The sequence below is a fragment of the Kitasatospora sp. NPDC004614 genome (assembly GCF_042873675.1).
In the GTDB taxonomy this organism is placed as follows: Bacteria; Actinomycetota; Actinomycetes; order Streptomycetales; family Streptomycetaceae; genus Kitasatospora.
Genome location: NZ_JBIALR010000005.1, coordinates 1 through 56,657 on the forward strand (window position 1 = coordinate 1; position 56,657 = coordinate 56,657).

49 protein-coding genes, 5 pseudogenes and 2 riboswitches (1 of these 56 running past the window's edge) are annotated in these 56,657 nt (G+C 71.9%); of the genes and pseudogenes, 33 read left to right on the forward strand and 21 right to left on the reverse strand.

Annotated features, from left to right (window positions below; genetic code table 11):
• Positions 1-186: 186 nt before the first annotated feature.
• Complete coding sequence (locus tag ACFYST_RS13830) at positions 187-945, reverse strand: MerR family transcriptional regulator (RefSeq protein WP_387861952.1); 759 nt, start codon at positions 943-945, stop codon at positions 187-189.
• Between the two features lie 261 nt (positions 946-1,206).
• On the opposite strand from ACFYST_RS13830, the pseudogene ACFYST_RS13835 reads away from it, so the two are divergent.
• From ACFYST_RS13835 to ACFYST_RS13845, 3 genes and pseudogenes are all read left to right on the forward strand, one after another.
• A pseudogene (locus ACFYST_RS13835) lies at positions 1,207-1,869 on the forward strand (IS4 family transposase); the annotation flags it as partial.
• Positions 1,870-1,942: 73 nt separating this feature from the next.
• Positions 1,943-2,152 (forward strand): annotated as a pseudogene (locus ACFYST_RS13840) (molybdopterin cofactor-binding domain-containing protein); the annotation flags it as partial.
• 16 nt (positions 2,153-2,168) lie between these two features.
• On the forward strand, positions 2,169-3,338 hold the full coding sequence (locus ACFYST_RS13845; RefSeq protein WP_387862590.1) for a xanthine dehydrogenase family protein molybdopterin-binding subunit: 1,170 nt from the start codon (positions 2,169-2,171) through the stop codon (positions 3,336-3,338).
• Between the two features lie 89 nt (positions 3,339-3,427).
• On the opposite strand, the pseudogene ACFYST_RS13850 reads toward ACFYST_RS13845, so the two are convergent.
• Both ACFYST_RS13850 and ACFYST_RS13855 read right to left on the reverse strand, forming a co-directional pair.
• Positions 3,428-3,571 (reverse strand): annotated as a pseudogene (locus ACFYST_RS13850) (DoxX protein); the annotation flags it as partial.
• A gap of 32 nt (positions 3,572-3,603) precedes the next feature.
• Positions 3,604-4,266, reverse strand: a complete 663-nt coding sequence (locus tag ACFYST_RS13855) for a hydrolase (RefSeq protein WP_387861954.1) — start codon at positions 4,264-4,266, stop codon at positions 3,604-3,606.
• Positions 4,267-4,805: 539 nt separating this feature from the next.
• Between ACFYST_RS13855 and ACFYST_RS13860 the strand changes: the two genes are divergently transcribed.
• From ACFYST_RS13860 to ACFYST_RS13880, 5 genes are read left to right on the forward strand one after another with little or no spacing between them, the layout of a single operon-like run.
• Positions 4,806-5,525, forward strand: a complete 720-nt coding sequence (locus tag ACFYST_RS13860; RefSeq protein ID WP_387861956.1) for a YoaK family protein — start codon at positions 4,806-4,808, stop codon at positions 5,523-5,525.
• A gap of 55 nt (positions 5,526-5,580) precedes the next feature.
• The gene (locus ACFYST_RS13865; RefSeq protein ID WP_387861959.1) at positions 5,581-6,951 is read left to right on the forward strand and encodes a cytochrome ubiquinol oxidase subunit I; all 1,371 of its coding nucleotides are present in this window, start codon (positions 5,581-5,583) and stop codon (positions 6,949-6,951) included.
• Positions 6,944-8,218, forward strand: a complete 1,275-nt coding sequence (locus ACFYST_RS13870; RefSeq protein WP_387861962.1) for a cytochrome d ubiquinol oxidase subunit II — start codon at positions 6,944-6,946, stop codon at positions 8,216-8,218. Before ACFYST_RS13865 ends, ACFYST_RS13870 begins: the two co-directional genes overlap by 8 nt.
• On the forward strand, positions 8,215-9,960 hold the full coding sequence (locus ACFYST_RS13875) for an ABC transporter ATP-binding protein/permease (RefSeq protein ID WP_387861965.1): 1,746 nt from the start codon (positions 8,215-8,217) through the stop codon (positions 9,958-9,960). The genes ACFYST_RS13870 and ACFYST_RS13875 overlap by 4 nt, the downstream gene beginning before the upstream one ends.
• Positions 9,957-11,657, forward strand: coding sequence for an ATP-binding cassette domain-containing protein (locus ACFYST_RS13880; RefSeq protein WP_387861968.1), 1,701 nt, complete (start codon positions 9,957-9,959; stop codon positions 11,655-11,657). The genes ACFYST_RS13875 and ACFYST_RS13880 overlap by 4 nt, the downstream gene beginning before the upstream one ends.
• 561 nt (positions 11,658-12,218) lie before the next feature.
• On the opposite strand, the gene ACFYST_RS13885 is transcribed toward ACFYST_RS13880, so the two are convergent.
• Positions 12,219-13,154 carry a pirin family protein gene (locus ACFYST_RS13885; protein WP_387648129.1) on the reverse strand — a complete coding sequence of 312 codons (936 nt, stop codon included), beginning with the start codon at positions 13,152-13,154 and terminating at the stop codon, positions 12,219-12,221.
• Between the two features lie 131 nt (positions 13,155-13,285).
• Between ACFYST_RS13885 and ACFYST_RS13890 the strand changes: the two genes are divergently transcribed.
• Entirely contained in the window at positions 13,286-13,795 is a 510-nt protein-coding gene (locus ACFYST_RS13890; protein ID WP_387648126.1) for a carboxymuconolactone decarboxylase family protein, read from the forward strand.
• A gap of 205 nt (positions 13,796-14,000) precedes the next feature.
• Positions 14,001-14,546 carry a DUF4291 domain-containing protein gene (locus tag ACFYST_RS13895; protein WP_387861971.1) on the forward strand — a complete coding sequence of 182 codons (546 nt, stop codon included), beginning with the start codon at positions 14,001-14,003 and terminating at the stop codon, positions 14,544-14,546.
• Positions 14,547-14,600: 54 nt separating this feature from the next.
• Here the strand turns inward: ACFYST_RS13895 and ACFYST_RS13900 are convergent, their stop codons facing one another.
• Together ACFYST_RS13900 and ACFYST_RS13905 are read right to left on the reverse strand one after the other, a co-directional pair.
• Positions 14,601-15,131, reverse strand: a complete 531-nt coding sequence (locus tag ACFYST_RS13900; RefSeq protein ID WP_387861974.1) for a GNAT family N-acetyltransferase — start codon at positions 15,129-15,131, stop codon at positions 14,601-14,603.
• Between the two features lie 355 nt (positions 15,132-15,486).
• Complete coding sequence (locus tag ACFYST_RS13905) at positions 15,487-16,230, reverse strand: alpha/beta fold hydrolase (RefSeq protein WP_387861976.1); 744 nt, start codon at positions 16,228-16,230, stop codon at positions 15,487-15,489.
• Between the two features lie 311 nt (positions 16,231-16,541).
• Between ACFYST_RS13905 and ACFYST_RS13910 the strand changes: the two genes are divergently transcribed.
• The gene (locus ACFYST_RS13910; protein WP_387861978.1) at positions 16,542-17,402 is read left to right on the forward strand and encodes an S-methyl-5'-thioadenosine phosphorylase; all 861 of its coding nucleotides are present in this window, start codon (positions 16,542-16,544) and stop codon (positions 17,400-17,402) included.
• A 140-nt stretch (positions 17,403-17,542) separates the two neighbouring features.
• Here ACFYST_RS13910 and ACFYST_RS13915 read toward each other — a convergent pair whose 3' ends face one another.
• Entirely contained in the window at positions 17,543-17,866 is a 324-nt protein-coding gene (locus ACFYST_RS13915; RefSeq protein ID WP_387861981.1) for a hypothetical protein, read from the reverse strand.
• A gap of 354 nt (positions 17,867-18,220) precedes the next feature.
• Between ACFYST_RS13915 and ACFYST_RS13920 the strand changes: the two genes are divergently transcribed.
• Positions 18,221-18,565 carry a hypothetical protein gene (locus ACFYST_RS13920; protein ID WP_387648111.1) on the forward strand — a complete coding sequence of 115 codons (345 nt, stop codon included), beginning with the start codon at positions 18,221-18,223 and terminating at the stop codon, positions 18,563-18,565.
• A 93-nt stretch (positions 18,566-18,658) separates the two neighbouring features.
• On the opposite strand, the gene ACFYST_RS13925 is transcribed toward ACFYST_RS13920, so the two are convergent.
• Positions 18,659-19,657, reverse strand: coding sequence for a Ku protein (locus tag ACFYST_RS13925; RefSeq protein WP_387861983.1), 999 nt, complete (start codon positions 19,655-19,657; stop codon positions 18,659-18,661).
• A gap of 32 nt (positions 19,658-19,689) precedes the next feature.
• Between ACFYST_RS13925 and ligD the strand changes: the two genes are divergently transcribed.
• Positions 19,690-20,589 carry a non-homologous end-joining DNA ligase gene (gene ligD, locus ACFYST_RS13930; RefSeq protein WP_387861986.1) on the forward strand — a complete coding sequence of 300 codons (900 nt, stop codon included), beginning with the start codon at positions 19,690-19,692 and terminating at the stop codon, positions 20,587-20,589.
• A gap of 60 nt (positions 20,590-20,649) precedes the next feature.
• Here ligD and ACFYST_RS13935 read toward each other — a convergent pair whose 3' ends face one another.
• Complete coding sequence (locus tag ACFYST_RS13935; RefSeq protein WP_387861989.1) at positions 20,650-21,546, reverse strand: GNAT family N-acetyltransferase; 897 nt, start codon at positions 21,544-21,546, stop codon at positions 20,650-20,652.
• A gap of 311 nt (positions 21,547-21,857) precedes the next feature.
• Entirely contained in the window at positions 21,858-22,619 is a 762-nt protein-coding gene (locus ACFYST_RS13940) for an alpha/beta fold hydrolase (RefSeq protein WP_387861992.1), read from the reverse strand.
• 107 nt (positions 22,620-22,726) lie between these two features.
• Here ACFYST_RS13940 and ACFYST_RS13945 point away from each other — a divergent pair, with 107 nt between their 5' ends.
• The gene (locus tag ACFYST_RS13945) at positions 22,727-23,518 is read left to right on the forward strand and encodes a DNA-formamidopyrimidine glycosylase family protein (RefSeq protein WP_387648096.1); all 792 of its coding nucleotides are present in this window, start codon (positions 22,727-22,729) and stop codon (positions 23,516-23,518) included.
• Positions 23,519-23,560: 42 nt separating this feature from the next.
• Here ACFYST_RS13945 and ACFYST_RS13950 read toward each other — a convergent pair whose 3' ends face one another.
• Positions 23,561-24,202 carry a uridine kinase gene (locus ACFYST_RS13950; protein WP_387861994.1) on the reverse strand — a complete coding sequence of 214 codons (642 nt, stop codon included), beginning with the start codon at positions 24,200-24,202 and terminating at the stop codon, positions 23,561-23,563.
• Positions 24,203-24,312: 110 nt separating this feature from the next.
• Here ACFYST_RS13950 and ACFYST_RS13955 point away from each other — a divergent pair, with 110 nt between their 5' ends.
• Genes ACFYST_RS13955 through ACFYST_RS13965 form a run of 3 tightly spaced genes read left to right on the forward strand, consistent with a single transcriptional unit; the run spans position 24,313 to position 25,335 of the window.
• Positions 24,313-24,816, forward strand: a complete 504-nt coding sequence (locus ACFYST_RS13955; protein ID WP_387648090.1) for a phosphohydrolase — start codon at positions 24,313-24,315, stop codon at positions 24,814-24,816.
• Between the two features lie 58 nt (positions 24,817-24,874).
• Complete coding sequence (locus tag ACFYST_RS13960) at positions 24,875-25,048, forward strand: hypothetical protein (protein WP_387648087.1); 174 nt, start codon at positions 24,875-24,877, stop codon at positions 25,046-25,048.
• Positions 25,045-25,335 carry a dsRBD fold-containing protein gene (locus tag ACFYST_RS13965; RefSeq protein ID WP_387861997.1) on the forward strand — a complete coding sequence of 97 codons (291 nt, stop codon included), beginning with the start codon at positions 25,045-25,047 and terminating at the stop codon, positions 25,333-25,335. Before ACFYST_RS13960 ends, ACFYST_RS13965 begins: the two co-directional genes overlap by 4 nt.
• Positions 25,336-25,517: 182 nt before the next feature.
• On the opposite strand, the gene ACFYST_RS13970 is transcribed toward ACFYST_RS13965, so the two are convergent.
• The gene (locus ACFYST_RS13970; RefSeq protein ID WP_387648081.1) at positions 25,518-25,796 is read right to left on the reverse strand and encodes a hypothetical protein; all 279 of its coding nucleotides are present in this window, start codon (positions 25,794-25,796) and stop codon (positions 25,518-25,520) included.
• Positions 25,797-25,941: 145 nt separating this feature from the next.
• Between ACFYST_RS13970 and ACFYST_RS13975 the strand changes: the two are divergent.
• From ACFYST_RS13975 to ACFYST_RS13995, 5 genes and pseudogenes are all read left to right on the forward strand, one after another.
• A pseudogene (locus ACFYST_RS13975) lies at positions 25,942-26,642 on the forward strand (FHA domain-containing protein); the annotation flags it as partial.
• A 206-nt stretch (positions 26,643-26,848) separates the two neighbouring features.
• Positions 26,849-27,106 (forward strand): hypothetical protein, encoded by a 258-nt coding sequence (locus tag ACFYST_RS13980; protein WP_387861999.1) that lies wholly within the window; start codon positions 26,849-26,851, stop codon positions 27,104-27,106.
• A 197-nt stretch (positions 27,107-27,303) separates the two neighbouring features.
• Positions 27,304-27,657, forward strand: coding sequence for a hypothetical protein (locus ACFYST_RS13985; protein WP_387862002.1), 354 nt, complete (start codon positions 27,304-27,306; stop codon positions 27,655-27,657).
• Positions 27,658-27,705: 48 nt separating this feature from the next.
• Positions 27,706-28,662, forward strand: a pseudogene (locus ACFYST_RS13990) (serine/threonine-protein kinase).
• A gap of 135 nt (positions 28,663-28,797) precedes the next feature.
• Positions 28,798-30,681: a M1 family aminopeptidase gene (locus ACFYST_RS13995; protein WP_387862005.1), complete on the forward strand. Its 1,884-nt coding sequence runs from the start codon at positions 28,798-28,800 to the stop codon at positions 30,679-30,681.
• A 126-nt stretch (positions 30,682-30,807) separates the two neighbouring features.
• Here ACFYST_RS13995 and ACFYST_RS14000 read toward each other — a convergent pair whose 3' ends face one another.
• A complete protein-coding gene (locus ACFYST_RS14000) occupies positions 30,808-32,058 on the reverse strand; it encodes a streptophobe family protein (RefSeq protein ID WP_387862008.1) in 1,251 nt (416 codons plus the stop codon).
• Positions 32,059-33,458: 1,400 nt separating this feature from the next.
• Between ACFYST_RS14000 and ACFYST_RS14005 the strand changes: the two genes are divergently transcribed.
• On the forward strand, positions 33,459-33,860 hold the full coding sequence (locus ACFYST_RS14005; protein WP_387862592.1) for a DUF6777 domain-containing protein: 402 nt from the start codon (positions 33,459-33,461) through the stop codon (positions 33,858-33,860).
• 90 nt (positions 33,861-33,950) lie between these two features.
• Here ACFYST_RS14005 and ACFYST_RS14010 read toward each other — a convergent pair whose 3' ends face one another.
• Positions 33,951-34,511: a dihydrofolate reductase family protein gene (locus tag ACFYST_RS14010; protein ID WP_387648065.1), complete on the reverse strand. Its 561-nt coding sequence runs from the start codon at positions 34,509-34,511 to the stop codon at positions 33,951-33,953.
• 266 nt (positions 34,512-34,777) lie between these two features.
• Between ACFYST_RS14010 and ACFYST_RS14015 the strand changes: the two genes are divergently transcribed.
• Positions 34,778-35,905, forward strand: coding sequence for a serine hydrolase domain-containing protein (locus ACFYST_RS14015; RefSeq protein WP_387862011.1), 1,128 nt, complete (start codon positions 34,778-34,780; stop codon positions 35,903-35,905).
• Here ACFYST_RS14015 and ACFYST_RS14020 read toward each other — a convergent pair.
• The 3 genes from ACFYST_RS14020 to ACFYST_RS14030 all read right to left on the reverse strand — a co-directional run bounded on the left by ACFYST_RS14020 (position 35,887) and on the right by ACFYST_RS14030 (position 38,991).
• Entirely contained in the window at positions 35,887-36,192 is a 306-nt protein-coding gene (locus ACFYST_RS14020) for a DUF2087 domain-containing protein (RefSeq protein WP_387862013.1), read from the reverse strand. The two genes, ACFYST_RS14015 and ACFYST_RS14020, sit on opposite strands and share 19 nt — an antisense overlap.
• 166 nt (positions 36,193-36,358) lie before the next feature.
• Positions 36,359-37,561 (reverse strand): NRAMP family divalent metal transporter, encoded by a 1,203-nt coding sequence (locus tag ACFYST_RS14025; protein WP_387862593.1) that lies wholly within the window; start codon positions 37,559-37,561, stop codon positions 36,359-36,361.
• A gap of 173 nt (positions 37,562-37,734) precedes the next feature.
• A complete protein-coding gene (locus tag ACFYST_RS14030) occupies positions 37,735-38,991 on the reverse strand; it encodes a magnesium transporter MgtE N-terminal domain-containing protein (RefSeq protein ID WP_387648057.1) in 1,257 nt (418 codons plus the stop codon).
• 626 nt (positions 38,992-39,617) lie between these two features.
• Positions 39,618-39,790: riboswitch (M-box (ykoK) riboswitch) on the reverse strand.
• A gap of 232 nt (positions 39,791-40,022) precedes the next feature.
• Here ACFYST_RS14030 and ACFYST_RS14035 point away from each other — a divergent pair.
• Complete coding sequence (locus ACFYST_RS14035; protein ID WP_387862016.1) at positions 40,023-41,387, forward strand: acyltransferase; 1,365 nt, start codon at positions 40,023-40,025, stop codon at positions 41,385-41,387.
• A 6-nt stretch (positions 41,388-41,393) separates the two neighbouring features.
• Here ACFYST_RS14035 and ACFYST_RS14040 read toward each other — a convergent pair whose 3' ends face one another.
• Positions 41,394-42,278, reverse strand: coding sequence for a GNAT family N-acetyltransferase (locus ACFYST_RS14040; RefSeq protein ID WP_387862019.1), 885 nt, complete (start codon positions 42,276-42,278; stop codon positions 41,394-41,396).
• A gap of 388 nt (positions 42,279-42,666) precedes the next feature.
• Between ACFYST_RS14040 and ACFYST_RS14045 the strand changes: the two genes are divergently transcribed.
• The 3 genes from ACFYST_RS14045 (at position 42,667) to ACFYST_RS14055 (ending at position 46,302) form a co-directional block, all read left to right on the forward strand.
• Positions 42,667-44,073 carry a glutamine synthetase family protein gene (locus ACFYST_RS14045; protein ID WP_387862021.1) on the forward strand — a complete coding sequence of 469 codons (1,407 nt, stop codon included), beginning with the start codon at positions 42,667-42,669 and terminating at the stop codon, positions 44,071-44,073.
• A gap of 79 nt (positions 44,074-44,152) precedes the next feature.
• Positions 44,153-45,529, forward strand: coding sequence for an aldehyde dehydrogenase family protein (locus tag ACFYST_RS14050; protein ID WP_387862023.1), 1,377 nt, complete (start codon positions 44,153-44,155; stop codon positions 45,527-45,529).
• Positions 45,526-46,302, forward strand: coding sequence for a 3-oxoacyl-ACP reductase (locus ACFYST_RS14055; protein WP_387862025.1), 777 nt, complete (start codon positions 45,526-45,528; stop codon positions 46,300-46,302). Before ACFYST_RS14050 ends, ACFYST_RS14055 begins: the two co-directional genes overlap by 4 nt.
• Before the next feature lie 141 nt (positions 46,303-46,443).
• Here ACFYST_RS14055 and ACFYST_RS14060 read toward each other — a convergent pair whose 3' ends face one another.
• Together ACFYST_RS14060 and ACFYST_RS14065 are read right to left on the reverse strand one after the other, a co-directional pair.
• Positions 46,444-46,818 (reverse strand): hypothetical protein, encoded by a 375-nt coding sequence (locus ACFYST_RS14060; RefSeq protein ID WP_387648040.1) that lies wholly within the window; start codon positions 46,816-46,818, stop codon positions 46,444-46,446.
• A gap of 220 nt (positions 46,819-47,038) precedes the next feature.
• Entirely contained in the window at positions 47,039-50,140 is a 3,102-nt protein-coding gene (locus ACFYST_RS14065) for a SpoIIE family protein phosphatase (RefSeq protein WP_387862027.1), read from the reverse strand.
• Positions 50,141-50,275: 135 nt separating this feature from the next.
• Between ACFYST_RS14065 and ACFYST_RS14070 the strand changes: the two genes are divergently transcribed.
• The 3 genes from ACFYST_RS14070 to ACFYST_RS14080 all read left to right on the forward strand — a co-directional run bounded on the left by ACFYST_RS14070 (position 50,276) and on the right by ACFYST_RS14080 (position 53,551).
• On the forward strand, positions 50,276-51,223 hold the full coding sequence (locus tag ACFYST_RS14070) for a pseudouridine synthase (protein ID WP_387648034.1): 948 nt from the start codon (positions 50,276-50,278) through the stop codon (positions 51,221-51,223).
• Between the two features lie 136 nt (positions 51,224-51,359).
• A complete protein-coding gene (locus ACFYST_RS14075) occupies positions 51,360-52,286 on the forward strand; it encodes a diiron oxygenase (protein WP_387862030.1) in 927 nt (308 codons plus the stop codon).
• Between the two features lie 116 nt (positions 52,287-52,402).
• The gene (locus tag ACFYST_RS14080; protein WP_387862033.1) at positions 52,403-53,551 is read left to right on the forward strand and encodes a CapA family protein; all 1,149 of its coding nucleotides are present in this window, start codon (positions 52,403-52,405) and stop codon (positions 53,549-53,551) included.
• Positions 53,552-53,573: 22 nt separating this feature from the next.
• On the opposite strand, the gene ACFYST_RS14085 is transcribed toward ACFYST_RS14080, so the two are convergent.
• Complete coding sequence (locus tag ACFYST_RS14085; RefSeq protein ID WP_387862036.1) at positions 53,574-54,725, reverse strand: transglycosylase family protein; 1,152 nt, start codon at positions 54,723-54,725, stop codon at positions 53,574-53,576.
• Between the two features lie 3 nt (positions 54,726-54,728).
• Positions 54,729-54,895, reverse strand: a riboswitch (cyclic di-AMP (ydaO/yuaA leader).
• 398 nt (positions 54,896-55,293) lie between these two features.
• On the opposite strand from ACFYST_RS14085, the gene ACFYST_RS14090 reads away from it, so the two are divergent.
• The gene (locus ACFYST_RS14090) at positions 55,294-56,541 is read left to right on the forward strand and encodes an MFS transporter (protein WP_387862040.1); all 1,248 of its coding nucleotides are present in this window, start codon (positions 55,294-55,296) and stop codon (positions 56,539-56,541) included.
• A gap of 109 nt (positions 56,542-56,650) precedes the next feature.
• A protein-coding gene (locus ACFYST_RS14095) for an MFS transporter (protein ID WP_387862041.1) crosses the window boundary here: on the forward strand, positions 56,651-56,657 show its 5' end (the start). It continues 1,415 nt past the right edge of the window; 7 of the gene's 1,422 nt are visible here — the first part of the coding sequence; its start codon is at positions 56,651-56,653; the stop codon falls past the right edge of the window.

A 56,657-nucleotide genomic window follows, 5' to 3' on the forward strand; every position in this document is an offset into this window, starting at 1 on the left:
CCTCGGACTCGCCCACAACGGCACCACCTGGCAGATCCAGACCGCCACCTGACGGCACGGCCCGGATCAAACCAAGATCTTCATCAGCCTTCTAGGCAGTGTCCTGGCGATCACGGGCGGAGCCGGATGATGAGCGTGGCTGCGGTGACGGTTCCGATGGGAAGTGGAGGAGCGGCCCGGGCCGGGTCAGGCCAAGTGGGTGGTGGCGTAGTACTCGATCGCGGTGTGCTGGTACTCGGCCAGGCCGGGAGTGACGGCCTCGTAGGCGGCGCGCCAGGACGGGTTCTGGACGCAGCCGAGGCCCATGGCGCGGAACTCGTCGGGCGTGACGGGGTGCAGTTCGGCGAGCGAGCGGTACTGGGCGTCGATCTCGGCCTGGACGGAGTCGGCGGAGGCCGGGGTGCCGGCCGCCAGCAGCTCCGCGAGGCGGATCATCCCGGCCGTTCGCTCGCGCTGGCCCGCCCGGAGCTCGGCGGCGTCCATCGTTGCGCTGCGGCGGTCGGTCGCCTCGGCGAGCTCGGGGAAGTTCTGGAGGCCGTCCTCGTACTGGTCGGGCTGGACGCCCTCGAAGAGGTTCTCCGGGCGGTTGATGGTCATGGGCTGGCCGTCCTTTCGGGATCGTTCCAGGTCGGCGAGGGTTCGGGCGACGGTGGCGGCCAGGGTGTCCAGCCGGTCCCGTTCGGCGAGGAGACGGCGGTGGTGGCCGCGCAGGGCCTCCACCTCGTCCACCTGCTCGGAGAGGATCCGGCCGATCTCCGGGAGGCCGACGCCGAGGGCCCGCAGCACCAGGATCTGTTGCAGCGTCAGGAGCTGCGTCTCTTCGTAGTGCCGGTGCCCGTTGGCGGCGATCCGGGCCGGCGGCAGCAGGCCGATCTCGTCGTAGTGCCGCAGCGTCCGGGCGGTCACGCCCGACAGCCGGGCCACCTCCGCGATCGACAGGTCCATCGTCCTCGTTCCGTGCCTTCGTCTCGCCGGGCCGGTCGTTCCGGCCTTGCTGACGACCGTAGAAGCTGCCGCAGCGTCAACCGCAAGCCCGGCTAGCCGCAACGCCGTTCAGTTAGGCGGGGGAGTTGTTGGTCAAGCCGGTGAACAAGGCAGCGGAGCTGCTGTAGAAGAGGTCTGTCACTCCAAGACATCCTCACCACAGGAGCTCCGCTGCCTTGTTCACCGGCTGCCATATCAAGGACTTTCGGGGTAGCGGCAGGGGTGTTCGCGCCAGGTCACATCGGTGAGCTGACGCGGATCGTGCCGTTCGAGATGGTCGACGAGGTGCTGACGCAGACCGGCGCGGTGCAGCGCAGGGTCCGGCTGGTGCCGGCGCGGGTCACGGTGTACCTGCTGCTGGCCGCGGCGCTCTTCACTGGGTTGGGCTACCAGCAGGTGTTCGACCGGCTGTGCGCCGGGCTGACGGGCCCAGCCCTGGTCCGGCCCAGCGGCAGCGCTCTTCGTCAGGCCCGTCAGCGGCTGGGGCCGGCACCGATGAAAGCGCTGTTCGACCTGGTGAAGGGCCCTGCGGCCACCATCGCTGCCGCCGGGCGGTGGCGGGGGCTGAGAGTCGTCGCGGTCGACGGCACCCTGCTGTCGGTCCCGGACTGCCCGGCCAACCTCGCGGTATTCGCTCGCCAGCGGCTCGGCAACGGGATCTCGGGCTACCCGCAACTGCGTCTGGCCGCGCTGGTCGCCTGCGGGACCCGGTCGGTGATCGGGGCTGTCTTCGGTCCGGCCACCACCGGCGAGCTGGAGTACGTCCGCCGCCTGGCAGCGGACCTGCGGGCGGGGATGCTGCTGCTGGGTGACCGGAACTTCGTCTCCGCCGCACTGCTGAACCACCTGGCCGCCACCGGCGCCGACCTGCTGGTGCGCTGCGAGTCGATGACGGCCGCCACCCGGGGCCCGGGGGCAGGACCAGCGGGCGCGGCTCGCCGCCGATGCCGACGGACGGCTGCTCGCCTACGAGTTGGAGGTCGAAGCCGACGTGGGAGCCTACCCCCACCTCGGCGCCGGGCTGCCGATGCAGACCGCCTGGATGGCCACCGGCCCGTACGCGACCCCGCAGGTGCATGCGACCGTCCGTTCGGTGCTGACCAACACCATGGTGACGTACCCGTACCGCGGTGCCGGCCGGAGGCGGCGATCGCGCTGGAGCGGTGCCATGGACCAGCTGGCTCGTGAACTCGACATCGACCCGGCCGAATTGCGGCGGCGCAACTTCATCCCGCCGCACCGGTTCCCGTACCGGACACCCACCGGCCGGTGCTACGACAGCGGGAACTACGCCGCCGCGCTGGACCTGGCGCTGGAAACCCTGGACTACCCCGGGTGGCGGGCCGAGCAGGCCCGGCGCCGAAAGGATCCCAACGCGCTGCCGCTGGGCATCGGCCTGTCCTGCTACGTCGAACGCTCCGGCGGGGAACCCGGCGGACTGCACGAGTTCGGCGGCGTCGAGGCCGCGGCGGACGGCACGGTCGTCGTCCGGTGCGGTCGTCGTCCGGTGCGGCGCGGCCTGCGCCGGCCAGGGGTGCGAGACGGTCTTCCCCGCGCTGGTGGCCGAGGCCCTGGGCGTGGACGCGAGCCGGGTCCGGCTGGTCGAGGGGGACACCGGCGAGCAGCCCGAGGGCCTGGGCTCCTTCGCCAGCCGATCCGCCCAGGTGGCCGGCGCGATGCTGCGGCACACCTCGCGGCTGCTGGTCGCCGAGGCGCGGGAGCGGGCCGCGCGGCTGTGGGACGTACCGTCCGAGGCCGTGGGCTGGTCCGACGGCGCCGCACAGCTCGGCCCGAGCGGCTCGCAGGCGATCGGACTGGCCGAGCTGGTGCGGGCCACCGGGCCGCTGCGGGTGGACGACCGGTTCGAGACCGGCATGGCCTTTCCCTTCGGTACCCACGCGGTGGTGGCCGAGGTCGATCCGGAGCTGGGTACCGTACGACTGCTGCGGGTGGTGGCCGTGGACGACTGCGGAGTGCAGCTCAACCCGGTGATCGTGCGCGGGCAGGCCTTCGGGTCGGCGGTACAGGGCATCGGCCAGGCCCTGTACGAGGGGATCCCCTACCGGGACGACGGCGTACCCCTGTTGGCCTCCGGGCTGCTGGACTACCTGCTGCCGACCTTCACCGAAGTGCCGTCCATCGAGGTCAGGGACACCTGCACCCCGGGCCCTGGCACGCCACTGGGCGCCAAGGGGGCGGGTGAGTCGGGCTGCATCGGCACTCCGGCCGCGGTCGTCAACGCCGTGGTCGACGCGCTGCGGATCGCCGACCCCGACCTGTTGCAGATGCCGCTCACCCCGGATGTGGTGTGGCGGGCGGCCCGTGCCCCGAAGCTCACGGAGGCGCCCCGATGAAGCCAGCCTCCTTCGACTACGCCGCACCGCGCACGGTGCCCGAGGCCGTCGAACTGCTCGGCTCCGCGGACGGGACGGCCCAGGTGCTCGCCGGCGGGCAGAGCCTGACCGCGGAACTCCGCGGTGCCACCCGCCAGTCCGCTGCCGCCAAGGCGGAAGCTGACCTTCTGGACGCCGTGGCCCGCGACCAGCAGGCCTGCGACCACCCGCAGCAGGAGAAAGCCCGTGTTCATGATGGACTCCGGTCGAGTTCGGTCGCGGCCCGTCAGCCGGCGGCGTGCGGGCTGACCATGGCCTGGGCGTAGACGACACCCATGCCGTAGGCGCCGCCGTGCTCCTTGACCAGGTCCGTCACTGCGACGTAGGTCTCGGTCCGGGCCCAGTCGCGCTGGAGCTCCAGCAGCACCTGCACCCAGGTGACGGGCACGGCGCCGGCCGCGGTCATCCGCTGCAGGGCGTGCTCGTGCGCCTGCGGGCTCACACCGCCGGAGGCGTCCGCGACCACGTACACCTCGTAGCCCTGATGCAGCGCCGAGAGCGCCGGCAGGACCAGGCAGACCTCGGTCCACAGGCCGGAGAGGATGATCTTGCTGCGGCCGGTCGCCTTGACCGCCTCGACCAGCGCCGCGTCCTCCCAGGCGTTCATGCTGGTCCGGTCGATCAACTTCTGCTCGGGGAAGACCGCCCGCAACTGCGGGAGGATCGGCCCGGAGAAGGACTCCGCCGCCACGGTGGAGAGCACCACCGGCACGTCGAATATCTTCGCGGCCTTCGCCAGGCCGACGGTCGAGTTGATGACGGCGGTGCGGTCGCCGCTGCCGGTGCCGAAGAACATCTGCGGCTGGTGGTCGACGAACAGCATCATCGCGTTGTCCGGGGTGAGCAGATCGGGGCTCGGGGCGGCGTGGACCGTGTCGAAGTCGACCATGATTCTTCTCTTCTCTCGGAACGTCAGGGAGTCGATGAAGCGCCGGGCCCTGTCGGACCGGCGGGGCGGCACGCTGGACGACGCTAGGGCGCTTCGCACGGCATGGCTGCCCGCTCCGTGCCCCGGGACTGTTCCGGCACTGCACCGACCGCGGGCCTCGGGGGGTTTGCCGAGGGGGAGCCGTGCGCTGAGAGGCAATCGGCGATGCACTGCGAAGGCACTGCGGACGCGGCCGGCCGCCTAGGTTCGCCGGGTCGTCCCACCGGACTGCCCGAGAGAGGAACCCCGTTGTCCGCCATGCCCGTTGCCGGAGTCCGCCCCGGCGCTCCCGAGGAGCCCGCCGACCTCGTCGTGCGCAACGCCAAGGTGCACACCAACGACCCACGCGGCCCCCGGGCCAGTGCCGTGGCCGTCCGGGACGGACTGGTCCAGGCGGTCGGCCTGGCGCGCGGCCCGCGGTCTCGCCCTCCCGGAGCAGGGCGCGGCGCCGCTGGACCCGTGCTTCTTCTGACGATGCGACAACTCGGAGAGGAGGCGTCATGACCACGCCCGCAGGTGATCCCCGCACCGTCCCGCCACAGGTTCCCGGACCACAGGTTCCCGGACCACAGGTTCACGACCGTCATCCGCTGGCGCTGGCCCTGTTCGCCCTCACCGCGGTCAGCGGCCTGATCGACGCGGTGAGCTACCTCGGCCTCGGCCACGTCTTCACCGCGAACATGACCGGCAACGTGGTCGTCATCGCGTTCGCGCTGGCCGGAGCACCTGGCTTCTCCGTCGCAGGCTCGCTGACCTCGCTTGGCGCCTTCCTCGCCGGCGCGGTCCTGGCCGGCCGCCTCGCGGGGCGGTACGCCACTACGCGGCGCGGCCGGTGGCTGCGCGCGGCCCTGGTCCTGGAGGTCTCGCTGCACGGCGCGGCCGCAGCCGTCGCCTTCGTCCGGGGTGTCGACGGGGTCGCGCAGTACACCGTGATCGCCCTGGTGGCGGTGGCGATGGGCATCCGCAACGGCACCGTGCGCGCCCTCGCCGTCCCCGACCTCACCACCACCGTCCTCACCCTCACCCTGACCGGCCTCGCTGCCGACTCCCGCCTTGCCGGTGGCACCGCGCCGCGCCAGCGCCGCAGGGTCCTCGCCGTCGCCACCATGCTGGCGGGCGCCCTGCCGGGTGCGGTCCTGGTGCTGCACGGCCAGATCGCCTGGGCCCTGGTGGCCAGCGCGGTACTGGCCGGCGCCACCGTCCTGCTCAACCGGGAGTGAGACGGCACCACTTCGCTCGGCTCCCCACCCGCGCCGCGTCCCTTCCGGAGACCTCATGCCCTCAACGGCCGCCTTGGAACTGTCCCGATGGCAGTTCGCCATCACGGCGATCTTCCACATGTCCTTCCCGGCCCTCACGGTCGGCCTCTCCGTGCTGCTCGCCGTCGTGCAGACCGTTTACGTACGCACGGGAAACCCGCTCTATCAGCAGATCTTCCGCTTCTGGAAGAAGATCTTCGCGGTCGGCTTCGGCCTCGGCGTCGTCGCGGGCACCGTGATGACCTTCGAGTTCGGCCTCAACTGGGGCGTCTTCGCCCACGCCGTCGGACCCGTCATCGGGGTGACCATCGGCATGGAGGTCATCACGGCCTTCTTCCTGGAGGCCGGCTTCATCGGCGTGATGCTCTACGGCGAGGGCCGGGTCAAGCCGCGGACCATGGCCTTCGCCTCCTGGATGGTGGCCTTCGGCACCCTGCTGTCCACCACGTGGATCCTGTCCGCCAACAGCTGGATGCAGGCCCCGGCCGGCTACACCGAGACGGCCGGCCAGTTCCACCCGAGCGACTGGGGCAAGGTCCTGCTCAACCCGGCCTTCACCTACCGCTTCCCGCACATGCTGCTGGCCGTGCTGATCAGTGCGAGCTGGTTCGTCGGAGGCATCTCCGCCTGGTACCTGGTCAAGCAGCGCCGGGCCGCGCTGCCGTTCGCCCGCCGCTGCCTGTCCGTCGCCCTCGGCGTGCTCGCCGTCCTGATGCCGGTCCAGCTGTACATCGGCGACGCCACCGCCATCTTCATGGCGCAGCACCAGCCCGCGAAACTCCAGGCGTTCGAAGGCAACTGGCGCACCGACAACAACGGGTACAACGTGGTCGTCATCCCCGACACCGACCGGGGCACGAACGATCTGCGCATCACGGTCCCGCACCTGGGCGCGGTGATCGGCCACGATCTCACCGGCGAGGCCGCGGTGCCCGGCCTGCTGGAGACCCCGCCCGACCAGCGGCCCAACATGTGGAGCACCTTCTACGGGTTCCGGGCCATGTACTTCACCGCCCTGGCCATGTTCGCCACCGCCCTCGCGGGGCTGGTGCTGCGCCTGCGGAGGCGACTGTTCGACTCCCGTCGCTTCCTGCGCTGGATGGTCTGGATGACACCGGCCGGTGTCATCGCGATCACCGGCGGGTGGATCACCGCCGAGGCGGGGCGCCAGCCCTGGGTGGTTTACGGCAAGCTGCGCACGCAGGACGCGCTGTCGCACTTGAGTACCGCGCAGGCCGCGACCACCCTGACCGCCTTCGTGCTCCTCTACGCGGCCCTGCTGGCCATCTGGGTCCGCTACATCGTCCGTACCGTCAAGGCCGGACCCGACCTGCCCAAGGGTGAAGCCGCGACGGCCGCCCCCGGAACGGAGGCCTCCGTTGCTTGAGTACGCCACCTACGCACTCGTCCTGCTCTCGCTCGGCATGTACGTCGTCTTGGACGGCTACGACCTGGGCGTCGGCATGCTCAGCCTGTTCGCCAAGGGGGAGAGCCGGCGCGAGTACGGCGAGCTGATCGCCACCGCCTGGGACGCGAACGAGAGCTGGCTCGTGCTGGCCGGTGTGGCCCTGTGGGCCGGGCTGCCCGGCGTCTACGCGACCGTGCTCCCCGGGGTCTACCTGCCGCTGATCGGCATGCTCCTCGCGATCATCCTGCGCGGCATGGGACTGGAGTTCCAGAGCGCCGCCGCCGGCTACCGGCGCGGCTGGGCCCTGCTGTTCGGCGCCTCCTCGCTCGCTGCGACCCTCTGCCAGGGCCTGGTGCTCGGCGGCGTGCTCTCCGGACTGGAACAGCGTGACGGGTCGTTCAGCGGCGGCGCCTTCGACTGGCTCACCCCCTACAGCCTGCTGTGCGCACTCGGCCTGGTGGCGCTCTACCTGCTGGCCGGGGCCGCCTGGCTGCAGGACAAGACCGAAGGTGCCGCCCGCGAACGCGCCGGTCGAGCCGGGCGCCCGCTGCTGGCGGCCACCGCCCTGGCCGCGCTGATCCTCGGGTTCGGCCTGCAGGCCGCCGACCCGCAGGAGTTCGGGTTCGACGAACCGGTGCGCGCGGCACTGTTCTGGACTGCCGTCGCCGGGGCGGCGGCCGCGGGCGCGGTGGCCTGGTACGGCTTCGGACGGCGGCCCGACTGGCGGCCGTTCGCGGGTGTGGTCACCGCCCAGGTCTGCGGCCTGCTCGCCCTGGTGGCCGCGACCGCGCCGGTGGTCGTCCCGCCCGGACTGACGCTCCATCAGGCGTCCAGCCCGCCCGGCTCGCAGACCTTCCTCGTCGTCGGCGTGGGATTGTGCATGCCGGTGGTGTTCGCCTACAACGCGTACGCCTGGTGGGCCTTCCGGGGCAAGTTCACGCAGACCCCGGAGGCGCCGCTCGACCCGCTGCGGGTGCGCACGGGGGCACCCCGCCAAGCCCGGCCCGAGCCGGGCGGCTTCGTGGTCGTGGTCCGGCGCGCACTGCTCACCGTGCTGGGCGTCGGGTTGGCGGCCGTGTCCCAGGACGTCTTCGGTGGCGTTGCGACCTGGATCGATCCGCTGGGCGTCACGCTCCTCTCGGCGGCGGCCCTGGCCGCCTGGATCATCAGCGACCGGAGGGACCAGCGGGACGGGGTCTTCGATCTCGACCCGGACGACCAGGACCCCGTTCGGACGGGGACGTGAGCACCTCGACCGCCCTGCTGACCGAACTCGGCGACGCGCGCGTCCGGGACCAGGATGACGAGGTGTCGGCCCGGTTGCACGCGTGGGCCGAGCCCGGCCGCGCGGAGTTGCGGCGGGCGGGCCTGCTGCGCGGTCTGGCTCCGCTGGGCACCGTGCTCTGGGCGGCCGGTCTGGCCTGGGCGGCGCAGCGCGGGCTCACCGGCCAGCACGGCGGACGGCTCCCGGTACGGGTCCTGCCCGGCGCCGGGCTCGTGCTGGCCGGTGTGGCGGTCCGGGCCGCGCTGCTGGCCACCGCCGACGCGGCGGCCGCGCGCGGCGCCCGCCGGGTGCGCGCGGCACTGCGCGAGCGCCTGCTCGCCGCAGCTCTGCCGGCGCGCGGCCCCGCCCGGCCCGGCAACGGTGACGCCGCCCTCGCCGAGTCCCTGACCGGCGAGGTCGCCCGGCTGACCGAATGGCTCACCGAGTACGTCCCCGCTCGCACCACGATGTTGCTGGGCAGCGGTCTGACCTTGGCCGCCATCGCGGTTCGCAGCTGGTTCGTAGCACTGATCCTGGTCATCGCCACCCCGTTGCTGCCGGCCAACCTCAAGGTCATCGGCCTCGGTACACAGGCCGCCGTGCACGCGCAGCTCACGGCGGTGCGCCGGCACGGCGCGCGCCTGCTCGACCACCTGCGCGGCCTGCCCACCCTGATCGGACTGGGCGCCCGGGAGACCGCCGCCGTCGCGCTGCGCGAGGACGACGAGGAACTGGCCAGTCGCACCCAGGCGGTGCTACGGGTCGCCTTCCTCTCCACCGCCTGGATCGAGCTGCTGATCACCGGCACGCTCGCCGTGGTGGCGACCTACTGCGGACTGGCGCTCCTCGACTACCTCCAACTGCCGTTGGTGCCAGGCCGGATGAGCCTGGCCACCGCGCTCTTCGTGCTGGTGCTCACCCCCGCCTACTTCGCCCCCGCCCGCGACCTGGCCCGGGGCTACCACGCCCGAGCCGAGGCCCGCGCCGCAGCGGAGCTGATCGAAGGGATACTCGCCGGCACCGGCAATGACGGCGACGATCCGGACCCGCCCGCGCCGACCCGGCACACCGGCGGCGCGGTCGGCGTGCACCTGGACCATGTGACGGTCCGCCATCCCGATCGTACGGAGCCGGCACTGGACGACGTGAGCCTCCAGCTGGCCCCCGGCGCCCTCGTCGCCGTCACCGGGCCCAGCGGCGCGGGCAAGTCGACCCTGCTCGCCCTCGCCGCGGGACTGGCTCAACCCACCTCCGGAACCGTCGCCCACGAGTGGGGCGGCACCTTCCGGCCGCCGTCACCCGCCTCGGTCGCCTGGGTCGGCCAACCCGCGCACCTGCTGCCCGGCACCGTCCGCGAGAACCTGCTCCTCGCCCGACCCGATGCCAGCGACGAAGCACTCTCCGCCGCCTTCCGCACGCTCGGCTTCGGCGACCTGCTCGCCGACCTGCCGGGCGGTCTGGACACCCCGCTCGGCGAGCGGGGCAGCGGGCTCTCCTCCGGTCAGTCCCAACAACTCTCCCTGGTCCGGGCACTGCTGCGGGACGCCCCGCTGCTCTGCCTGGACGAGCCCACCGCCCACCTCGACCCGGTGGCGGAGGCCCGCGTGGTGGCGGCCCTGCGCACGCTGACGCGCGGCCGGAGCGTGCTGCTCGCCACCCACAGCCCCGCGCTGCTCCCGCTCGCGGACCGGACGATCCTCCTGGACCGGGGAAGGACGCGATGAACGCCTGGAAACTACTGCGCCACTCCATGCCCCGCCGCGACCTGGCCGTCGCCATCGCGTTGGCCGCGGCGGCGGAACTGAGCGCAGCGGCGCTGCTGGGCCTGTCCGGCTGGTTCCTGACGACCTGCGCGCTGGTGACCCTGCTGGCCAACACGACCTGGTCGTGGATGTACCCGTCGGGGACGGTCCGCGCCCTCGCCCTGCTGCGCACGTCGCTGCGCTACCTCGAGCGGCTGGTCAGCCACCGGGTCGTCCTCGCCACGACCGTGACCCTGCGCGGCCGCCTGGTCCGGGGTGCGGGTGAACTGAGCGCGCGCGAGCTCCGAGCCCAGCGCGACGGAACCCTGCTCGCCCGCCTGACCGCCGATGTCGAGACGGTGGCCGGCCTGCCCGCCCAGGTCGTCGCGCCACTCGCCGGCTGCGCGGTCACCGCGGTGCTGGTGGAGGCGCTGCTGCTGCGGGCGAGCCCGACGCTCGGTGCGGCCGAGCTCGCGGTGTTCGCGGGCGGCACCTGGTGGGCGATCCGCACCGGCCGCCGGGCCCGGCGGCACCTCGCAAGCGCGGCCGCCGCGCGGGCCGGCGCCGGGACGGACCTGATCGCCGCCCGGACCGCCTTCAACGAACTGCGCTGCCTGGACGCGATCCCGCAAGCCCGAGGCGTCGTCGCGACGGCGCTGGAGCACGAGGAGGCGGCTGCCGCCGCCGCGGCAGCCGAGCAGCGCAAGGGCCGCCTCGGCCTGAGGCTGCTCGCCGCCCTCGGCCAGGGCCTCGCCCTGCTTCTCGCGCTGCAGGCAGGCGCCTGGTCGCAGCCGGTGGCCGACGCCATCGGCGAGGTGCTGCTGCTCGCGGCGGTGTGGGACCTACTGGAGCGCCTTCCGCAGCTGCTGCAGGAGCTGGCGGCCGCCCAGGACGCGGCAGCGCGTCTCGGCCCGCTCGGTGCGACCACCGCCGACCGGCAGCCGCCCGCGCCGACGCGGCGCGGCCCGGTGCTAACCGTGATGGACCTGCCCGCTGCCAACGGCGGGCGGCCACTGTCGTTCACCGTCCGCGCTCCCCGGCTGATCGTCGTCACCGGCCCGAACGGCAGCGGGAAATCCACGCTCCTCGGGCAACTCGCCGGACGGCTGTCGACCACCTCCGGCCGGGTACGGCTGGACGGCGCCCCTGTCGCGGACCTGCCCGCCGAGGCCGTCGCCGACGTGCTCACCCTGGTCGAGGCCGACGACTGGCTCGCCGACACGACCGTCGCGGCCAACTTGCGCCTGGCCGCACCACTCGCCGACCCGGAGCACCTGCGTGCCGCGCTGGCGACAGTCGGCCTCGGCGCCCTGCCCCTGGACACCCCGGTCGGCCCCGCCGGCCGCGCGCTCTCCCAAGGACAGCGCCGCCGCCTCGCCGTCGCCCGCGCGATCCTGCGCCGGCCGCGCATCCTGCTGCTCGACGAACCCACCGCAGGACTCGACCGGCCGACCGCCGGGGCACTGCTGCGCGAGCTGCGCCGGGCGCTGCCCGACTCGGCCCTGGTCCTCGCCCTGCAGGACCAGGACCTTGCGCTGCTCCCGTGGCACCCGGACGTCGCGGTCGACCTGGCCGGCACGACGGCTCCTCAACCGGCCTGCGAAGCCGGGGGATTCCTACACGGGGCGAGAGTCGCCCCGGGCAGGACGGGGGCCGGGAGGCGATCCGGAACGTCCTGACCGTCGGCGCCCGCACCGACCTCGCCATGTTCGACGGTTACCGGCCCCTCGCCGCCGGCGGCGACCGCTCACCACCGCCAACGCCACCGGCACCGCCCACACTGCCCTCACCCCTGAAACCGTCCAGGCACTCCTGGTCCACGAGGCACGCTGGCCCACCGCGATGACCGACGGCGGCAAAGACTTCGCGCGCAACGTGCTGGCCGCTACGGCTGGGGAGTGCCGACCGAGGTGCGATGTGGGCGGAAGGTACGAGGCCAGCAAACGGGCCGGATCGCGGGGTGGTGCAGCTGCGAGGCCGTCGGCCGCATGTCCGACACGTGCGCGAACGGTTCCTCCCATCTGCTGACGACCCGTCAGAAAAGTCAGCAAAAGGTCAGCATTCATCCACCCACAGCGTGCAAAACCCGCCCGCAGGTGGGAATCGGCAAGGTCTCCGGGACTGCTGTCGGGAGCTCTGCCAGCGACGCTCGCCGGCGTCTCGCCCAGAGCCGAAGGCGGTCGCGGGCCACCCCGCATGGGGCTGATCGCCGCGACCGCCGAGTGCGGCATATGCACAGGTCAGGCGCGATTTCCCCGCGCCTTGAGGGCGACGTTCGGGAGCTCCGGAGCGGGCAGCCGGTCGCCCGGGTAGCCCTGGACTTCGCCGAACCGGACCCCCTTCTCCCAGTCGTTTCGTGCTTGTGTGATCTCCTCACTGGATCGTCCGATGAAGTTCCACCACATGACGATCTGCTCGTCGAAGGGGGTGCCGCCGAGCAGGATCAGGCGGGCGGGGGTGGGGGAGGGGTTGATGATGGTGAGGGTGCTGGGGCCGGGCGGGAGGTAGCCGAGGTCGGCGCGGTGCAGGGGGGTGCCGGCGAAGGTGATGTCGCCCTGGTCGACGAGGAGGCCGTGTTCGAAGGCGGGGTCGACGTCGAGGGTGAGGGTGGCGCCAGGGTCGAGGACGAGTTCGGCGCCGAGCAGCGGGCTGAAGGTGGGCACGGGGGAGGTTTCGCCGGCCAGCGTGCCGAGGAAGACGCGGACCTCGGCGCCGTCGAGCGTGACCGGGCCGGGGACGTGGTGGTGGAAGTCCCGTGCGGTGTGCCGGTGTTCGTCGGGGAGCGCGACCCAGAGCTGGACGCCGTGCAGGGTGCTGGTGGCGGCCGTCGAGGTCTCGGAGTGGGCGATGCCGTGGCCGGCTGTCATGAGGTTGAGTTCGCCGGGCCGGACGAAGGCGTGCACGCCGAGGCTGTCGCGGTGCTCGATCTCGCCGCTGAACAGCCAGCTGACGGTCTGCAGGCCGATGTGCGGGTGCGGGGCGACGTCCATGCCGCCGGTGATGGCGACGTCGTCGGGGCCGTAGTGGTCGATGAAGCACCAGGCGCCGATCAGGGTGCGCTCGCGCTGGGGGAGGGTGCGGCGGACGGTCATCGCGCGCGGGCCGCCGAGCGGGACGTCCCGCGGCGGGAGGACCCGGACGGTGGCCGCGCGGGGGTCGTTCTCGGTGGTGCTCATGGTTGTGTTCCCTCCCGTGCCGTCCGGTTACCGGAGTTCCCGGTCGGCCCGTTCCAACAAATCGTTCCAGCTTCAACTATTATGGAGCGTATCGTCAGACAAATACCAGTACGCAGGCGGAGGAGCTCCAGGTGACCGAGGTGGCGACCACCACGACCGGCCGGCGGGTCTACATCGACAAGCAGCACCCGCAGGCCTTCCGTGCTCTGCGGTCCAACGCCGAGGCGGTCCGCGAGGCCGCTGCCGAGGCCGGACTCGACCGCCGCCTCGTCGAACTGGTCAACCTGCGCGTCTCGCAGATCAACGGCTGCGCCTACTGCCTGGACGTGCACACCAAGGCCGCCCTGCAGGCCGGCGAGAGCGTGCAGCGGCTCGGCGTGCTGAACGCCTGGCGCGACACCGCCCTGTTCGACGAGCGAGAGCGGGCCGCACTGGCGCTCGCCGAGGCCACCACCCACCCCGCCGACGCCACCGCCCAGGACGTGGCGTACGCGCAGGCCCGGGCGGTGCTCGGCGACGAGCAGATCTCCGCCGTGATCTGGGTGGCCATCGCCATCAACGCCTTCAACCGCGTCTCCATTCTGAGCAAGCACCCGGTCCGGCCCGCGCGCGTGGCCGCCGAAGCCGTTGTGAATGCGTAGGCGCCGGTAGGGAGTTGGCGTCACGTCAGCAGCGCGCGCCCAGCTGTCGAAGGGCGGTCGGCTGGCCACCGAAAATGCGTGGCCGGCGGGATCGGGCGAGTGGCAGGGTCGGAGGATGGCTCAGCAGCACAGCTCGCCCCGCCACGCGCCCAATCGGTCGTCCAGTCGGTCCGCCACGTCAGGGCGGGCGTCCGAACTGCACGCCGTGCGCGCCGACTTCGACGACAGCACGATCGTCGTCTACCAGGCCTACGCGCCCGCGATCGCCGAACCCGCGCTGCGGGCCGGACGGTTCGTCGCGCCGTTCTCGTTCCGCCGGATGACTTGGATCAAGCCCTCGCTGCCCTGGCTGCTGCACCGCAGCAACTGGGGCACCAAGTCCGGACAGGAACGCATCCTGGCCGTCCGGATCACCCGGCAGGGCTGGGAACGCGCGCTGGCAGCAGCCGAGTTGACCACCGGCGACCAGCAGCGGCTGGCGGCGGCCCGGGTGCACGTCCAGTGGGACCCGGAGCGGTCGCTGCGCGGGGCGGCGCTCAACCACTACAGCATCCAGGTCGGCCTGGGGCGGGGGATCGTCCGGGAGTTCGCCGAGGAGTGGATCGTGTCCCTCGCCGACCTCACTCCGCAGATCCGCCGCGCCGCCGAACTGGTCCGCGCCGGCCGCACCGAACAGGCCCGCCGGCTGCTTCCGGACGAGCGCCGCTACCCACTGCCCGCCGAACTCGCCGCGCGTCTCTGCCACGTGTGACCTCCCGCCGGCGCAGTGGCCGGGGAGGGGGAGGGGGAATGGGAGGGGGGAGGATCAGGCCAGGTCGGAGGGGCGGATCCGGTAGACCTGGAGATTCAGGTTGTAGTACTTGGTGGTCTCGCCGACCCAGCGCATCCCGAGCCGCTTCGCCACCGCGTGCGCCCGGTCGTTCTTCGGCCGGGCCACCGCGAACACCTCCTCGACGTCCTGGGTGAACGCCCACCTCAACAGCGCCAGACCCGCCTCCGTCGCGTACCCCTGGCCCCAGGCGTGCGGGGCGAGCTGCCAAGTGATCTCCAGGTCCTCGTCGTACGGCGGCAGCGGACGGACGCTCAGCCCACCGACCACCTTCTTGTCCTCCCGCCGCTCCACTGCCCACCGCCCGCGCGGAGGCAGCAGTCCGGACTGCTCCTGCGCCCAGGCCTGCAGCACCGAACGCATCGCATCGACATCGGCGACCTGCGACATCGCCGGCGTCAGCCAGCGGGCGACGTCCGTGGAGCCGTACACGGCCAGCGCGTCCTCGGCGTCGTCGGGCGTCCAGTCGCGGACGACGAGCCGATCAGTGGTCAGTCTGATCCCCATGGCCGGGTCCTCCCTCATTCGATTGGCGGACGTCTCCTCCCCCGGAGTGTGCGCCCCCGGCCCGTCCCCGTCGAGCGGGGGAATCGGCCTTCACTGTCCGTCGCTGTGCGGTTGCCCGGGCCGGTCTGGCGTTGGGGTGCTCGCCCGTTAGTTGGTCGTTGGGTGGGTGTGCGCGGTGGGTCAGGGACGGGCCGGCGAGATGATCTACGCGGAGATTATCTCTGCGGGGATGTTTTCCGTGAGCGGCGATCGGTTTTGATCGGCCGAGGGAGTTCATCTATGCGGAGATTATCTCCGCATAGATGAACTCCCCGCGCCCGACCGACTGAGTGGAGACGGACCCAGCGGCGCGCGCTCAGCGGCGCCCCGCCAGCGGAATGCCCAGACCCTCCGGGCCGCCGCCCTCCAGGGCCAGCGCGGTGCCGATCTCGTCGGGCAGCGTCGCCAGTCCCAGCAGGGCCAGCACCAGTCCGGCGGTGGTGCGGTGCCAGTCGCCGGCCCGGCGCATCAGAGTGTGGCCGCTGCCGAACACCCGGTAGCCGGCCACCCGCGCCCCGTGGTCGCGGGCCCGGAGAGCGAACAGATCGGTGTCGGCGGGCGGCGTCACCCGGTCGCGGTCGCCGTGCAGCATCAGCACCGACGTGCCCCGCAGGTGCTCGGTCGGCTCGTCCTGCGGGCACCACGGCGCCAGCGCCACCACTCCCTGCACGCACGGGTGCGCGGCTGCCCGCAGCGCCGCCCGGCCGCCCATCGAGTGCCCGATCAGCACCGTCGGCACCGGCCCGAGCGTCTCCGCCAACTCCGCCAGCGCCGCCTCCGCGTCGCGGGCCGCGTCCGCGCGCTCACCGTTCCAGCCCCGGCAGCGGTAGTGCACGGTGCCCACCGCCAGCGACCGGCCCGCAGCCCCGTCCGAGCCGGGCTGTGCCGAGCGTCGCACCGCGCGTTCCACGGCCCGCGCGAACGGGCGCATCCGCAGGCCCGGCAGGTTCAGCGCCGGCACCGGTTCCGGGCCGAACTCCCGCCCGCCGTGCAGCACCAGCACCGCCGCGTCCGGCGCCGAAGGCCGCACCCGCCAGGACAGTGCCCGGTGCGCTGCCATTGTCCCGTCCTCGCCGGAGTGCACCGCCAGCCGCCCGTCGTTCATCACACCGTCCCGTCGCCGTGCCCACCTGGGCTGCCACTGTACGCGGACGCCACCGCCGACCGGGAGCGTGCGGATCGCCCGGTGTTCGAGCGCGTGAGTCCGAACCGCACAGCTCCGATGCGGGACGCCGGACCTGACTGCTCGTAGGGTGTCAGCGTGCCCACGGCAGGCCGCGCCGCCCACCGTGCGGCGCCCCCAGTCGCAGCCCCACCGCGCCCCTCGGGCTGTGGCGGGCCTGCGCCCCACCGGCAGAGCCGAGGAGAGCCATGGCCGACGTCCAACCGCCCCGCACCGACGGCACCCCGACCGCCGAACTCGGCGTCATCGGCGGATCCGGACTCTACGCGCTGCTCGAAGACGTCACCGAGGTGCACGTCGAAACGCCCTACGGGCCGCCCAGCGACGCCCTGTTCATCGGCGAGGCGGCCGGCCGGCGTGTCGCCTTCCTGCCCCGCCACGGCCGCGGCCACCGCCTGCCGCCGCACCGCATCAACTACCGCGCCAACCTGTGGGCGCTGCACTCGCTCGGGGTGCGTCAGGTCCTCGCCCCGTGCGCCGTCGGCGGCCTGCGTCCCGAGTACGGCCCCGGAACGTTGCTGGTGCCCGACCAGTTCGTCGATCGGACCTCCGGCCGGGCGGGGACCTACTACGACGGCCGCAGCCTTCCCGACGGTTCGATGCCGGAGGTGGTGCACGTCGCGATGGCCGACCCCTACTGCCCCGACGGCCGGAACGCCACGCTGGCCGCCGCCCGGTCGCTCGCCTGGGAACCGGTCGACGGCGGCACCCTGGTGGTGATCGAGGGCCCGCGCTTCTCCACCCGCGCCGAATCCCGCTGGTTCACCGCCAACGGCTGGTCCGTGGTCGGCATGACCGGCCACCCCGAAGCCGCGCTGGCCCGCGAACTCGGCCTCTGCTACACCTCGTTGGCACTCGTCACGGACCTGGACGCCGGGGTGGAGACCGGCGAGGGCGTCACCCACGCCGAGGTGCTGAAGGTCTTCGCCCGCAACGTCGACCGCCTGCGTGCCGTCCTGTTCAAGGCGCTCGAATCGCTGCCCGCCACCCGCGACTGCCTCTGCTCGCATGCCCTGGACGGCGTGGAGACCGGCCTGCCCGGCGTCTGATCCGGCGGCCCTGCTGCTCCGATTCACGCTGCGGCCCCGGTTTCCCGGAGTTCCGGCCAGGCGACGTCGATCGGCCGGCGCCCGCCGTCTTCTGGCGGTGCGCCGGCCGAACGCGCTCCCTGCGCGGGCGGGTGCGCCCGCTATCGATTCCGTGCGCGCCGACAGAAGTGCGCCAGCGCCATCAGGGCCGCCAGCGCCGTGCCCCAGGCCGCCACCACGGCGACCAGCAGCATCGGCGCCCGCAGCGCCACCGCCAGTCCCAAAAGTCCGAACGACACGACCAGACAGCACGTGATCACCACGACCACCGATCGTGGGCGGGCCACCAGCGACCGCCGAAGCCGCGCCATCCGTGCTGGTCGCATCGTGCGCAGCTCGCGCTCCAGCTCCAGATCGCTTCCCAGCTCGGCCTCGATCTGATGAAGGATCAGGAGCTCACGCGGGGAGAGTGCCGGTCCGTCCATCAACCACCTCCGCGCCGCCAGGCAGGCGCGCCCGGCCTTCCCCGCCGGCGCGTCCCTACGTCCCAGGTAGCAACACATCTGCCCGCTGCACGCCGGTTCTAACATGCGAACGCGGTGCCGAACCGCCGTGCTGCGACCGGCGTTTCGTCCCTCCGCGACCCAAATGACCCGCGCGCCGCGCCCACCCCACCGGCACCGGGCGCACCCCTCCGGGCGGCGTCCGCACGGCCGTTGCGACGGCGCGCGACGTGCACGCGCAGAACCGATTCGCCACCGGGCCCCGCCCCTACGGTAGTTCGCGCCGGGACGGACCCGCCGATCCCGGCGTTCGATCGGAAAGGCCGTACCACCCCCATGCACCTGCGTTCCACGGCTGCCGCCGCCGTCGCCTCGCTCGCCCTGCTGTTCGCCACGCCGTGTCCCGCCGCCGCGGCCGTCGGCGAGTTCCGCTACACCTACTTCGACAACTTCGGCGACCGTGCCGAGGGCCGGCTCGTCGACCCCGACAGCCGGGTCTGCCACACCCTCCCCGAGGTCGCCGACCCCGACACCACCGAACCCGCTTTTGCCCCGCAGAACCTCACCGGCTCTACTGCCACCATGTTCACCGGCCCCGACTGCGACGGCGAGTACTACTCGCTGCGCCCCGGCGGCCGCGCCTCCGACCGCCTCAAGCTCCGCTCCGTCGTCTTCTCCTGACCCGACCCCCATTCGCACACCGCCGTGCGGCTCCGCCCCAGCCGGGGCCGCACGCCCCGCTTCGGGCGCGTGAATCGCCGAAGTGATGGAGCGTCAGGACGCCTTGCGGGGTGCGGCCTTCTTCGCGGCAGCCTTCTTGGCCGGCGCCTTCGTGCTCTTCTGCGACGCCGCCCCGTTCCGCCTCGCCGACGCGTTCCGGGTCCGCTTCGCGGCACCGCCGCCCGAGGCCGCGTCCTGCGCCGCCTCCGCACCCTCGGCATCCGCCGCAGACCCGGCCGCTCGGCCGCCCTTCGGGCCCCGGCCGTGTTCGCCCTTGGCGGCCTTCACACTGCTGCGCAGCACCGCCATCAGGTCGATCACCTCGGCCTCGCCGCCTCCGGCCTGCTCCTCCAGGTGCGGTGCCTCCACCCCGGCCAGCTTGGCGTCGATCAACTCCTGGAGCGCCAGCTGGTATTCGTCGTGCAGCGCCGACAGGTCGAAGTCCTCCGACAGCGTGTCCATCAGCGAACGCGCCATCTTCAGCTCCTGCGGACGGACCGTCACCTTCTCGTCCGGCGCCATCCCCTGGGCCGAGCGGACCTCGTCCGGCCACAGGCAGGTCTGCAGCACCAGGGTGTCCTCGTGCACCCGCAGCACCGCCAGCGACTCCCTGGTCCGCATGGTCACCTTGGTCACCGCGATCTGTCCCGACGCGCGCAGCGCGTCCCGCAGCAGCACGTACGGCTTCGCCGGGGCCTTGTCGGCGGTGGCCACGTAGTAGGCCTTGGAGTACATCAGCGGGTCGATCGACTCGGCGGGGACGAACGCCAGCACGTCCACCACCTTCTTGCTCGGCAGCGGCAGTTCCGCCAGGTCCTCCTCGTCGAGCACCACCTGCCGACCGTCCGCAGACTCATGCCCCTTGGCGATCTCGCCGTACGGAACCTCCTTGTCCTCCGCCTCGCAGAACCGCTTCATCCGGATGCGCGAGCCGTCCTTCGCATGCACCTGGTGCAGGGCCGGCCCACTGTGCTCCTCCGTGGCGGCATACAGCTGGACCGGTACGCTGACCAGCCCGAACGTGATGACGCCTTTCCAGGTGACCTGTGGCATGTCATGGCCCTTTCGCGGGGATTTCCCACGGTATGCCCGAGCGACAGGTCACGGAAGTCGAGGGCCGCCGCCTGGTCCTCTCCCACCTCGACAAGGTCCTCTGGCCCGCCACGGGGTGGACCAAGGGCGAGGCCCTCTACTACTACGCGCAGATCGCCCCCGCGATGCTTCCGCACCTGCGCGGCCGCGCCGCCAGCTTCCTGCGCTTCCCCTCCGGCATCGGCGAGGAGGGATTCTTCGCCAAGAACCCGCCACCCGGCCTGCCCGCCTGGGTGCACACCGTGACCGCGCCCAGCCACGAAGGCCCCAAGCAGCGCGTCGCCGTGGACGACCTGCCGACGCTGATGACCGTCGTCAACGGCTACGCCCTCGAACTGCACGTGCCGCAGTGGACCGCCGAGAGTGGACCCGACGCCCACGACCGCCTGGTCGTCGACCTCGACCCCGGCCCCGGTGCCGACCTCACCCACTGCTGCCGCGTCGCCCTGGTGATCCGCGAAGCCCTCGCCGCCGACGGCCTGGTCTGCCGACCCAAGACCTCCGGCAGCAAGGGACTGCACCTGTACGCCGCGCTGCGCCCCGCCCCCGCCCGGCAGGTCAGCGACTACGCGCACGCCCTCGCCGAACGCCTCGCCCGCGAGCACCCCACCCTGGTCGTGTCCCGGATGACCAAGGCGCTGCGCCGGGGAAAGGTGTTCGTCGACTGGTCGCAGAACGCGACGGCGAAGACCACCGCTGCGGCCTACACTCTGCGCGCCACCAGCGTTCCGGGGGTGTCGGCCCCGGTGAGCTGGAGCGAGGTGGAGCAGTGCACCGACCCGGCCGAGCTGATGTTCAGCCCGGAGGAGGTGCTCGACCGGTTTGCCGAGCAGGGCGACCTGCTGGCCGACCTGCTCAGCGACGACCAGACACTGCCGGAGCCCGACGGCTGATCCCGGCGGCAGGCCGGCCGGCGCCGGGGGAGACCCGGGCCGTGCGGCGGTGGTGTGGTGTCAGGACGTGGCGGCCTCCGCGGCGGGCTCGGCGATCAGGGCGGTGGCGATGCGGCGGAAGCCGACGCTCTCGTATATGCGCGCCACAGCGTCGTCGCTGGCGGACAGGAAGACCGTGCGTATGCCGGTGGCCCGGGCGTGCTCGACCAACTGCGCGGTGACCCGGCGCGCCAGGCCCTGCCGCCGCAGCGACGGAAGCGTCGCCACCGCGACGATCTCGCTGACGTCGCCGACCGGCTGGTGACAGCCGGAGGCGACGGCCAGGCCGTCGGGCCCGGCGATCGCGGCGACGACCGTGCGGCCGGCCTCCATGCGGCCGATCATCCGCGTCACCTGGCCGTCGGCGATCGCCGTCCGGGTGGCGTCGGCGAGCTGCTCCGGGCCGGCCACGCCGACCTGGGTGCCCGGGTCGGCGAAGGCGAGGTGCGGGACGGTGACGGCGCTCGGCAGCAGCGGGTCGTCGATCGTCAGCACCCGGACCTCCGGGTCGTTCTCCGCAGCCGGGGCGGCAGCCGACGGGCCGTCGAGCTCCAGGACCAGCAGCGGGTGCTCGTGCACCTCCAGGCCCGAAGACTCGATCGGGGCGCGCAGACCCGGCGAGGTCTCGTGCACCCATTCGAAGCTCTCCGGTGCGCCCAGCTCACGCTGGCGGGCCCGGACCCGCTCCACGTCGGCCGCGGTGAACGGTCCGTCGCCGCCGAGTTGCGGACGTGCGTAGTAGTGCCAGCCCGGCCCCGTGCGGACGAACAGGGTGAACGGGCCGTGTTCCTCGGCGGTCGCGGAGAACCGGGGAACGGCGTCGAAGAACTCCTCGAGCCGGGCCAGGACGGCCGACGGCCCGCCTGCCTCCGCCCCCGGGGTGGAGGTGAGGTCGGTGTCGTGCTGGGTGTCGCGCATCGTGCCGTCCAAGGGTGTGGTGCGTCCTCTTGTGGAGGTTGATCACGCGGAATCAAAGCAGGGCGATCGGACGCGTGCACCTGTTTTTTCGAACCCTGCGCACGGCCTGTTCGACCATGTCGGTCTGGCAGGGTCTGTGTCGGCGTCGAATGCCGAATCGGTTCTGCGATGAGGCGATTGCCCTGTTGAGGCGCAAAAGTGAGGTGTAATCACCTTCCACGGGTGGCGGCGCGTGGGGCCCTGGGGCTCGAACGGGATGCCGATGTTCACTCGGGGAGGGGATGTGAGGGGTTCGCCGTTGACGTTCGGCGTCAGGCCTTCCACACCTCGGCGAGGTGGGCGATCAGCAGCTCGGCCACCTCGGCCGGGCGCTCCAGAGCGGGTAGGTGGCCGGCCCAGGAGAGCTCGCGGTGCTCGCCGGCGGGCAGCACGGCCGCCGTGTCGACGGCGATCCGGCGGAAGTCGTCCACGTCGTGCCGGCCGCCGAACACCAGCGCGGGGGCGACGGCGTTGCGCAGGTCCACCTCGGGCTCGCTCGGGTGGAACTCCTCCTCGGGCGCCAGCTGCACCTCGTACGCGTTGCGCTGCATCACCCGGACCTTGGCCCTTGAGGCCTCGTCCGCGTCGGGCCCGAGGAAGGTGTCCACCATCAGCTCGACCGCCTCGTCCAGCCGCCCGGACTCGACCAGTTCGACCTCGCGCTCGCCCAGCTCCACCAGTTCGGCGCTCGGCTCGTGGGTGGCGCTGCCCGGGCAGAGCAGCGTCAGCGAGTGCACCCGCTCCGGGCGCAGCGCCGCGAACCGGGCGGCCATGTTGCCGCCGAAGGAGGCGCCGATGAGCGAGACCCGGTCGATGCCGAGTTCGTCGAGCAGGTCCTCCAGGTCGGTCAGGTTGCTGTACGGCGCGTCCGCGCAGGGGGTCTCCCCGAAACCGCGGAAGTCGCACCGCACGACTCGGTACCCGGCCTCGCGCAGCGCGTCCCACTGGCCGTCCCACATCCGCCGGTCGCAGACGGAGGAGTGCAGCAGGAGTACCGCGGGGCCGGAGCCGGCCACCTCGTGAGTGATCGTCATCGCGCCAACCTAGAACAGCGACTCGTGACCTGACCAGGGGATTACCTGTCAGCAGAGACGGTGGGGGTGGGCCGGGCGGTGTCCGTGGCTGACGGCATGATGGGGGCGTGCCCGAAGGAGACAGCATCTACCTGGTCGCCACTCAGCTCAACCACGCGCTCGCCGGCGCGGTGTTGACGGTGGCGGACCTGCGCGTGCCCGCCCACGCCACCGCCGACCTCACCGGCCGTCGGGTGCTGGAGACGGTGCCGCGCGGCAAACACCTGCTGACCAGGTTCGAGGGCGGCGTGACGCTCCACACCCACCTGCGGATGGACGGCCGCTGGCAGGTGTTCCGGCCCGGCGAGCGCTGGCGCAGCGGACCGGCGTTCCAGATCCGGGCGATCCTCGGCACCGAGCAGGGCACCGCCGTCGGCTACCGACTGCCCGTGGTGCAACTGCTGCGCACCGCCGAGGAGGCCCGGGTGGTCGGCCACCTCGGCCCCGACCTGCTCGGCCCCGACTGGGACGTCGCCGAAGTCCGCCGCCGCCTGCTGGCCGCCCCGCAACGCCCGGTCGGCGCGGCCCTGCTCGACCAGCGGAACCTGGCCGGCATCGGCAACGTCTACGCGAACGAACTGAGCTTCCTGGCCGGAGTCACCCCGTGGCTGCCGGTCGCCGAACTGCCCGACCTCGACCGGCTGCTGCACCGGGCGCACCAACTGCTGGACGCCAACAAGCTGCGGCACGGCCACATCACCACCGGCGACACCCGGCCCGGCTGCCAGAACTGGGTGTACGGCCGGGCCCGCCGCAACTGCGTGCGCTGCGGCACGCCGATCCGCACCGGTACCCACGCGCAGGACCGCACCGCGTACTGGTGCCCGCGCTGCCAGCGCGGCCCGGCGCCGATCGGCTGACGGCGGCATGCCGACGCTGGACGGCGTCGGGACGCGGGGGTGTCAGTGCGGCTCGACCAGCGCCGGGTGACGCGGGTCGTCCACCCGGACGGTGAGGTCGGCGAGCTCGGCCGGGTCGGTCTCGGTGCGGTAGCGCTCGTGGGCGGGCAGCGTCCAGTGCTGATCGGCGGGGGTGCGGCGGGCGAGCGCGGCAGCGGACTGGGTGAGGTGCACGGTGAGTTCGAACGGCAGCCAGCGGCCGAGCAGGAACGGGCCGTCCAGTAGCAGCACTCCGCGTGGTGGCAGTTCCAGGTAACGGGCCCGGGTGGAACGGTCGGTGGCCGGATCCCAGAAGGTGGGCAGCATCCGGCCGTCCGCGCCCGGCTCCAGCGGGTCGAGTACCTCGCGCAGCAGCGCGCCCTCGTCCAGCCACAGGTCGTGGAAGGCGTCCGGATCCTGCTTGCCGTACTCGAAGCGGACCGAGGCGGGACGCAGGAAGTCGCCCGCCGATACCCGCTGTACCGGCCGGCCGAGCAGCCGCAGCGGCTCCACCAACGCATCCGCCAACTCGCCCGGGCGGGCGGCGGCCGCGCCGTCGATCGCCACCCGCAGACGGCGGTCCGGATCGTCGGGGCCGGGCAGCCGGTGGATCCGCTCCGCGAGCAGGGCGACCAGGCGCTCCGGGGAGATCGGGGTCACCCGCACCGGACGATCACTTCCTCTCCGTCGACCGGACTTCCCGTCGACCGGACGTTCCGTCAACCGGACTATATTTTCCGATACCTGATCGTCACTCATCCCAGGGGGATCCCGCCGTGCCTTCGCCGAACCTCGCCGACGTGGATGCCCTCGCCGCCCGTGCCCACGCCGGACAGTACGACCGGATCGGGGTCCCCTACATCGAACACGTCCGGGCCGTGGCAGCAGGCGTCGCGGCGTTCGGCACCGGCCTGCAGATGGCCGCACTGCTGCACGACGTGCTGGAGGACACCCCGACCCGCGCCGACGATCTGCTTGTCGCAGGGATCCCCGCCGGAGTGGTCGCCACCGTCCGCCGGGTCACCCGGGAGCCGGGGACGGACTACCGGGCGATGCTGCTCGACATCGTCACCGATCAGGCCGCGACCCTCGTCAAGATCGCCGACAACGCCCACAACTCCCGCGCCGACCGGTCCGCCCGGCTGCCCGAGGCGGACCGCGCCCGGCTGGCCGCGCGCTACCGGGACGCCCGCGCCGTCCTGTGGCCCGCCGTCGCCGACGCCGACCTGCGGACCGTCCTCGCCGCCGTCAACCCCCCGCTGCTGGCCGAACTCGACTGAAGCGTTCGGCGGGAGCAGGCTGGAAGGAGCAGTGGGGGCCGACAGCGAGGAGCCGAGGATGTCCGAGATGAATGACAGGCTCAACGACAAGGCGCAGCGCGACGAGGACGATGTCCGCGCCGCAGACCCCCTGGAAGGCATCACCTCCGACCAGAACATGAGCGCCTGGGGGGAGCCGCCGGCGGAGGGCGAGCGGATCGCCGAACCGCCCCAGCAGGAGGAGCAGCGGTGAACGCGCGAGCCGCGGTGCCCGAACCGCACACCTCCGATTGGAACGTGCGCCTGCGGCTGGTCGAGGTCGGCGACCTCACCCAGGCACACGCCGTCCTTGACACCGGCGTCAACCTGATCGAGGTCGACGCCGAGGCCCATCGCAGCGCCCAGGACCCCGCCGACCCGGCGATCGGCGACGAACTCGCCGTCGGACGCGCACTGGCAGCCCTCGGGCAGCAACTGATCCACCGCGGCTCGACCGCCGCCGAAGCAGTCGAATCCGCCCGTCGGCGCGACATACCGTAGTCACCGAACGGCGGGGCGCCGGGTGTCGGGGGGTCGGCACTCGGCCATGGCGGGCGGTCTGCGGGGTTTCGGCCTGCGGGTTTTTGGCCTGCCTGGGTGCAGGGCTTCGGCGCCCGGGCAGGCCGAAACCCGGGCCGTCGCGCACCTGGCTGTGCCGCCGCGGCCCGGGTTCGGGGGGAGAATCAGGCCTGCGGGGCGGCCGCGCCGCCGCCCGTCTTCACCGCCTCCACCATGTGCTGGTGCACCTCGCGCGCCGCCGCCTCGTCCGCCGCGGCGACCGGGCTGCCCTCCACGGTGAACCAGTCGAGCGCCCCGCTGTACTGCACGGTCAGCCGCGCCTCGCCCTCGATCCACATGGTGTGCACCGTCAGATCCCCGGTGATGACGCCAATCTCCACGGTCTTCACGCCACCGTGGCCGGACAGAATGCCCTGCGTGGTCCAGGTTGCCCAGGTGTTCACAAACCCGCTCCCATCCGCCGCCCTATGGGCCGCTCGGTCCCGACCCCACAGGTACCCAACCCGTGGCGACCGTCTTCCACTGTCACTCGGAAGGCCGAAAACCGCCCCCCGGGCGGGTGCCCGGCGCCGGGAACGGCATCGACGTATGAGAGAGCGAGAGACGGCGCCCCCGCGCCGAAACTGGTCCTCGGAACTGGCGACGACTCGACCGTCATCACCCCGAGCCGCACCTACTCCTCAGGCCGTGACCCCGCTGCCGACATCGTCCTCACCGACCCCCGGGTCTCCTGGCACCACGCGCGACTGCATGTCGGCGACGGTCACTGGATCGTGGACGACATCGGCTCCACCAACGGCACCTGGGCCGACGGGCGGCACATCGTCCACCAGGAGATCGAACCCGGCACCGTGCTCTGCCTCGGCAGCCCCGCCGACGGGCCGCACTGCACCTTCAGCGCTCTGCCGCGGCCGACCGCCGTCCACCGGGTGCCCGGCAGCGGACCGTCGCCCGAAGCCCGGCCGTCCGCACTGACCGCCATCACCGGCTCGCTCCGGCCGCCCTCCAGGGTCCGGCCGCTGCCGACCAGAGTGGTCCGGATCGGGCGAGCCCCGGACAACGACCTGGTGCTCGGCGACCTGTCCGTCTCCCGGCGCCACGCCGAACTGCGGGCCCGCCCCGACGGCCGCTACGAGATCGCCGACCTGGCCAGCCACAACGGCACCTACCTCAACGGCCGGCCCGTGCTGCGGGCCCTCGTCGGGCCCGGCGACCTGGTCGGCATCGGCCACTCGATGTTCTGCCTGGTCGGCGACGAACTCCAGGAATTCGTCGACACCGGCGACATCGACCGGGGTGCCCGGTGACGGGAAGGCGCCGGGTGACTGTCAACAGCCGGGCGCAGGGCCGCCCGCCGCCGACATTCCCACCGCAGACCGCCCCGCTGCCGGGCCGAGGCCGCAGCGCTGGCGCCGACAGGTCGGCACGCTCTGCCGTCGCTACGCCAGTGCCCTCGCCGCCGACCGGACCTTCCTCGCCCTCGCCCCGCGGGGCATTGCTGCAGCTCGACCACATTCCGGTGCTCAACCAGCTCTCCTGGCTGGTCCCCTCCCGCTGGGCGCTCGTCGCGATGGCCGCCACGATCGACCTGCACGCCATCGTCCCCGGCAGCCTCACCGACGATCCCCTGTTCGCCCACCGGGCCGGTATCTGGTTGCTCGACGTGGGCATGCTGATCGTCCTCGCCGTGCTGTACGGCCTGATCGTCGCCCGGCTGCTGCGCCGGCACGAACCGGCCGTGATGCGGCGGTAGCCGATGGGAACCCCCGGCAGATTCCGGCCCACCCACGTCGTCCCCGGCGGCGGCCTGCCCTGGACCGGCCCCGGCCCGGCCGCCGTCAGGGTGCCACTGGACCCGCTGCTGCCCGTCGTCCTCGCCGAGGCCCGCGGGAACTGGGCCCGGATCGTCTGCCCCAACGGCTGGACGGCTTGGGTTGGCGGCCGACTGCTGTGGCCCTCCCGCAACGGCCCCCGGACACCGGCCTCCCGCTCACCGCCGGCGACGACCCGCGCCCGCTGCTCGCCGCTCTGGAGCGCAGCCTCGCCGACTACCGGCGGCTGCTCGACGACTACGCGGCCGGCCGGACCGACCTGGAGACCTTCCGCGACGGCACCCGCGACCTGCGGCTGGGCGCCGTGATCGACGGAGTCTCCGCCTGGCTGCTCGATCTCGAACGGGACCGCTGGCTCTACTGCGCCGCCGCGCAGGTACAGGGCTACGCGGCGGCCGACGGCGCTCGCGAAGGCGGCGACACCGGCAGCCAGGGCGAGCGCGATGACGGTGGGGGTGGCAGCCGTGGCTGAACGGGGCGCCGCAGTGCGGGACAGCGCCGAGCGCGGAGGAAGTTGACGATGACAGGGGAAGAGCCGCTTGCCGCCGCCGGGCAGGACGAACTCGGCGGCCGGACGCTCGCCGGATATCGGCTGGAGCACGTGATCGGGCGGGGCGGGATGGCAGTGGTCTACCGGGCCGAGGACCTCCGGCTGGGCCGCACCGTGGCGGTGAAGCTGCTGGCACCCGAACTGGCCCGCAACGAGACCTTCCGGCAGCGCTTCGTCCGGGCGTCCAGGGTGGCGGCGTCCCTCGATCATCCGAACATCGTCCCGGTGTACGAGGCCGGGGAGGTCGAGGGCGTGCTGTACATCGCCATGCGGTACGTCCGAGGCCGGGACCTGCGCAGCCTGCTCGACCGGCAGGGCCCGTTGACGGTGCGCCAGACCGCACGGATCGCCGTGCAGGTGGCCAGCGCCCTGGACGCGGCGCACGCCCATGACCTCGTCCACCGCGACGTCAAGCCCGGTAGCGTGCTGATCGCCGAGGGCACCGACCCCGACCATCTGGAACATGCCTACCTCACTGATTTCGGGCTGACCAAGGAGTCGCTGTCGCTCACCGGCCTGACCAGCGTCGGACAGTTCGTCGGCACGCTGGACTACGTGGCCCCCGAGCAGATCTCGGGCAAGCCGGTGGACGGGCGCTGCGACGTGTACAGCCTGGGCTGCGTGGTGCACGAAATGCTCACCGGCAGTCCGCCGTTCCGCCGTGACGACGACCTGGCGCTGCTGTGGGCGCACCTCAACGACCGGCCACCCGATGCGCTGTAGCAGCGGGCGGACCTTCCCGGTGAGGTGGGCGCCGTCCTGCGGCGGGCGATGGCGAAACGGCCGGAGAGCCGGTACGTCGGCTGTCTGGAGTTCGTCGCGGCGCTGCGGGCCGCGTCCGACGTCCGGCCCGAACGGCCGCGCCAGGCACCGTCGTTGCCCCCGGCGTGGGCGCGGCCGGTGTTCGACCCGGACGGGACGCGCTGACGGGTGCGCGCGGCGTGCCGGTGAGGGTGGGTGTCGTAACGATCGATGGCATGCACCTATCAATCCTGAGAGTTTGCTGGCAATCTGCCCCTCGGTCAGGGCCCCCACAGACCCTGGCAACCGAGAGGAGCACCGATGAGCGACAGACTCCGCGTCCTCGCCACCCGCGCCGCTGCGCTGCTGAGCACCACCGTGCTGGTGGCCGCCGGCACCGCGGCCCTGGCCGCCCCCACCGCCCAGGCCGTCCAGGGCAACAGTGGCACCGCGGCCGCGAGTTGCACAGCGACCCAGGTGGTGGCGAACGGCGGATTCGAGTCCGGCACCTCGCCGTGGACCTCGTCCAGCGGCGTGATCACCAGCGGGGGAGGCCAGAGCGCCCATGGCGGAACGTCCTTCGCCTGGCTGAACGGCTACGGCTCGGCCCACACCGAGACGCTGGCGCAGACCGTCACCCTTCCCGCAGGCTGCACCAGCGCCAGCCTCAGCTTCTGGCTGCACGTGGACACGGCCGAGACCACCACGACCACGGCATACGACAAACTCACCGCCAAGATCGGCACCACCACCCTCGCCACCTACTCCAACCTGGACGCGGCGGCCGGCTACGTGAAGAAGACCTTCGACGTATCCGCCTACGCCGGACAGACCGTCAGCGTCTCGTTCAGCGGCGTCGAGGACTCCGGACAGCAGACCAGCTTCGTGCTGGACGACGTGGCGCTCGACGTCTCCGCGGGCGGCACCACCCCGCCGCCGACCACCGATGGCACCCGCACCCCCGCACCCACCGGATACACCGTCAACCTGACGAGTGACACCAGCGGCGCCAACTGGTCCGGCCACCAGAGCATCGGCTTCACCAACCCCTCGGCAACCCCGCTGACCGAGGTGTACCTGCGGCTGTGGGACAACTACCACGGCAGCTGCCCCACGACGCCGATCACCGTCAGCAACCTGACCGGCGGCACCACCGCGCCGCTCACCGTCGGCTGCACCGCACTCAAGGTCACCCTGCCCGCACCGCTCGCCCAGGGCGCGAGCGGCAGCGTCGGCTTCGACCTGTCCATCGCCGTCCCCTCCGGCGCGGACCGGTTCGGACGCGACGGCGCGTTCAACTTCATCGGCAACGCCCTGCCCGTGCTCGCCGTCCGCGACGCGGCCGGCTGGCACCTCGACCCGTACACCAACAACGGCGAGTCCTTCTACACGCTGGCATCCGATTACACGGTCACCCTCGACCACCCGAGCAGCCTGCTCGTCCCCGCGACCGGCACCTCGGTGGACACCCCCGGCAGCAGCGGACGGACCGTCACCACCGCCACCGCCAAGAGCGTCCGCGAATTCGCCTGGGCGGCCGGGCCGTTCAGCAAGATATCCGGCACCTCGCCGGGCGGAGTCGCCGTCAACGTGTACTCCGTCAGCAGCATCAGCTCGTCCAGCGCGCAGTCCATGCTGACCACCGCCAAGTCCGCCGTCGACTCCCACGCCGCGCGCTTCGGTGCCTACCCCTACGGCGAACTCGACGCGGTGATCGACAACAACTTCTGGTTCGGCGGCATGGAATACCCCGGCTTCGTGCTCGACCTGGTCTCCACCACCGCCCTCACCCACGAGATCGGCCACCAGTGGTGGTACGGCATCGTCGGCGACGACGAGTACAACAGCCCCTGGCTGGACGAGGCCTTCACCGACTACGCCACCGACCTCGCCCTCGGCGGTACCGGCACCAACTGTTGGAGCAGCGTCTCCTGGGCATCCTCCGCCGAGAAGATCACCAACTCGATGGCCTACTGGGACGCCAACTCCTCCCGCTACTCGACGGTCATCTACAACTACGGCAAGTGCGCCCTGCACGACCTGCGCCGCACCATCGGTGACACCGCGATGACCAAGCTGCTGCACGACTACGCGGCAGCGCACTGGTACGGGATTTCCACCACAGCCGAGTTCAAGGCCGCCGCGCAGGCCGCGACGACCGTGGACCTGACCTCGTTCTGGACCCAGCACCGCATCGAAGGCTGAGCACCCGCCATCGGCCCCGCCCGCCCGTCCCGGACCTCCGCCGGGGCGGGCCGGGACGGCCCGCCCCGTCGAAGTGGTCCGTGCCTGTCTCATCGCTTCTCCTTCTGTTTCTGCATCGGTTCTCGGTCAGTGCGGTGCCCCTTCTTCGGGTGACGCCGGGTGACTGTGGGCCTGCGTGCCGCGACTCCGCCCGGCAAGGCGTGGCGCGAGGATTCCGCCGACGAAGCCCGCAAGGGCGCCCCAGCCTGCGGCCAGCGGGACCAGCGTGAGCAGATTTGGGTCCAGCACCGTCGAGCCCGTTCCTCCCAGACCAAGCAGCGACAGCCCGTACACGGCCGACACCCGGGTCAGCAGGCCGATCGTGAGCAGTGCCAGGGCCAGCACCACAGCGAGTTGTACGGCCGACCGCCACGCCGGGAGTGCCGGACGCGAACGGGCCGCCACCGCCACGCCGGTCGCCAGGATCAGCACTGATGCCAGCGGCAGCAGGAGCCACGCCCAGCCGTTCTGCTCCGCCAGCGACCCGAGGTCCAGCGTCACGTTCTTTCCGGAGTGCAGCACCGCCGCCAGCGGTTGTGGGAACGGCAGGCCCAGGCTGTCGTCCACATGCCCGTGCCAGGACCCGCCCATTCCGATGCCCAGCGCCATCCAGGTCAGGTTCGGAAGGCCCAGGCACAGCACCGCGAGCGTCTCCCGTGGCTCGCTGCCCGTTGCCGTCGCGACCAGCCCGCTGATGAGGCCCAGCCCGACGCACAGCAGCAGCAACGACAGCACCGCGTGCACCGTCGGACGCAGCGTGCCGTGCCAGCGCACCCAGCGGGTCGGCAACGGCGTGCGGCGAGAGGCGGCCAGCGCCAGCAGGACGACCACCGCCAGCCACAGCAACCCGAAACCGACCGCCGGGCCGGGGTCGGCCCGGAACCCCACGACCGGGGCCGCGCCCAGCGCGCCGCCGAGCTGGTCGATCAGTGGATTGCCCGTTGACACTGTGAAACTGTGCCGCGCCGCCCAGGAGAGCAGCAGCACCACGACCGTCCAGCATCCTGCCAGTGCGAGAACTCGCGCGAGCAGAGCCCGTCCGCCCACCACCGAGTGTCGGCGCAGCGGGCGCAGAAACAGGAACGCCGCAGCGAGCGCCCCCGCCAGCGTGACCGACAGCGGGATGGCGGTGATCCCGCCCTGCGCGGTCGCCACGAAGGCGGCGCTGCCCTCGAGCTGGACCGGCGCCCCCATCGACATCAGTACCGTTGCAGCCAGCACCGCACCGAAACCGTCACCCGGCAGTTCGTCGGCGCGCGCCAGCCACAGCCCGAGTGCGGCCACGGCCGCCATCGCCACCAGCGAGCCCACGGCGGCCACCATGGCGGAGACCAGCACGGCGACCCAGTCGGGCAGCGCCGAGCGGGGCCCGAGGCCCGGCTGCGGGGGAGCAGGAACAGGGGGCACGCGTCTCACCGGCCCTTCGAACTGAGCCCCCCGCGGGCAGCCGACCGGGACCGGCCGACCTTTCCAGCTTCGGACACCCCGCAAGGCAGGGCGAGTTACGGCTCGACCCGGGCGCGAGGCAGCGAGTTCGCCGATGCTGGCGGACAATGGTGGATGCGCAGCGTGTCCTCGGGGGAGTCCGACTGAGAGGCAGTTCCGTGGCTGATCAGCCGACACCTCGGCAACCCGAAGAACCGGACAACGAGAACAACAACGCACCGCCGCCGCCTCACCGCCCCACCGAGGTGGTGGGCGAGTCGACCGACCCGCCGACGGAAGGGGTGGCAGACACGTCCGGGGCCCCGACCGAGGCAGTTGGAGGCCCGGCGCCTGGTCGGGGATGCGCAGCGACCTCGGAAGGACGCATCGGGCGCGTACCGGGTGCGCCGGACGTCGTGGGTGACGGTGCCTCGGGCGCAGGCCCGCCGACGGAGCTGGTGGACGGAACATCGGGGCCTCCTGCAGCGGTAGCTGGTAGCTGGTGGCGAAGGGGCGTCGGTGGGCGACGGCGTCGGATCAGTGGGGCGCTGAGGGCTCTGCGGGATCCGCACGGTCCGGGCGGGGCCCGCGGAGTGATGGCGCGTCGGGTGGGGAGCCTCCGACCGAGTCGGTGGGCGGGACAGTCGAGCCTCCTTCAGGGGCGAACGGTGGGTCGGCGCCTGGGCGGGTGGATGCGCAGGGGGCCGGGCTGCGTGCGGAGAGCGACTGGCCGTCGAGTAACGGACCGGGCGGGTTGAGGTCAGGTTCTGGTACCGGTGGCGGCTCCGGGGCTGAGGCCGGGCCGCCGTCCGGTCCGTTGTCGGCAGGTGGCGCGGGCCAGTCGGACGGGGTGCGGCCGGTTGATGGCCTCGGGCGACGGGACGCCACCGCCGAGTGGTGGTGGGCGAGTGCTGGTCGGGGACGGTGGGGACGGTGATGGGGGGTGGAAGGCGGTCGTGGTGGCGGTAGGGGCCGGCGCTGGCCGCCGCGGTGCTCGTCGTCGGTCTCGGTGTTGCGCTGGGCGTGGTGCTCAGCGGCGACTCCTCCGGTGGCGGGTCCGCCCAGAACGTGGCCCTCCAGCCCGCCGGGGCGGTCGGCCAGGAGCCGTTCACCGACTCCGTTGCCTACGCCGCTGGGACTGGTGCCGGCGGCTCAAGCGGGTACCCGACCGGTGGGGCAGGGACGGCCACCCCGGCCGTCACCCGCGGCACCGTGAAAGGTGACGAACCCGGTCTGTGCGGAGGTACGCGGGAGGTCGCCAGCTGTGACGTGCCGAAGCCGCCGTTCTGGTTGACAACCAGGGTGTGCCCCGGGTGCGGTGCGAGTGCGGCAATCCGCTGCTCCCGCCGAACGGCACGGGTGATACTTATACCAGCATGGCTTGGGCCTCCTTTCAGGCGAACGATGTGGTGACGGTCCAGCCAGCGGCGGCACCGGTGACGCAGATGGTGTTGGTTAACCAGGCCAGGGGCAGCCAGTTCGACTGGCCGGTCGGCGGGACTGGCAATTCGGACAGTTCGGCCACGCCCGGCGAATCCGGCTCAGGACCGTACACAAGCCAGCCCGGCAGTGCGTCGCCGTTCGGTCCTTCGTCCCCTGGCGGGCAGTCGGGGATGCCGTCAGGAGCTTCGGGATCATCGGGGAACAATTCTTCAGGGGCTGGGCCGGGTTCTGAACCTACTTCGCCATACGCCGGTGCCGGGACATCGGGATAGGCGAATACGGGTACAGCTGGGATCGATCGGTGGCGCTCCGGCAGGTGGGACGGCGGCGGGTCCGGGTATGCCGTGGAGCAGCGCCAGGTGTCAGTGGCGCAGGTATCGGAGCATGGTGACACCGCTTTCGAAGGTGTGTGTCTCGGCGAGGACCAGGTCGGTTCGCGTGTCGGACGGTGGAAACAGTGGTCGGCCACGGCCGAGCACCACAGGGTGGACATACAGGCTGTACTCGTCGATCAGGTCGAGCCGTCGGAATTCGGTGGCGAGGACGGCGCCGCCGACCGCGAGGTCGGACGCGGAGGCGGCCTTGAGAGAGGCAATCGCCTGCGGGTCGACGGCTCGGGCGATCGTGGTGTTCCAGTCGGCGTGGGTGAGGGTGCGGGAAAAGACGGTCTTCGGCATGTCGCGCCAGATGCGGGAGAACTCCACCATGGGCGGGGTGGCGGCCGGGTCCTGGTCGGCGGTCGGCCAGTAGCCCGCCATCAGCTGGTAGGTGACACGGCCATCGAGGAAGCCGCTCATCGCTGCCAGCCGTCGGTTGAAGTGCTTGTGCAACTGGTCGTCGATCAACTGCCAGCCGAGATCGCCTTCGGGGCCCTCGAAGTAGCCGTCGAGTGACACCGACATCATCAGGACAAGCTGGGACATCAGTGCCTCCTGATACATATGGCAATCAATGTGGTGTTCGGCAACGTACCCGGGCGATTGGCCGTCATAACGGCCATCGGAGCCCACGATCGCGAAATCTCCCTTCGGTGGACACCGGGGTCAACTGATCGGTTGATGGTCCATCAACTGATCGACAGGGAAGGGATATCCGATCGGCTTGAGAAGGCGTCGCGGCGGCCGGGCACACTCCAGACAACACGGAACAGAAGGTGCGAAGGTGGCACCTCAGTTGAAAGGGGATCAACATGCGTGAACTGCAGAGCATGCTGGACAGCCGGGTCGCGGACGGCACGGTGCCGGGTGCGGTGGCACTGGTGGCCCGAGGAGGGGCGGTGGAAGTCGCGACGGCAGGCGATCTGACCAGGGAGTCCCTGGTGCGGATCGCGTCGATCGGGAAGCCGATGATGGCCGCCGCAGTACTGCAACTGGTCGACGACGGCGCCTTCGGCCTGGACGATCCGGTGGAGCACTGGCTGCCGGAGCTCGCCGATCGCCGGGTGGTGCGAACACCGCAGTCGCCGGTCACGGACACCGTGGCTGCCGACCGGCCGATCACGGTGCGGGACCTTCTCGAATCCCGGGCGGGGTACGGATTTCCGGCGGATTTCTCGCTGCCGGCCCTGGCGCCATTGGTCGGCGAACTGCTGCAGGGGCCACCCCAGCCACAGAAGGTGATGCCACCGGACGAGTGGCTGGCGGCGCTGGCCCGCATCCCGATGCTCCATCAGCCGGGGGAGGCATGGCTGTACAACATCTGCTCGGACATCCAGGGCGTATTGGTGTCCCGCGCAAGCGGGCAGTCGCTCGGCGAGGCGCTGGCAGAGCGGTTGTTCGGGCCGCTGGGGATGGCCGACACCGGCTTCTCCGCACCATCTGGCGAGGCCGACCGACTCAGCCCGCTGTACCGGCCGAACCCGGACGGGGCACCGACCGTGGTGGACCCGCCGGGCGGGCAGTGGAGCATTCTCCCGGCATTTCCCTCGGGGGCCGGTGGTCTGGTGTCGAGCCTGGACGACGTACTCACGTTCCAGCGGATGTTGCTGTCCGGCGGCCGGGCCGAAGACGGACGGCACGTCATGTCCGAGCGCGCGGTCTGGCAGATGACCACCAACTACCTGACGGAACAACAGCGTGCGGACAGCGAGCTGTTCCTGGAGGGTCAGGGATGGGGCTTCGGCGGATCGGTGGACGTGACACGTCGCGAGCCGTGGAACGCACGAGGCCGGTACGGCTGGGTGGGCGGCACCGGGACGGCGGCCCACCTCGTTCCGACGACCGGGCTGGTGACAATTTTGCTCACCCAGCAGGAGATGACTGGCCCCACCCCGCCACCGCTGATGCGGGAGTTCTGGCGCTACGCGGCGGGCGGCTGAGTATCCGGCGAGGCGGCGGCGTCGGAGCGGCGGTAGCTGGATCCGTCCCGGGTGCGGGTCAGCAGTTGGGCCTCGATCAGATAGCGACGAAGCATGGAGGTGTCGGAATGGACGGTGAGTAGCACGTCATTGACCTCGCGCTCGCTGTACGAGCGGTCGGGCTCGAACAGGGACTGTGCGAGGTGGGAGAGCAGGGCGGTGCGACGGGCCGGCTTGCGAGGGATCGACGTCAGACGGCCCTCGCTGAAGAAAGCGGCAAGGGCAGTCGGCGTTGCGTTGGCGGACATGACATGAAGCCTTGCAGGGCTGCTGCTGGGCGGACAACCGGATTTCGACGCGGGACGCCGGCCCGAGGGCCGGCGTCACCGGCAGAGGAGAACATGCATGCGTATGACGAACGTACGGTGGGCTGTTGTGCTGGTATTGCTGCTGCGGCGGCGACGGGGCATCAGCTCAGGTCAGGCCGAACCAGCTGAGGACGGTCTGCACCAGCAGGATGGTGGACATCAGGGCCACCCCGACCACTACCGTGGTCGCGGCGATCCGGTACCGGCGGCCGTTCGCGGCATCGCCGAGCAGCGAACGGCGGTTGGTGAGTACCAGCAGGTACACCAGCACGATCGGGCTGATCAGCCCCTGGAGCACCTGAGTACCGATCAACAACTGAATGACGTCCACGGGCGTCAACGCCACGATCGCACCCAGGGCGAGCTGTGCAGTGAACACACCGAGGAACAACGGTGCGTCGCGGAACCGCCTGGAGACCGAGCGCTCCACCCCGACGGCCTCGCCGATCGCGTAGCCGGCGGACAGCGGGACCACGGCGCCGGCCAGGGCGGAGGCACCCAACAGTCCGAAAGCGAACAGCAGTTCCGCGCCCGGTCCGGCCACCGGCTCCAGAGCCCGGGCCGCCTCGGCCGCGGACTGCAAGGGACCGGTCCCGCCGATCGCAGACGCGGTGGCCACAATGATGGTCAGGCTGATGACGCATGCGAACACCGCTCCGAGTACGGCGTCCGCCCTGATCAGCTTGTAGTCCTCCGGCTTCGCCCCGCGGTCCACCACCCCGGCCGCGGCGTAGAACTGCATGTACGGGCTGACGGTTGTTCCGATCAGGGCCACCGCGAGGAGAATGAAGTCGCTGGACGGCTCGAGGTGCGGAATCACCAGGTGCTTGCCGACGTCGCCCCAGTGCGGGTGGCCGAGGATCATGGCGATCGGGTAGGCGAAGAACGCCAGCGACATCACCAGGAAGATTCGCTCGGCCCACCGGTACGAGCCGAACAGCACCAGCGCCCACAGCAGCACGGCGGCCGGCGGAACGACCGCCCACTTCGGTACGCCGAGCAGTTCGAACGCCGCGCCGATTCCGGCGAATTCACTGACCACCAGGCCGGTGTTGGCCAGCAGCAGGCAGCCGACCGCCAGGGCAGTCAGCCGGAGACTGAACTGCTCGCGGATCAGGGCGCCGAGACCCTTTCCGGTGTACGCCCCGAGACGGACGGCCATCTCCTGGACCATCACCAGGGCGACGGTGACCAGCACCATGAAGAACAGCGTGTTGTAGGTGAACTGGGATCCGGCCGAGGCATAGGTGGCGATGCCCGCGGCGTCGTTGCCCGCGTTGGCGGCGACCAGTCCGGGCCCGGCGATCATCGCCACGGCGGCGATCCGGCGCAACCCGCGCCTGCGGCCGCGTGGCGGTGCAGGGGCGGCGGCCGGCCCGGAGAGGGTTGCGGTGACGCCGAGTTCGGTCGCTGCAACGCCGACCGGGGCCAAAGCGGCCTGCGGCGCAGTGGAATCGGTAGCGATGGGGTCGAGGTGGGCGTTCACTGGCGGAACCTCCGGAAGTGCAGGCGCCCGCGTTCGGGCAGCAGGGCGTCGAGGATGTCGTCGGCGAGGATGCGGCCCAGAGGGCGTCCGTCCTCGCCGACCACCAGGAGGGAGGACTTGCGAGCGGCCATCAGCTGGTCGGCGGCCTGGGCGAGCCGGGTGTCCGGGGTGAGCGTCACCGGCGCACCGAACTGGGCCAGCCAGTCTGCCAGCTCGGAGATTCGGGTGGAGTCCTCGGCCACCGCCAGCTCGAACAGCGGCACGTCGGCTACCAGCCGTCCGGCGGCGTCGAGCACCACCACGGCGTCGATCTCGGCGCGGTGCTCTGCCTGGGCGGCAAGGTCGGCCCGGACTTCCGAAACGGTCTGTTCCAGCCGGACCGTGACCAGCCGGGTCGTCATGGCGCCACCGGCGGTGCCCTCGCGGTGGGAGAGGAGGTCTCGGAGCTCGGCGGCCTCCTCGCTGGGCATCCGCTCCAGCAGACTCTCCCGTTCACGGGGCGCCAGATCGCGCAGCGCGTCGGCGGCTTCGTCGGGCTCCATCGCATCGACCAGCCGTGCGGCATGCTCCGGCTGGGCCTCGCGGAGCAGGTTCTCGAGCTCGGCCGGCACCATTTCCTCCAGAGCGTCCGCGGCCTGCTCCGGCTCCAACCAGCCCAGGAGTTCCTGGCGTTCGCTGCGGCCGAGGTCCTCCAGGATGTCGGCCAGATCGGCGGGGCGGAGCCGGTGCAAGGCGGAGCGTGAGGCACGCAACCGGACTTCCGTGGGGCCGTCGGTGGCCTGCTCGCCGAACGGAGCGACAGACTGCCAGTCCAGGACGCGCTCCGGCGTCGGTCGGACCTGCCAACGGCGCGGGCCGAGTCGGCGCAGCAGCGTCGGCAGCGAGACGTCCACCCCGACCAGGACCACCCGGCCCACCAGCGGGGCCAGGTACAGATCGGCGGCCCTGGTCACCTGGACGCCGTCCACATCGACGAGTTGGTGGTCCAGCACGTCGCGGGCCAGCAGCACCTCACCGGGACGGCGCTGGAAGTCCCGCAGGTCGACCCGGGAGGCGCGCAACCGGACCTGTCCGGCCGTGAGACGTCCGATCGCATTCGCCGGGAGGAAGGCCCGGCGACGTCCGATCCGCAGGATCAGACCGGTCATCGGTGGATACGGCTCCGGGCCGTACAGCCGGGCGACCACATCGGTGAGCCGTCCGACCTCCGCGCCCGCCTGATTGGTGACGGACGCTCCGATCAGCCCGGCCAAGGAGACAAGGGAGGAACGCACCGCACGGCCGGCGGTGGCGCGGTGGCCCAGACCGGTCCGGCGATCGCGGAGCCTGGAAGAAGTCGAATTGAAAAGTGTGTTGGTGGCCATGGCGAACACCCCTCTGCCCCGGCGAGGCGGGGCCGACGGGCGATTCGAGACAGCTCCTCATGAGTGCCGGTCAACTTCCGCGACCAGGTCCCAGTTCGGCCTGGCGGAAACGGCTCGGCCGGGTGCGGTGGGCTCCGGGGTGGCCCGGTCGCGGGCGGTTCACCGAGCGGGCCGACGGCAGCGGACCGCCGAGCGCCCCACAGCAGGCGGCACGAAGCCGTGGCGGAGCCCATGGCGAGGCCGGACCCGACCGGGCCGGACCGCAGCCAGGCGCAGCCACGGACCGGGCATGCCGGAGGACGGCGGACCGCGGCCGGGTACCAGCGGCGCTCGACCGAGCAGGGTCACGGAATCAGTGAAGGAGGAACTGTCTCAAACCGCAGAAAAACGGCGAGGACGAATCGGGAAGGGGCTGACTGTGCCCCGGACTACTGCAGTCCATCTCGCCTCCTCCCGATTCTGACCAGCGAGTCCCACTCGCGGCCGCGCGGCAGGCGACCAGGCCACGACGGCCCGGCGCACCCCAACTCGTCAGAGCTTTGGCACTCCACGGCGTGTCCCCAGGTCAGGGGAAGCCACTTGGGATCACCCCTTGGGCCGGGGAGACCTGTCCTGATCCGGAGCGTCTCTCGACGGGTGGGATCAGTGGCCTGTGTCCGTGAAGACGCCTCACCGAACGAGGTGTCTGTCCTGTGCGACCAGGATAGGGCCACCGCCACCCCCGCAACCCCATGCTTGACCAGGGTTTGACCCCAACGTGGTCGGACCTGGGGAAATGGCGGACACGGGCCGACCGGCCGAAGGGAGAACTCGGGGCGCGCACGGGGGCGGTGGAGGTGGCCGGATGGGCGGGGGTTGTGGCTGAACCGCAATGCGCCGCGTGGGACAGGCGTCAATGTTGACCGGAGATGATGACCGACATGGGGGAGAGGGGGATCGACGTGAAGGAAACGTCGGTGCGCAACGGGTACGTCGACCTATTGCGGGCGGCGGCGATCGTCCTGGTGGTGGTCGGGCATTGGCTGATCACCGCACTGGAACGGGCGCCCGACGGATCGTTGGCGGCACCCGAGTTGATGGCCGTCGTGCCATGGACCCAGTGGCTGACGCTGGTCTTCCAGATCATGCCGGTGTTCTTCCTGGCCGGTGGCTACGCGGCGGCCGGTTCCTGGAGCGCCTGCCGCGCCGAGGGCGGTACTGCGGCCGGGTGGATCCGCGGGCGGGCCTTGAGGTTGCTGATGCCGACCGGTCCGTACCTGGTCCTGGCGCTGGGCGGGCTGTTGATCGCGGCAGCGTTCAGAGCCGATCCGGTGCTGCTGAGGATGATCGGCTGGGCGCTGGCCATGCAGTTCTGGTTCCTGCCGGTCTACTTGATGATCAGCGCCCTGACACCGTGGTTGTACGCGCTGCACCGGCGGTGGGGTCTGAGCGCCGTCGCGGTGACGGCCGTCGCGGCTGTCGGCGTCGATCTGGTGGTTCTCGGGGTGGACATGGAGTGGGCGGGGCGGGCCGGTCTGCTGAACTACCTGCTGGTGTGGACGGTCTCGTACCAACTCGGATTCGACTGGAAGGACGGCGGGGTGACAACTCGGCCGTGGTTCGGTGCCGTTCTGGCCGTGGGCGGCGCGGCAGGCTACGCGGCGCTGGTGGAGTTCGGACCGTTCCCGGTCAGCCTGGTGCTGGTCACCGGGGAGGAGGTGTCCAACACCAACCCGCCCTCGCTCGCCATGCTGGCGTGGCTGGTCGCCCAGTGCGGGCTCTGTCTGCTGCTGGCTCCGCGCGCGGAGCGGGCGTTGCGGTCGGCGCGCCGCAGGCGGTTCGTCGAACCGCTCGGCCGGGTCAGCATGACGCTCTACCTGTGGCACATGGTGCCGGTCCTCGGTGCCGGCGCCGCGTTCTACCTGACCGACCTGGCCCCCGAGCCGGAGGTGGGCTCGGGAGCCTGGTGGGCCTGGCGGCCGGGCTGGATCCTGGTGCTGGCCGCACTGTTCTGCCTACTGCTGCTGGCCCTGCGGCCGGTGGACGGCCTGCTGATACGCCTGGCCCGGCGGGCCCGGCCACAGGCCGCGATCACCGGGGCGTGGCGGACGCTCCTGCTGACCGTCGGCCTGGCCGCCACCGTCTGGGCGCTGGCGCACTGGGCCGTGCAGGGCCTTGCCTGGGGTGGGTCGCCGGACTGGCCGACAACGCTGGCCTTCGGCGCCGGGGCGGCACTGGTCGGCGCTGCCGCCACCCGGCGGGCAGCGGCGGAGACGACGGATATGGCTGCGCGGGCCGGGAGTTGATCGACGTCAGGACTCGAGCGGGAGGCGGAACTCGATGGAGCGGTGCGTGGTGCGGTAACCGAGGGCCTGGTTCACGGCAATCATGCCGGCGTTGTGGTCGGCGGTGTCGGTGAGGAGGCCGGTGATCTCCGGCTGCTCGGTGCGCGCCCAGCGGATGGCCTCGGCCTTCATGGCCCGGGCGAGACCCCGTCGGCGATGGGCGGGCATCACACCGGTGCCGTAGTGCTGGGCGTTGCCGGAGCGGTCGGCGGGGAGGACGAGTTCGGTGAAACCGACGATGCTGCCGGTGGCCTCCTCGACCACGGCGACGGTGTGCAGGAGTTCACCTCGGTCCTCAACGGCCTTCTCGGCCGCGAGGACCCGGGCTTCGTCCCAGACGACCACGCCGAAATCGGTGTCACCCATCGGCGTGTCGTCCATGGCGGTGCGCGAAACGGTGAAGGTGGCCAGCCACTCGTCCGGGCAGCTGCCGAGCCACGAGATCAGCCGGTATCCGGGGTGGAGCGGCACCTCGGTGGCGGCCGGCGCAGAGGTGGGTGAGGTCAGGTCGAGCCGGGCGTAGTCGAGGGCCAGCGCCCGTCCGAAGCCCCGTGCGGTGAGGAAGGCATCGCCCGGGGATCCCTCAACCGCCTGGACGAGCATCGCCCGGCGGCCGTCCTCGCGGGCCGCCGCGGCGGCAGCGGACAGCAGCGCGGAGCCGACGCCGCGCCGGCGTTCGGCGGGGTGGACGTTCAGTGTCAGGGAGCACAGGTGGGCCTGGGCGGGGGAGATGAACAGTCCCAGAACGGCGGTTCCGAGCGGGGTGCCGTCAGGGGCGGACGCCAGCCAGGTGAGACGGCGGGTGAGCGGCGGTGGGACGGAATCGGTGAGGGCGGTCAGACGGAATGTCACGAGTGGTGGACTCCAGAGGGAGGGCGGGCGAGCAATGAGCGTGCATGCGGCACCGAAGCAGGTGAATCCGGCCGGTGCAAGCGATTTCCGGTCCGCTGCCGGTTGTCGAACCGGGCGCGGGGCTGTGGCAGCTGTGGCCTGTGGGCGGTTGGTACGGGGGATGTCGCGGCGGATCAAAGGAGGGCCGAGTGAAAGGAGTTGGTGACTGATGCTGCGTCATATTGCTTGGAAACGTGATGAGCTGACGATGAATCAGTTCGGATCGACACGCGCGCGGCCACTGGTGCGGGCAGGTCCAGGGCGGGATCATCGTCGCTGTGGTGGTCGGCGTCGCGGCAGCCGGACAGGGCTGCCGGGACGCACCCGGGGCGGCGAAGGTGGAGGGCGGATGACCGACGCGCGACTCACGGTGGAGCGCCTGCGCACTCTGGTGGCCGAAGGCGCCGTGGAGACCGTGGTGCTGGCCGTCACCGACATGCAGGGGCGGTTGCAGGGCAAGCGATTGGCGGCGGAGTACTTCCTGAACGAGGTGCTGGCCGGAGGCGCCGAGGGCTGCGGCTACCTGCTGGCGGTGGACGTGGAGATGAACACCGTGGACGGCTACGCGGTGTCCTCCTGGGAGAACGGCTATGGCGACCTGGTGTTCCGGCCCGACCTGACGACCCTGCGGATGGTGCCGTGGCACCCGGCCACCGCGATGGTGCAGTGCGACCTCGCCCACCAGGACGGCAGCCCGGTCGCGGTGTCGCCCCGCCAAGTGCTGCGCCGTCAGCTGGAGCGGCTCGCCGGGTACGGATGGCGGGCGTTCGCGGGTACCGAGCTGGAGTTCATGGTCTTCCGCGACAGCTACGAGCGGGCCTGGGAGAAGCACTACCAGGACCTGACGCCCGTCAACCAGTACAACGTGGACTACTCGATCCTCGGCACCGGACGGATCGAGCCGCTACTGCGCAGACTGCGTACGGGGATGGCGGGCGCCGGGCTGGTGGTGGAGTCGGCGAAGGGCGAGTGCAACCTCGGGCAGCACGAGATCGCCTTCCGCTACACCGACGCGCTGCGCTGCTGCGACGACCACGCCGTGTACAAGACCGGAGCGAAGGAGATCGCCGCACAGGAGGGCGTCAGTCTCACCTTCATGGCCAAGTACGACCAGCGGGAGGGCAATTCCTGCCACATCCACCTGAGCCTGCGGGACCAGCAGGGCCGCCCAGTGTTCCCCGGGAACGGCACGCAGGAGACGGACACGGAGACGGGGATCGAGGGCGGGCACGGGCAGCTGGGAGGGTTCTCCCGGACGATGGAACACTTCCTGGCGGGGCAGCTCGCCTGCCTCGGCGAGTTCGCGCTGCTGCTCGCGCCGACCGTCAACTCCTACAAGCGCTACGTGGCAGGCAGCTTCGCCCCGACCGCGATCGCCTGGGGCCGCGACAACCGGACGTGCGCGCTGCGGGTGGTCGGGCACGGCAGCTCCCTGCGGTTCGAGAACCGGGTGCCCGGCGGGGACGTCAACCCGTACCTGGCGGTGGCCGCACTGATCGCCGCCGGACTGCACGGGGTGGAGCACCAACTGCCGCTGGAGCCGGAATTCACCGGCAACGCCTACGCCTCCGACGCCCCACGCGTGCCGGCCACGCTCCGGGAGGCGATCGAGCTGTTCGACCGCAGCGAGGCCGCCACCGTGGCGTTCGGCAAGGACATGGTCGGGCACTACGCCCACGCGGGCCGGGTCGAACTCGCCGCCTACGACGCCGCGGTGACCGACTGGGAACGCCGCCGTGGCTTCGAGCGGCTGTAGGACGCGGACTCGTGGCCGCCACCACCGGACACCACCGCGTGGGCCCGGCCACCCGGACACCACACCACAGGAGAGCGCCGTGATCGACCAGCCCGATCCGTACCAGGTGGTCAACCCCGCCACCGAGGAGGTGATCGCCACCGTAGAGCTGGCCGGCATCGAGGCCACCGACGCCGCGATCGCCCGCGCCAAGGTCCCGTTCGAGAGCTGGCGGGCAGTCGCCCCGGGCGACCGGGCCCGGCTGCTGCGCCGCTTCGCCGCCGAAGTGGACGCCGACCGTGAGCACCTCGCCGCGCTGGAGGTCGCCAACGCGGGGCACACCATCGGCAATGCCCGGTGGGAGGCCGGCAACGCCCGCGACGTCATCGAGTACTACGCGGGCGCGCCGGAGCGGCTGTTCGGCCGGCAGATCCCGGTCGCCGGCGGCCTCGACGTCACCTTCCACGAGCCGCTCGGCGTGGTCGGCGTGATCGTCCCGTGGAACTTCCCGATGCCGATCGCCGCCTGGGCACTCGCGCCCGCCCTCGCCGCCGGCAACACGGTGATCGTCAAACCCGCCGAGGCGACCCCGCTGACCGCGCTGCGCCTCGGCGAACTCGCCCTGCGCGCGGGGCTGCCGGAGGGCGTGCTGCAGATCCTGCCCGGCCGCGGGCCGGTGGTCGGGCAGCGGTTCGTCACCCACCCGGATGTCCGCAAGGTGGTGTTCACCGGCTCCACGGCCGTCGGCAGGTCCGTGATGGCCGGCTGCGCCGCGCAGGTCAAACCCGTGACGCTGGAGCTCGGCGGCAAGAGCGCCAACATCGTGTTCGCCGACGCCGACCTGGACAAGGCCGCCGCCACCGCCCCGTACGCGGTGTTCGACAACGCGGGGCAGGACTGCTGCGCCCGCTCCCGGATCCTGGTCGAGGCGAGCGTGTACGAGGCGTTCATGGCCCGGCTGGAGACCGCTGTGCGGGCGGTGCGGGTCGGTGACCCGGGCGACGATAAGACCGAGATGGGCCCGCTGATCTCGGCCGCGCACCGGCAGCGGGTCGCCTCGTACGTGGACGGCGACATCGAGGTGGCGTTCCGCGGCAGCGCCCCGGAGGGGCCCGGATTCTGGTATCCGCCGACGGTGCTCGCCCCCATCGCGCCCGACCACCGGGCGTTCACCGAGGAGGTGTTCGGGCCGGTGGTCGCGGTGGTGCCGTTCCGCGGCGAGAGCGACGCGGTACGGATCGCCAACACCACCGAGTACGGCCTGTCCGGCTCGATCTGGACCCGCGACGTGGGCCGGGCACTGCGCGTCGCCCGCGCCGTCGAGGCGGGCAACCTGTCCGTCAACTCGCACTCCTCGGTGCGGTACTGGACGCCGTTCGGCGGTTTCAAACAGTCCGGCCTGGGCCGCGAGCTCGGCCCCGACGCCCTGCACGCCTTCACCGAGACCAAGAACGTCTTCATCGCGACGGAGGAATGAACCCCATGACCAAGCGACTCGACGGCCGGGTGGCCGTCGTCACCGGCGCGGGCAGCGGCATCGGCCTGGCCACCGTGCGCAGGTTCGCCGCCGAAGGGGCGAAGGTGGTGTGCGCCGACATCGACGAGGAAACCGGCGCCAAGGCCGCCAACGAGGTCGGCGGCCTGTTCGTGCGCACCGACGTGAGCGACGAGGAGCAGGTCCGGGTGCTGTTCGACACCGCCGTCGAGCACTACGGCAGCCTGGACGTGGCGTTCAACAACGCCGGAATCTCGCCGCCCGACGACGACTCGATCCTGGTGACCGGGCTGGAGGAGTGGAAGCGCGTCCAGGACGTCAACCTGACCTCCGTCTACCTGTGCTGCAAGTACGCGATCGGGCACATGCGGCGCCAGGGCAAGGGCTCGATCATCAACACCGCGTCCTTCGTGGCGGTCATGGGCGCCGCCACCTCGCAGATCTCCTACAGCGCCTCCAAGGGCGGGGTGCTGTCGATGAGCCGCGAGCTGGGCGTCGAGTTCGCACGCGAGGGGATCCGGGTCAACGCGCTGTGCCCGGGGCCGGTCAACACCCCGCTGCTGCAGGAGTTGTTCGCCAAGGACCCGGAGCGGGCCGCCCGCCGCCTGGTGCACATCCCGCTCGGCCGGTTCGCCGAGCCCGAGGAGATCGCCGCCGCCGTCGCCTTCCTGGCCAGCGACGACTCCTCCTTCATGACCGCGAACACCTTCCTGGTGGACGGCGGCATCTCCGGCGCCTACGTCACCCCGCTCTAGCCGACGCGGGCTCAACGGGACGGCCGGGCGGGTCGCGAGGACACCGCCCGGCCGTTCAACGCTGAGCCGTTCGACCCTGGTTCAAGCCTGAGTCGTTCTGCTACGAGCCGTTCCGGCCCGGCAGGGCGGCACCGGCACTGTTCACTCCGCGGAGAAGGCGTCCCCGCCGATCGCGGCGGCGCTGCCGCCCAGGGAGGCCGCATCGCCCTCGACGCCCAGCGCGTCGCCGCCCGCGGCGAAGGCGTCGCCCCCGAGCGCGGCGGCGTTGCCGCCCAGTGCGGCGGCGTCGCCGTCGATGGCCAGCGCGTTGCCGCGGACGGCCCAGGCGTCGCCTTCGACCGCCACCGCGTCGCCGTCGATCGCCAGCGCGTCGCCGCCGAAGGCGATCGCTCCGTGCGGGTGGTGGTGGTGTCCGTGCGGGTGGTGCTCGTGCGCGGACGCGGTGCCCGCGGCACCGAACAGGGCGAGCCCGGTGAGGATGGTGGCGGTGGTGAGCTTGGCAATGCTGGAACGCATCAAGTCCTCCATGGTTGGCGCCGATCGCGACCGATCGCGACCGATCCTGGAGGAGGGCCGACCCGTGGCGTGGGCCTCCGGCCGTGTCGTCACCCGTCCGGGGCAACGCCACTGCCGTGACGGGTGAGTGAGGTACCGCCGGATGCCGTACCGGGTTGACGGTCCGTCGATTCGCTTGTCGGACAAGGCAGTTGAAGTACCAAGCGGTATGACGATCGGATCAGCGGGCCGGGAGCTCCATCTCGAACCAGACCACCTTGCCGTCCCGGGTCGCCCGGCTACCCCAGCGGAGCGCCAACTCGTTGATCAGCTGCATGCCCCGGCCGCCCTCCTCGTGCGGACCCGACGGCCGCAGCCGCGGCTCCCGGCTGTCCGCGTCCGACACCTCCACCGTCAGCAACGCACCACGGAACACCCGCAGTTGCAGCGGCGAACCGGCATGAACCAGGGCGTTCGTCAACAACTCGCCGGTCAGCAGCACCACCGGCTCCACCAGCGAGGTCAGGCCCCAGCCCGTCAGCGTCCGCCGGGTGAACTCCCGGGCGTGCCGCAGCAGCGCCGGGTCGCCGGACAGCGGCAGCGTCGCCAGCCGGTCCTCGCCGACCGGACCCGCGTGCGCCATGATGACCGCCACGTCGTCCTGCCCCAGCGTCGCGCCGAGCGCGTCCAGCACCACATCGCAGCCCCGCTCCAAGGTGCCCTGACGGTGAGTAACAGTCGAGCGCAGCAACTCCAGGCCCTCGTCCAGGTCCTGGCCGCGCCGCTCCACCAGACCGTCCGTGTACAGCACCAGCAGCCCGTCCTTACGCAGCGGGAACCGGATCGACTCGAACGGCACCCCGCCCACGCCCAACGGCGCCCCCGGCGGCGGCTGCACCAGCCGCGCCTGCCCGTCGCGCTCGGACACCACCGGCGGCAGATGCCCGGCCGAGGCGAGGATGCACTCCTCGTCCACCGGGTCGAACACCGCGCACACACAGGTCGCGAACTGGCCCTCGCCGAGCTGCGCCGTCGCATCGTCCAGCCGGCGCAGCACCCGCGCCGGATCCAGGTCCAGCGTCACCAGCGTGCGCGCCACCGTGCGCAGTTGGCCCATGGTGGCGGCCGCCCGGATGCCGTGGCCCATCACGTCGCCGACGATCAGCGCCACCCGGCCGCCGGTCAGCGGCACCACGTCGAACCAGTCGCCGCCGATCTCGTCGCCCACCGTCGAGGGCAGATAGCGGTGCGCGATCTCCAACCCCGGTGTGAGGTGCACGTCCTGCGGCAGCAGGCTGCGCTGCAGGGTGAGCGCGGTGTCCCGCTCGCGCCGGTACAGCCGGGCGTTGTCGATGCACACCGCCGCCCGCGCCGCCAACTCCTCGCCGAGCGCCAGGTCGGCCGCCGTGAACGCCTCCGGATTGGCCATCCGCGCGAACTCCACTCCGCCCAGCACCTGCCCGCGCGCCAGCAGCGGCACCATCAAATACGAGTGCAGGCCCGCGTCCAGACTGGGCTGGACCCGCTCCGGGTAGGTGACGATCCGCCGCAACGCGAACTCGTCCACGTGCGGCACCAGCACCGACCGGCCGGTACGCATCGCCTGCGCGTACAGGTGCGCGGAACGCGACGCCCCACCGACCTCGTCGGCCGCGTTCACGAGCTTGGCGCGGGCACCCTCGCCGTCGTCGGCCCGCTCACCGACCGCGACCGCGCGCAGCAGCACCGAACCCGACTCGGGCACCGGCTCCGGGTCCTCGTCCGCCATCACCGCCTCACGGATGTCGACGGTGACGAAGTCCGCGAAGCGGGGGATCACCACGTCCACCAGTTCTTGCGCGGTCAGGTGTAGATCCAGCGTGGTGCCGATCCGGGTGGACGCCTCGTTCAGCAGGGCCAGCCGCTGCTGGGCGGTCTCGGCGGCCTCCAGCGCGCGCTGGCGCTGCTCGGCGGCGTCCCGCTCCCGGGTGTACAGCAGCGCGTTGTCGATCGACACCGCCGCCCTGCCCGACAGCTCCGCCGCCAGCGCCACGTCCGCCTCGTCGTACGGGGCCGCGGTGTGCGCGCGCAGGAACGTCGCGGTGCCGAGCGCCGAGCCGCGGGCGATCAGCGGCACCACCATGAACGACCGCACCCCCTGCTCCCGGATCGCGGCGCCGCGCACCGGATCGTCGGTGAACCACTTCATCGCGGGGGCGTCGGTCTGCGGCACCAGCACCGGCCGGCTGTGCGCCAGCGCCCAGGCGTCCGGGGTGCTCGGATGGAAACGCCGCACCGTGCCGACCGGGGCGATCGGCCACATTCCGCTGTCGGGGACGGTGTGGAACGCCAGCCGGCGCAGCACCGCGGACCGGTCGGAGCGGTCCGGCAGCACCACGGCCTCGCCGCGCACCATGGACTCCAGCACCTCGACCACCACGGCGTCGGCCAGCCGCGGCGTCGCCGTCTCGGCCAGCTCCCGGGCGGTGGTGGCCAGGTCCAGCGTGGTGCCGATCCGTGCGGACGCGTCGTTCAGCAGCGCCAGCCGCTGCTGGGCGGCGTCGACGGCGATCTCCGCCTCGAAGCGGTCGGTGATGTCCACGACCGTCACGCACACCCCGAGCACCGTGCCGTCCGGCTCGTCCAGCCGGAAACACGCCACCGACCAGGCGTGTTCGCGCTCCGGGTCGGCCGGCGTCCAGCCGTGGGTGCGGGCGTCCAGCACCGCCCGGCCGTCGGCCAGCACCTTCATCATCATCGCCTCGACCTGCTGGCCGTCGATGGCGGGCAGCACCTCGGTCAGGCGCCGCCGCACGCTCTTCTGCCGGGGCACTCCGTTGATCCGGGCCAGCGCCTCGTTCAGGCGGACGAAGCGCAGCTCGGTGTCGAACACCGCCATGCCGACCGGGGACTGGGTGAAGAAACCGTCCAGCACCGCCAGGTCGGAGGCCAGCCGGCGCACCGCGCTGACGTCGGAGGCCACCGCCAGCACCATCGGGGTGCCGTCCGGGCCGAGGATCGGGAAAGCGCGGAACTCCAGCCGCACCAGATGCCCGTCCCGGTGCCGCACCGGGAAGACCCCCGAGAACGGGCGGCCCTCGAGGATCCGGGAGAACAGTTCCAGCACCTCCGGACGCCGGTCCGCCCCCACCAGCAGGTCCGCGGCGCGGGCGCCCACCGCCGCCGCGGCGGGAAAACCGAGCAGCGTCTCCGCGTCCGGGCTCCAGTGCAGGATCCGGCCGTCGGACGCGACCAGCGCCGTCGCCACCGGAATGGCCAGCAGGCCGTCGGGCAGCTGCGCACCGCCCTCCGCCAGCGGAGAGGTGGCGCGGATCCGGTGACTACCCTGCTTGTCGGTGTCCATCTGGCCACCTGCCGTTCCGGGGGCGGGTACCGCCCTGCCATCGTCGCATGCCGGGCCGCCCGCGCCCAGACGGGTGAGCGACCGCTATCGTGGGCCGGATGGACACCCGTCGGACAGATCCCCAGGTGGCGCCCGGTGGCGCGTAGGCCCCCCGCTCCCGTGAGCCCGCTGCCGCAGCGCGACGGCATTGACGCGGTCCACGTGCGGCTGCCCCTCGAAGGCCCCTGGCCGACCGTCCGCGCCTACCTGGAGGAGCGCTACGGCGCCGCCGCCGGGACCGGACGGATAGTGGCGATGCTCGACGCCGGTGAATTCGTCGGCACCGACGGGCCGATCGCCCCCGACACCTCCTACCGGCCCGGCGGCCACGTGTGGTTCCACCGTGAACCCGGGCCGCCCGAACCCGTGGTGCCGTTCCCCGTCGAGGTGCTGTACCGCGACGAGCGGATCGTGGTCGCCGACAAGCCGCACTTCCTCGCCACCACGCCGCGCGGCAGCCACGCCACCGAGACCGCGCTCGCCCGGCTGCGCCGCGACCTCGGCCTGCCCCAGCTCAGCCCCGCACACCGCCTGGACCGCCTCACCGCGGGCGTGGTGCTGTTCGTCGCCGACCCCGCCCGCCGGGGCGCCTACCAGGGACTGTTCGAACGGCGGGAGGCCGTCAAGACGTACGAGGCGATCGCCCGGCATGACCCCGCAGTGGCCCTGCCGACCACCGTGCGCAACCGGCTGGTCAAGGACCACGGCCGGCTGGACGCCTACCAGGTGCCGGGGGAGCCCAATGCGGAGAGCCGGGTCGAGCTGCTGGAGACCCGCGACGGTCTGGGACGCTACCGGCTCGCCCCGCGCACCGGCCGCACCCACCAGCTGCGGGTGCACATGAACGGCCTCGGCCTGCCGATCCTCGGCGACCCGATCTACCCTGAACTGCTGCCCGAACAGGACCCCGAGGACTACCGGCGTCCGCTCCAACTGCTGGCACGGTCGCTGGAGTTCACCGACCCCGTGGACGGCACCCGGCGGCGCTTCGTCAGCGGACGGGTGCTGGCGGCGTGGGCCGATCCGGCCGACTGGCACGGCTGACGGACCCTCGGGCCGACGGCGAACGCCTCCTTGTGCGCAGTGTATTGACGGCCAGTCTAATAACTTCTACCTTCGCGGCAGTGGCACCGTTCCACCCCGACCACCCTCGACTCCGCCCCACCGCGAAGGAGCCGGCATGCCGCCCCACCCCGCCGCCACCCCCGGCGCCCCCGACCGCGAGCGCACCGCCCCCGACCGGGAACGCACCGCCGAACGCCTGCTCGCCTCCTCCGCGAAGCTCTCGTTCAACCCGCTCAACGACGTCGACTGGGACGCTGCCCCCGTCCCCGGCGCCTACTACTGCCCGCCCCGCCACCTCTCCCTCTACGGCACCGATCTGTGGGAGCGGCTGACCGAGGACGAGCGCGTCGAACTCTCCAAGCACGAGGTCGCCTCGATAGCCAGCGTCGGCATCTGGTTCGAGGAGATCCTCATGCAGATGCTGCTGCGCCACGCCTTCGACCGGGACCCCACCAGCAACCACGTCCAGTACGCGCTCACCGAGATCGCGGACGAATGCCGGCACTCGATCATGTTCGCCCGAATGATCGCCAAAATGGGTGTCCCCGCGTACGGTGCGGGATTCGTCGCCCACAACCTCGGCCGGCTGTTCAAGGCGATCTCCACCCACAGCCAGACCTTCGGCGGCACCATGTACGTCGAAGAGATCCTGGACGCCTTCCAGCGCGAAATGATGAACGACGACACCGTCCAGCCGCTCACCCGGCAGGTCTCCCGGATCCACGTCATCGAAGAGTCCCGGCACATCACCTACGCCCGCGAGGAACTCGTCCGCAAGCGGCTCGGGCCGCTGCGACGGCGGTGGGAACAGCTGTTCCTCGGCGTGGTCATCTACTACGCCACCACCGCGCTGATCCACCCCCGGCTCTACGCCGCCGTCGGCATCGACCCGAAGATCGGCAAGGCCGTCGCCCGGGCCAACCCGCACTGGCGCACCACCAAGATCGAAATGGCGCAGAAGGTGATCGGCGTGCTGGACCGGGCCGGACTGGTCGGCCGCGCCAACCGCTGGCTGCTGCGCGCGGCCGGAGTGATCGCCTGAGCGGTTCGACGGCGGAGCAGGTCGCACAGTTGTGATCATTTGGTGGCGAGATGGGCTTCCGGTGATCGAGTGGCGCGGATACAGTGCGACGCAGCGAACGATCCGGGGGAATCACCATGCGCCGCGCACCACTCACCACGGCTGCCGCCGTCCTGCTGCTCACCGCCGTCGCCGGATGCGGCGGATCGACGTCATCCGGGGGCGGCGGGACGACGGCCACCGCCCCCGCCGGGGACTCCGCCGGAGGCGCGTCGTCCGGCAGCCCGGGAACGACGGGTGCTCCGAGCACGGGTTCGGGCGACAACGCGCCGAGCGGCGCCGCCGGCAGTATCACCGTGGCCTTCGCGGGCGACGTCCACTTCGAGGGCCGGACCGGCTCCCGGCTGACCGCCCCCGCCGGCGAGACCGCGCTCGGGCCGATCGCCAAGACCCTGTCCGCCGCCGACCTGGCGGTGCTCAACCTGGAGACCGCGATCACCGGCCGCGGCAAGCCCGAGCCCAAGACCTACACGTTCCGCACCAGCCCCAAGGCGCTCACCGCGCTCAAGGACGCCGGGATAGACGTGCTCTCCCAGGCCAACAACCACGCCGTCGACTTCGGTGCCGACGGCCTCGCCGACACCCTCGCCGCCAAGGCCAACTCCCCGATTCCGCTGATCGGCATCGGCAAGGACACGGCCGAAGCCTTCGCGCCCCACATCGCCGACGTGCGCGGAACAAAGGTCGCCGTCCTGGCGGCGAGCCAGGTCGACGAAATCACCAACCAGAAGTGGCGGGCCGGCGAGCACAAGGCCGGCATCGCCTCCGCGTTCGACGAGAAGGCCCTGCTGCGCGCCGTCACCGAGGCCAAGGCGCAGGCGCCCGTGGTACTGGTCTACCTGCACTGGGGCGAGGAAGGCGTGGCCTGCCCGACCGCCGCGCAGACCGCACTCGCCAAGAAGCTCGCCACGGCCGGCGCCACCGCCGTGGTCGGCACCCACGCCCACACCATGCTCGGCGCGGGCATGCTCGGGAACACCTACGTGGCGTACGGCTTCGGCAACTTCCTCTGGTACGGCACCTCGAACTACACCGCCTCCGACGAAACCGGCGTCACCACACTCACCATCAGCACCGACGGACGCGTCACCGGAGAAATGTTCACCCCCGCCCACATCGACGGCCGGGGCGTGCCCGTCCCGCAGACCGGCAGCGCGGCGAAGGCCGCCCAGCAGCGCCGCGACGGCCTGCGCGGCTGCACCGGACTGGCCGCCGTCCCGAAGTGACGGCGGCTCGACCGGGCGGCCGTCAGCCCAGGTTCAGCACCTGGCCCGGGTGGATCAGGTCCGGGTTCTCGCCCACCACCTGCTGGTTGCTCTGGTAGAGACCGCTCCAGCCGCCGTTCAGCTCGTGGCTGCGGGCGATCTTCGCCAGCGTGTCGCCCGGGCCGACGGTGTACGGCTGCGGGGACGGGGTCGCGGCGGACGGGGATTCGGCGGGCGCGGGTGCGCTGCCGGGCGTGGAGGCGCTCGGGGGCGGCGTGGTGGTGGCCGGGTCGGGGGTGGTGGGCTGCTGGGTGCCGCCGTGGCCGTCCTGACCCTGACCCTGGCCCTGGTCGTTGCCGTGGCCTGTGCCGTTGCCGTTCTCGGCGCCGTTCCCGTTGCCGTTGCCGTTGCCGTTCTGGTTGTCGGACGGTGTGGTCGGATTCGGGCTCGGGTTGGTGCTCGGGTCGGTCGACGGCGCAGTCGGCGTAGTCGGAGTGGTCGGGGTGGCCGGGCTTTCCGGGGTGGGGGCCGGGGACGGCGTGGCCGCAGGCGGCTGGGGGTGCGTCAGCTGTATGTAGCGCTCGTACAGGCTCTGGTGGCTGGTCCAGAACCAACCGCCGTTCTTCTCGTACCAGTACACGTGGTACACCGGGTCGTAGCCGGGCAGGCCGGAGAACACCGGAGTGGCGTTCTGCGGGGCGACGGTGCCGTCCGAGGCGGTGTTGACGGCCGCGATGCCGCGGGCGCCGCGCAGCGCACCCGATTCGTCCGCCGAGTCGTTGTTGTCCACCACGCCGGGGGCGCTGACCGTGCGCAGGCCCGCCGTGTCGGCGCAGGACACCCACGGCTGCGGGCCTTCGGTGGCCAGGATCCGTTCGGCGACCGCGATCTGCTGGCTGCGGGTGGCTCCGCTGGGCAGCTCGGCGTACCGGGTACCGCCGTAGTCGATCCAGCGCTGGGCGGTGATCTGGAGGCCGCCGTACAGGCCGTTGCCCGAGTCGGAACTCCAGTTGCCGCCGCTCTCGCAGTCGGCGACCCGGTCCCAGACCGTGCTGGGGGCGGCCTGCGCACCCGTCACAGCGAGCAGCGGCAGGGCGAGGCCGACGCCGGCGACGCCGGCTGCGGCGATCGCCCGCTCGGCGGCTTTCTCCGCCTGGCTCTGCCGACGGTGGCGCCCGGAACCCGTGAAGAGCATGCCAGATCCTCTCCGCACGCCTGCGAGGTGAGCTGTCGGGTTCGGACCGGAGGGAGGCCCGGCCGCCGTGTGCCGGCGGGAGCCGGTGCGGCGGCTTCACCCCTAGCCGTGGGGGCGGCGACGTACCTGGTTCCCCCGTCCCTGTCCAAGGGTTGTGGTGGTCGACCCGGCAACGCGGCGGACAGGGTTCGGCGTTGCCGCGTGCGGGGCCCGGCGGTGCGGGCCGGACCGAGCCTAATCACTCGAACGGAGCAATCACAAGCTCATCGCGGCTGTATTACGGCCGAGTTGCGCCGCCCGGGCGGTCGGGCGGTCGGGTGATCCGGCGGTCCGATGGTCGGGTGCGAAAGTCTGGCCGATCGGTGGGATTGGGGGAGCGGGGGGAGGGAAGGCGGACGGTCCCGCTTAAGCGCTTGGAAGCTGGGTGGTCATCAAATGCCGTGACATTAAAGCGAGTTGAGCGAGATCTGGGCATTGCAGGCGTTGCGGATAAATCGCGCGACAGCTGCTTCGGGAGCTTCCTACCATCGCGGTGATCGCTGTTCCCCGACCCGCTGTGGAGGTGCCCGTGGCTGTGCTGATTCCCGAAGTGCTCCGGGTGGAGCGCCAGTTCGCCCGTCTGTTCGTCGGCCAGTCGCTGTCCGTCCTGGGCGACAGGGTGTCGTTCGTCGCGCTGCCGTTCGCCGTGCTGTCGATCGGCGGGTCGGCCGCCGATGTCGGCCTGGTGGCTTCGGCGGGCCTGCTGCCGACGCTGGTGTTCATGCTGATCGGCGGCGTGTGGGCGGACCGGATGCCAAGACAGCGGATCATGCTGGCCTCCGATCTGGTGCGGTGCGTGGTCCAGGCGGCCGTCGCGGTGTTGCTGCTCACCGGGACGGCCCGGGTCGGGGTGCTGGCACTGCTGATGGTGGTGTTCGGGGTGGCGGACGCTTTCTTCCTGCCCGCCTCCACCGGGCTGATCCCGCTGCTGGTGTCCGGTGAACGGCTGAGCGAGGCCAATGCCTTGCGCGGGCTCGTCCACTCGGTGGGGTTGGTGATCGGCCCGGTGCTGGCTGGCGCGCTGGTCGCCCTTGCCGGGCCCGGCGGTGCCCTGATGGTGGATGCCGCGAGCTTCGCGGCCAGCGCCGCCGTGCTGGCGAGACTCGGTGCGGTGGGCGGGCGGGCCAGTGCGGAGCAGGCCGAGCGACTCGGGTTCCTGGCCGAACTCCGGGTCGGCTGGCGGCAGGTGCGAGAACGGGCCTGGGTGTGGTCGGGCATGCTCGCGATCGCGGTGTACCACGTGGTGGTGCTGCCCTCGGTGTTCGTGCTCGGCCCGGTCCTGGCGGATCGCGAGTGGGGCGGGGCCGGCGCCTGGGCCGTGGTGGTCACCGCCTTCGGCCTCGGCTCGATCGTTGGCGACGTCTGCGCCTACCGCCTGAAACCGGCCCGGCCGATGGCGGTGGCGGCCGTCGGGATGGCGATTGCCTCCTGCCAGGCACTGATCATCGGATCCGGCGCTCCGGTCGCGGTGATCGCCCTGCTGGAGGCCTGCACCGGAGTCGGCGTCTCGCTGTGCTTCGTGCTGTGGGAGACCTCACTCCAGGTGCACATACCCGAGCAGGTGCTGTCCCGGGTCAGCTCCTACGACCACCTGATCTCGGTGGCGCTGATGCCACTCGGCCTGGTGCTCGCAGGCCCGCTCGCGGACGGGATCGGCGTGCACCGAACGCTGTTCGGCATGACCGCGCTGGGAGTGCCCGCCGCCCTCCTCCTGCTCGCGCTGCCGACCGTCCGGAAGCTGCCCGCACGACCACAGGTGGACGCACCTATCCAGTAATCCACGAAAGAGTGGAATATGCTTTTCGTGCACGCCGCTCGGTCAACGCCGGCGGAGCACCGCACCACGCACCACGTTCCACGCATCACGCACCACCCGGGAGCCGCCCATGTCCG

Bases quoted from the DNA above. Each gene is read 5' to 3' on its own strand.
- ACFYST_RS13880 (WP_387861968.1), top strand. From the start codon at position 9,957: ATGAACGCCTGGAAACTACTGCGCCACTCCATGCCCCGCCGCGACCTG.
- ACFYST_RS14015 (WP_387862011.1), top strand. From the start codon at position 34,778: ATGCGTGAACTGCAGAGCATGCTGGACAGCCGGGTCGCGGACGGCACG.
- ACFYST_RS13995 (WP_387862005.1), top strand. From the start codon at position 28,798: ATGAGCGACAGACTCCGCGTCCTCGCCACCCGCGCCGCTGCGCTGCTG.
- ligD (WP_387861986.1), top strand. From the start codon at position 19,690: ATGCCCGAGCGACAGGTCACGGAAGTCGAGGGCCGCCGCCTGGTCCTC.
- ACFYST_RS14060 (WP_387648040.1), bottom strand. From the start codon at position 46,818: ATGCGTTCCAGCATTGCCAAGCTCACCACCGCCACCATCCTCACCGGG.
- ACFYST_RS13905 (WP_387861976.1), bottom strand. From the start codon at position 16,230: ATGGCAGCGCACCGGGCACTGTCCTGGCGGGTGCGGCCTTCGGCGCCG.
- ACFYST_RS13865 (WP_387861959.1), top strand. From the start codon at position 5,581: ATGCCCTCAACGGCCGCCTTGGAACTGTCCCGATGGCAGTTCGCCATC.
- ACFYST_RS13920 (WP_387648111.1), top strand. From the start codon at position 18,221: ATGCACCTGCGTTCCACGGCTGCCGCCGCCGTCGCCTCGCTCGCCCTG.
- ACFYST_RS14025 (WP_387862593.1), bottom strand. From the start codon at position 37,561: ATGATCGCCGGGCCCGGACTGGTCGCCGCCAACGCGGGCAACGACGCC.
- ACFYST_RS14075 (WP_387862030.1), top strand. From the start codon at position 51,360: ATGCCGCCCCACCCCGCCGCCACCCCCGGCGCCCCCGACCGCGAGCGC.
- ACFYST_RS13900 (WP_387861974.1), bottom strand. From the start codon at position 15,131: ATGGGGATCAGACTGACCACTGATCGGCTCGTCGTCCGCGACTGGACG.
- ACFYST_RS13960 (WP_387648087.1), top strand. From the start codon at position 24,875: ATGTCCGAGATGAATGACAGGCTCAACGACAAGGCGCAGCGCGACGAG.
- ACFYST_RS14020 (WP_387862013.1), bottom strand. From the start codon at position 36,192: ATGTCCGCCAACGCAACGCCGACTGCCCTTGCCGCTTTCTTCAGCGAG.
- ACFYST_RS14085 (WP_387862036.1), bottom strand. From the start codon at position 54,725: ATGCTCTTCACGGGTTCCGGGCGCCACCGTCGGCAGAGCCAGGCGGAG.
- ACFYST_RS14035 (WP_387862016.1), top strand. From the start codon at position 40,023: ATGGGGGAGAGGGGGATCGACGTGAAGGAAACGTCGGTGCGCAACGGG.
- ACFYST_RS13910 (WP_387861978.1), top strand. From the start codon at position 16,542: ATGGCCGACGTCCAACCGCCCCGCACCGACGGCACCCCGACCGCCGAA.
- ACFYST_RS14065 (WP_387862027.1), bottom strand. From the start codon at position 50,140: ATGGACACCGACAAGCAGGGTAGTCACCGGATCCGCGCCACCTCTCCG.
- ACFYST_RS14045 (WP_387862021.1), top strand. From the start codon at position 42,667: ATGACCGACGCGCGACTCACGGTGGAGCGCCTGCGCACTCTGGTGGCC.
- ACFYST_RS13940 (WP_387861992.1), bottom strand. From the start codon at position 22,619: ATGACGATCACTCACGAGGTGGCCGGCTCCGGCCCCGCGGTACTCCTG.
- ACFYST_RS14080 (WP_387862033.1), top strand. From the start codon at position 52,403: ATGCGCCGCGCACCACTCACCACGGCTGCCGCCGTCCTGCTGCTCACC.
- ACFYST_RS14010 (WP_387648065.1), bottom strand. From the start codon at position 34,511: ATGTCCCAGCTTGTCCTGATGATGTCGGTGTCACTCGACGGCTACTTC.
- ACFYST_RS14055 (WP_387862025.1), top strand. From the start codon at position 45,526: ATGAACCCCATGACCAAGCGACTCGACGGCCGGGTGGCCGTCGTCACC.
- ACFYST_RS13855 (WP_387861954.1), bottom strand. From the start codon at position 4,266: ATGGTCGACTTCGACACGGTCCACGCCGCCCCGAGCCCCGATCTGCTC.
- ACFYST_RS13925 (WP_387861983.1), bottom strand. From the start codon at position 19,657: ATGCCACAGGTCACCTGGAAAGGCGTCATCACGTTCGGGCTGGTCAGC.
- ACFYST_RS13935 (WP_387861989.1), bottom strand. From the start codon at position 21,546: ATGCGCGACACCCAGCACGACACCGACCTCACCTCCACCCCGGGGGCG.
- ACFYST_RS13915 (WP_387861981.1), bottom strand. From the start codon at position 17,866: ATGGACGGACCGGCACTCTCCCCGCGTGAGCTCCTGATCCTTCATCAG.
- ACFYST_RS13860 (WP_387861956.1), top strand. From the start codon at position 4,806: ATGACCACGCCCGCAGGTGATCCCCGCACCGTCCCGCCACAGGTTCCC.
- ACFYST_RS13830 (WP_387861952.1), bottom strand. From the start codon at position 945: ATGGACCTGTCGATCGCGGAGGTGGCCCGGCTGTCGGGCGTGACCGCC.
- ACFYST_RS13885 (WP_387648129.1), bottom strand. From the start codon at position 13,154: ATGAGCACCACCGAGAACGACCCCCGCGCGGCCACCGTCCGGGTCCTC.